The sequence below is a fragment of the Lysinibacillus sp. NPDC093688 genome, assembly GCF_050280145.1.
Taxonomy (GTDB): Bacteria; Bacillota; Bacilli; order Bacillales_A; family Planococcaceae; genus Lysinibacillus; species Lysinibacillus xylanilyticus_B.
In genome coordinates this window covers 1-51,184 of the sequence record NZ_JBNNUX010000031.1, presented here as the reverse complement: position 1 = coordinate 51,184, position 51,184 = coordinate 1, and the positions used below count along the sequence as shown (strand labels likewise).

The window sequence follows — 51,184 nt, the reverse complement described above, 5'->3', positions numbered from 1 at the left end:
TGACATCCGCCGGAGGCTTTGGGCCAACACGACGTTGGTCACTCAGTCGTTGCCACAGGACGTGGCGTTCTTAGACTGAGTTCCACTATTTCAGCAGGTATTTGGACACCCACTGAAAAAATAACTTCCCACCATTCATCTCACCGCCTATAGAGGTGGGAAACTTCTGCTGAAAAAAGTTAAAATTGAACATGTCTACGATACCATCATGCATATACTGTCTGCGAGGAGGAGTGAAAATCGCTGTAATAAAGACGAATGATGCACAAACAGCCATGCTAGCGAGGCTTATGCGCGCCGAGGCAGAAGGTGAAGGGAACGCTGATGGTCGGCAATGTTGGCGTCAATCGTGTACGAGCAGATTGTTTAGATTTTACGGATGTTCGTACAATTGAACAAATGGTTTATCAGCGTTCTGGGGGCTTTGAAGCGACAGTAAAAGGCTACTTTTATCAACGAGCACGTGATCAAGATCTTCGATTAGCAAGGAGGGTTATTCAAGGCGAAAGATTCCATCCAGCAACTCGTTCACTATGGTTATTCAGACCTGAGGGAGATTGTCCAGCACAATGGTATGGTCAGTGGAACACGGGAAGATTCAACGCGCATTGCTTCTTCTCGCCAACCGAAGAAGATTGTCCTCAAATCTAAAAGAAAGAAGGTTGATAACTTATGATGCCTTATTATTGGACACCGACAACGCAACAACAACAAATGCCTCAAGTGCCTCCACAGGTAATTCCCGGAGCACGACAACCTGGACGGGAGCAATCGTTTATTGAAAATATTTTTCGTTTGAATCGCGGAAAGCCTGGTACTTTCCATTTTTCTTTCGAACATGCGATTGAGCCAGGAAAAAACACGAAAATTGTGCGAGGCGTTGTAGAAGCTGCTGGTCGAGATCATGTTATTTTACGTGAACTCAAATCAAATCATCGTTTCCTATTCCCAATGATTTACTTTGATTTTGCTGAATATGATGAGGAAATGGCTTACTTTAACCAAAATCCATAATTGAAATGAACAATTCATAAGTTCGTGTTTTCTAAATTCCACTCCTCAATAGCAAGGAGGACCGAGCAAAGTGGTGCTCCTTCGCACCTTAGAGGTAATTATCCTATTGTTTTGTCAATTAGAGTAAAAAATTGTTCTATTTGAATAAACTCGTATCTCCATGTTATAATTCTTACTGAAGATGTATATAAAAAATATAAGACCATTCAGTGTGACAGCACCAAATGGTCTTAGTAACAAGACGAATCGCTTCAAAGGCGATTTGCAATGAGAAAAGAAGTAAACCTACTCACATGCTTGCGAGGCAGAGGCGGTTTACTTTTTTTGTGTAAAAGTAAATGACAAGGCAATTACTGACACTATAAGAATTGCAAAATTAATAGTCAGCGTCATTGCTTCAAAAATAGTCATTGGCATCAACTCCTTTCCCTTCAATCACTTGAAGAAAATAGGTGGAAATTTGATCGCCAACCGCCTTGAAACCTCTATCTAGTTACCTCTTAATTATATCATATTATAGGGAGAAATCGCTTTTCTAAACATATCTAACTATAACCATATAATCTACCTTACTAGTGTATTTCCTTATTTACACATAGTAAAATGAATGAAATATATAGAAGTAGCACTCAAAGTAATATCAGGAGACGTCTTGCTCATACTTCGTGGCAATGCAAGTTTCGTTGTGACTCCCGATTGGGTCTCATGTTTTTGAGTGCCCGTAAATGTTTCTCGTATGAAATGAGGAATTTACGCGGGCATTTATCATTAGATTGAAAAATTGGCATGGTAGGATTCCTCCTAGCATGCCAATTTTTATTGAAAGCCCTAAAAGAGCTTCCTATTGATTTTCTTGTAAAAATTGCAATGTTGCTTTTCCTAAAGTTTTGGCAGCAATCAACATTGCACGCTCATCAAAATCAAAGCGTGCATGATGATGAGGATATGCCACTTCCCACTCTGGCTTTTTAGCACCTGTGAAGAAAAATGTACCTGGTACATTCTCTAAATAATACGCAAAATCCTCACCAATCATAAATGGTGGGCACGTTATAATATTTTCTACTCCTGGTATATCAACTGCCAGTTGTGCAACAAATTCTGTTTCTTTCGCATGGTTGTAAACAGGTGGATAGCCCCTCGTATAACGGTAATTATAGCTTGCACCAAAGGCCAAACAAGAGGCATTTAATACGGCCTCAAGCTCTTGCTCCATTTGTTTGCGTACGGGCTCGTCAAAAGTTCGGACTGTTCCAGCTAACACTACTCGCTCTGCAATCACATTAAAAGGATTGATGGCCTCAAGATGACCAATTGTTAAAACGGCTGATTTTAATGGATCAATACGGCGAGATATGAGCTGCTGCGCATTGACTACAAACTGTGACGCTAGAGTAACAGCATCAATAGAATGATGAGGCTCCGCACCGTGACCACCTTTACCTTGAATCGTAATTTCCACCTTATCCGCGGCAGCCATAATTGCCCCATCTCTCACCAATATATCGCCCAATGGCGTTGGTGCCCATAAATGTGTACCGAAAATAACATCTACCCCGTCTAGACAGCCATCTTCAATCATAGGTTTTGCTCCACCTGGCGCCATTTCTTCTGCATGCTGATGAATAAAAACTATATTACCTGCAATGTCATCCTTCATTGCATGAAGCGCTTTAGCAAGCACTAGTAATGTCGCAGTATGACCATCATGTCCACATGCATGCATTTTCCCATCCACTTTTGACTTATAAGGAATGTCATTTTCCTCCTGAATGGCTAGAGCATCAAAATCAGCGCGTAATGCCACTGTTTTACCTGGCTTTCCTCCATTTAAAGTTGCAACAACACCCCGTCCACCTACATGCTCACGAACCTCATGTCCTAACGCTCGATGAAAAGCAGCTACATATGCTGGTGTTTCCACTTCCTCAAAGGATAATTCCGGATATTCATGTAGATGACGGCGAATCGCTACCATTTCATCATAGTTATTATCTAGTAAAGTAAAAAGCTTCTCCATATCACAAAACCTCACTTCTCATTTGTCGAACTTATTTGATAATTATAGTGTACTATAAATCCTTACAAAAACAATAGGAATTAAAACTACCATTCTATAGAAATTATATTGATCATCACCAAAACGTGTGGTTGATTTCCGTTCCGACTGGGCGCTTTCCTGGGGGCGTCCGATGAGCCGCTTCACTCGCTCTGCTCGCTGCAGGGTCTCATCTGTGACGCTGATCCCCGAGGAGTCGCCCAGCCTCCACTCCAATCAACTTATTTACATAGTAGACGTGTTAATAAAAAGTCATCCACAACTTGGTGATGAACCAATTATATTGATGATTTAGAAAAAATCTCTTCAATCCATTACTAAAAGAGATCTGTAAAAAACAAAAACTCCCTCACACATAGTGCAAAGGAGTAACTTTGTAGGACTATCTATATTATCGAGCATGTTTAAGCGCAGTTATTATAATTAGAACCCAGCCAACTAAAAATAGAACACCACCAATTGGTGTGATCGCGCCTAGAACTTTAACGCCGCTGATTGCCAGTACATATAAGCTTCCTGAAAAGAAGACAATACCTAGGTTGAAAAAGATTCCAGCTAAATTTAACTGCTTGACCGCACCTAGTAGTTTGGAGCTCATCAATATACCAATGATAAGGATAGCTGTAGCTTGAAACATCTGATACTGCACAGCTGTTTCCCAAATCCCGCGACTATAATCGTCTAGAACTTCTTTTAAAGCATGTGCACCGAATGCACCCAGTGCCACTGCTAAAAAGCCATGAAGTGCACCTGTCACGATAAATTTTTTCATATTGTTTACCCTACCTTTAATGGTTAAAAGTCAAAAATTGAATCACCATTCGCTCCGTCTTCTTCTTCAATTTTTGCTGTATATAAACTTGTTTGCTTCGGCTCTGACACTAGCATTTGCGGCAGATGTTTTGACTGCGCTTTAGAAATGCCGTCAGATGCGTCTAATACCACGTCGCATAATGCTCGGATTGCTGTTAAGGCTTCACGAATTTGTTGTTCGTCTCCAGCATTTTTGACACCGGATAATTGTTTTTCAAGTTGTTGAATAACGGCTTGATAAGGAATCATTGCATTCTCCCACTTTCTGCTTTTGGCACAAATTTCAGACAGTCTGTGCCAGAGGATTGTTTAACGACAACGGATGGTATTTGCTTTGTTTTAAAGCCATATGCTACACAAGCCCGTGGAGTTTGTGGGTCCCATGTTACTTTAAAATATTGACATTTGAAACAATTTACCTTCATCGTTGTCCCCCACTTTCTTCTATTATTAACTGTAACACGAAACGATAAGTGCATCAATTTCGCCTTGGCGTTATTATAGCTGTCGCTACAAAAACATTTACTGAATGAAGATAAAGATTACTAAGCTAGGCACCAATCAATTGCTTGCGCTCCCCATTCCTCTAACTGTGCATTGATTTTCGAGTATGGTTTACTGCCAAAAAACCCTCGATAAGCACTTAGTGGACTTGGATGAGGCGCTTCTAAAATAAAATGTGGCGTTGAGTATTGACGAATTAATTGTTTCTTTCGTTGTGCCGGTCTACCCCAAAGTACAAAAATAACGGGTTTATCTCTTGATGCTAATTTATCGATGACAGCATCCGTAAATTGCTCCCATCCTTGTTCTTTATGGGAATTCGCCTGACCTGCTCGAACAGTTAATACAGTGTTTAATAACATTACACCTTGCTGTGCCCATTTTGTTAATGTTCCGTCTGAAGGGATTGGACAGCCAAGATCATCCTGTAACTCTTTTAGCATATTTCGTAAGCTTGGTGGATGTGGGATTCCTGGCATGACCGAAAAACTTAAGCCATGTGCTTGGTTTAGTCTATGATAAGGATCCTGACCTAAAATTACGACCTTCACATCTTGATAAGCTGTCGTATAAAATGCATTCATTATATCATTCATCGGTGGGTAAATTGTTTGGGTTGAATATTCATGTTCTACAAATTGACATAGCTTTGTATAGTATGTTTTTTCTATTTCTTCTGCAAGTATTGCTTGCCAATCATTCGGGAATGCTTGTTTCATCTTAATATAAGCCCCTTTCTCTTCTTACAACGGTACAAAAAAATAATGTCGAATTCAAGCTTCAATTCAATTATGCCAAGGCATAATTGCGTCCAGAATCTACTTTTTGTTTAGCCCTTCATGAGGACTTTATTGCTACTGCAGGTCAGTTATGGATGCGATGATGTTAGGCTAACACCCTATATGAACTCCTTTCCTATATAGAGATGAGAGACTTCTACTAATAGAAGATAAACTGACCTTATAAAAATATACAATTCTGACTATTTTTATACACCCAGAATAAGACTATACTAGATGATAATTTAAAAAATTCCATTTATAAAGGAGATCTTCCCCATGGTTCTTAAAAAAACTTTAACGATTGCTGGTTCAGATACATCAGGTGGCGCAGGCATGCAAGCCGATCTTAAAACATTTCAAGAGCACGGCACATATGGCATGGTGGCATTAACAGTTGTCGTAACAATGGATCCAAACGGTTGGACTCATAACGTAACACCATTACCGACAGAGCTTTTGCAAAAACAAATCGATACGGCTCTTTCAACAGGTATTGACGCAATAAAAACTGGTATGCTGTCAACGGAAGAAATTATTCGTATCGCAGGTGATGCTATCGCAAAATCTGGTACGACAAATGTTGTTATTGACCCTGTAATGGTATGTAAGGGAGACGATGAAGTATTGAACCCTGGTAACACAGATGCAATGATTCAACATCTTTTACCATTAGCTGCAGTTACAACACCTAACCTGTTTGAGGCTGGACAATTAGCCGGAACAGGAACACCAAAAACAATCGAGGAAATGAAAACAACAGCTCATAAAATCCACGAGCTTGGTGCTAAAGCTGTTGTCATTAAAGGTGGAAAAGCGTTAGCTACTGAAAAAGCGACTGACTTATTCTTCGACGGTGAAAAATTCTACTTATTAGAATCTGAAAAAGTCGCTTCTACTTATAACCATGGGGCTGGCTGTACATTTGCTGCTTCAGTAACAGCAAACTTGGCAAACGGTCTTTCAGTAAAAGAGGCTGTAATTGAAGCAAAAGAATTCGTTTCAGCTGCAATCGCTCACGGTTGGGCATTAAATGACTATGTAGGACCAGTTATGCACGGTGCTAAATCTCGTTTTGGCGCACCACAAGTAACGGTAACTGAAATTTAAAAACGAAAAAATTTAACAACGAAAAAGGCATCTGTCTAGTGATCAGATGCCTTTTTTAGTTCTCCATCAATTCGAGCCGTTAATCCCATGGATTGTTTATTGAAATGAATTGGGCCAATGCCTTACTTTCCTTTTTACGCGCTGCACGTGCATTTGCTCGTACAGCTGCGGTTTCATGTAGCTTTGTCTCCTCTACTGTTTCCGGAATGACAGATGGCACTGGAGTTGGTTTATTATTTTCATCTAATGCAACAAAGGTTAATAATGCTGTTGCCGCTACCTTACGTTCACCCGTTTTCAATTCCTCAGAAATAACCTTTACGAAAACCTCCATTGAAGATATACCTGTCCACGATACATAAGATTCGAAATATACAGAATCAGTCGGGCGTATTGGATGCAAGAAGTCTACAGAATCCGTTGAGGCTGTCACGCAATCCCTACGACTATGCTTCGCAGCAGAAATTGAAGCTACTTGATCGATGTCACTCATTAATCGACCGCCAAACAGTGTATTATGATTGTTAATATCATTCGGAAAAACGCGACTTGTACGCATAACTCTTGATTCTTTACAATATTTAAAGTCTTTATTCACATTTATTCCCCCTAAAAACAACTGTTTGTTTTTACTATATTGCTCTATTTATCCATAAAAATCAATTTAATTATTAGAAAATTAGGAATTTTACCTTTAGAAGCGCAGGGATTATTGCTTCAAATGTAAAAAGCTTAGGACAAGATACGTTACTACTTCATATGCCATATATTAGCTGTATATGGGAGGGAGAAAAATGGCAAGACGTAAACAACAAAACACAAATGTTGATCCACCTAATCTAGGTGCCCAAGAAGCAGGTCTCCTAGGTGAAAATGCAGGTATCCAAAGTGGAGATATAACCTCTACTAAAGTAGAATTAATATCTTCAATGGTTTTGACAATAGGGTATTCCTTAGCAACCCTCTCCAACATTTTAGCATTACAGGAGGAAGAGGCAATGGAACAAACAAGAACATCCGACGCGCAAAATCAACATGTACTATATAGACAAATGCATAAGCATCTATCACATCTCAACAATCGTCTAGATTCCATTGAACGAAAACTCAACCGATATTAACAAATACATACTCCAAAAATCGTTAATAATAAAAAAGCCGCGATTCTCCGTCATAAAGAGAATCGCGGCTTTTTTTACTATACTATGATAATGAGCTTTCCGTCTTCTTCCCTTGTCATAGCCATACATAAAATGTTAAAGGAACGTCATCTATTGTACCAAGATAGAATTCGTTATTACCTAGTTTAAAATCCCCTTCAACACTATGTACTGCTTATCCGTCAATTAGGAAGAAATTATGGTCGCAGTATCTTTTCGTTTGTGAAATCGGATACAATACAAAACGACACATTTTGTACAAAATTGCTTCACACTTATTATATTGATATATTTCTAAATTTTTTTCAAGAATATTGCTCGATACATTTTCATAGATTAAAAGATGCATTCAATTATACCTTGGTATAATTGCGTTTAGAGGCTTTAGGCGGCCAACAATTTTTTTTTGCGCGAAAGCGTAGATAAATTGCCACAGGACGTGGCGTTTTCAGACTGAGTTCCTTTATTCAGTGTGTGTTTGAACATCCTCTAAAAGCAGTTCAATTTGTGAATGAACAAGCCTTCTAGATACCTTTGAAGGAAAGTTATTGATGATGTTATGCTGCAGAGGCATTCAATTTCCCTTTGTGAATTATTTTTACTATACTTAAAGGAGAAATAATCGAGAGGAGTGTTAAGATGCAAGAGGTAGAAGTAAAGACGTTACAGGAATTATTGAATTCTTTCGCCAACAAAGACGTTTATATCCATCTTGAGACGACGAACGGTTCTTATGCAGCACACTTTGATGAGAAATTTTTTAATGCAGGTGCTTTTATTCGTAATGCTAAAATCAACTATGAACTTGCTAAAGTGGTAGATGATTCACCCCATCGTGTTGGCTTGAAAATGGCACATGGCTGGGTTTATGCACAAGGCATCACACATTTTGAATTAGATGATTTAGGCCGTTTATTAATGGCTGGACTAGATTACTCAGGTAAATTGGCGATTGCACTTGAAATTAGCGAAACGCCATTTACTTATTAAGGGGGACGACTTTTTGAATTTACAACCACAACGTCATATTTTAATTGTTTACCCTCACCCAGATGATGAGGCTTTTTCAATTGCTGGAACAATTGCCTACTATACGAAGAAAATGAATACACCTGTTACATATGCCTGTTTAACTTTAGGCGAGATGGGGCGTAATTTAGGAAATCCACCTTTTGCAACACGTGAATCCTTGCCAGAAATTCGACGTAAGGAGCTTATTGCAGCAGCAGATGCTATGGGAATACAAGATTTACGTATGCTTGGTTTCCGTGATAAAACGATTGAATTTGAAGACGATGAAAAAATGGTAAAGCTTGTTGAAGGTTTAATAGAGGAGTTAATGCCTTCTCTTATCTTTACATTCTTACCTGGTTTTGCAGTGCATCCTGACCATGAGGCAACAGCACGTGCCGTAGTAGAAGCTGTTCGTCGTATGCCAAAAGCCGCCCGTCCACAAGTGTTGGGCTGTGCCTTTGCAAATGATACGATTGAAAAAAATGGGGAGCCACATGTTGTCGTCAATATAAGTGAAATGAAGACGGATAAAATTAAATCCTTACAAGCACATGCATCCCAAACGGCTTGGATGATGCAAGAAACAGAAAAACGCGTCGATGACGGTGAGCCGATGAGCGAAAGCTGGCTTAATATTGAAAAGTTCTACATTGTGAATCCTGATCATTATGTAAAATAAAAAAGCTTTAGTTTCGATACTAACAATAAAGCGGTTTTGTTCTCTTTCTAAATGGAGAACAGAACCGCTTTTATGTTAAGCGACCTTCATTTTTTTCAAGAAATGTATCATGAAGGTTATAGCAAATATAATAATTAACACAACAAAAAACATATAATGTGGAACGTGAATACCGATGACGCTAGCTAGCATTTTCAGTGCAATAATGCCAATAATAATAAATGCTGTTGCCTCTAATTCTGGTATTTTTTCAATAATGATTAAAAATAAGCCTGCAATCGTTCTCATCATTAAAATACCTAGCATTCCCCCGATTAGTAATATCCAAATTTGATTGGATATCGCAAAAGCCGCAAAAATCGCATCAATTGAAAAGGCAATGTCCATCAGTTCTACAGAAATAACCGTTGCCCAAAACGTGCCAAAAAGACGAACCAACAACCCTGTTTTTTTCATCTCCTTGGCACTATCGGCTTCCCCAATCTGTAAGAAATGAGCGACACATAGCCAACCTAAATACAGAGCTCCTAGCAATTTAATAAACCAAAATTCTACCAAATAAACGCCTATCCCAATAAATAAAAATCGGAAAAAATAGGCCCCAAACATTCCGTACATTAATGCACGTTTGCGTTGCTTGTTTGGCAAATGCTTTACTAGCACTGCTAATACAAGCGCGTTATCAGCCGAAAGTAAACCTTCTATTATAATGAGTGTTGATATTAACCCCCAAGATACAGGGTCAGTCAAAATTTCTTTCCACATTTCCCAATCGAAAAATTGAATGTATGTAGATAGAATTCCTTGAATGATTTCCAATTACATACCCTCCTACTTGTCCTAAGGTATTCTAGTATATGCTGTACCATTTTCGTTATGAGGAAATGTGTGCATCCTTTATTTCTCCAAAAAATTCTCGAAGAAATCAATTTTGCATTAAATAGACACCGAAAATTTAGAATTTACTAAAAATTAGTGACAAAAAGCTTATAAAGTGTGCTATCATAGATAAATGTTTTAACGCATACGGAGGATGAATATTATGGAAGCTGCTGACACTAGAACCGTGCAAGTAGAAAATATCTTGATTGCACATCATTTTTTAAAAGACGTAGTGGTGCACACGCCGCTACAAAAGAATGACTATTTATCCGAGAAATACGGAGCTCATATTTATTTTAAACGCGAAGATTTACAGCATGTACGCTCATTTAAACTGCGCGGTGCCTATTATAAGATTAAAAAAATTGAAGAAGAGGCTCGTAAAGCTGGCGTTGTTTGTGCAAGTGCGGGCAATCATGCTCAAGGTGTTGCCTACGCCTGTGCACAATTGAAAATTCAAGCAAGTATTTTTATGCCTCAAACAACACCTAAGCAAAAAATTGATCAAGTGCGTATGTTTGGTCGTGATTATGTAGAAATTATTTTATCAGGCGATACCTTTGATGACTCTGCAGAAAGTGCTTTCGCTTACTGTGAAGAACACGATAAAATCTTTATTCATCCATTTGATGATTTTGATGTCATTGCTGGTCAAGGAACGGTCGCTGTTGAAATTATGAATGACATGGAGGAGCCAATTGACTACGTATTTGGTAGTATTGGTGGCGGTGGCTTAATGTCCGGTGTTTCTGCCTATGTGAAAAACCTTTCTCCTCATAGCAAAATTATCGGTGTAGAACCTGCTGGGGCAGGCAGTATGAAGGCTGCATTTGCAGAAGGTGGTGCAGTGGCACTTGATTGGATTGACAAGTTTGTAGATGGGGCTGCGGTAAAATGCGTCGGTAATCACACATATGATGTTTGTCGTCGCTACTTAGACGACATCGTCCTAGTACCAGAAGGAAAAGTATGTACAACAATCTTAGATCTTTACAATAAACACGCCATTATCGCAGAGCCTGCTGGTGCATTATCAGTAGCAGCTCTCGACACTTATAAAGAGGAAATTAAAGGAAAATCAGTCGTTATCATCATTAGTGGTGGTAATAATGACATCGGTCGTATGCAGGAAATTAAAGAAAAATCTTTAATTCACGAAGGCTTACTATACTACTTCATTGTAAGCTTCCCACAGCGTGCAGGCGCCCTTCGCCAATTCCTAACTAGCGTTCTAGGACCAAATGACGACATTACAACTTTCGAATATACAAAGAAAAACAACAGAGAAAGTGGTCCTGCCTTAGTCGGTATCGAGCTCGGTAATCGCGAAGACTACGACGGCTTACTAGTACGCATGAATGAATTCGGCTTCAAATACAAAGAAGTAAACAACGACATCCAACTATTTGGCTTACTAGTCTAGAATAAAGAGTCACACTTGCTATGCGAGTGTGGCTTTTTTTGCGGGAATGAGAGATTTATCGAGGAACTTTTGAGATTTATCGAGAACTTTTGATTGTTTATCGAGACTTTTTTGAGGTTTATCGAAACTTTTCTCTTGTTTATCGACATCTACCTTACAAGCGACACTATCTGACCGCACCGATAGTTTACGTCGCTTACATTTAATCTAACAATTTGGCAGGAATTATATATTTTCTATTTTTATTTTCACCTATCGCTTCAAATTTTAACTTTTTCAATAAATAATAAACAGCCTTTTCTGAGTCAATATCAAAAAAATCACGAAACTGAGCATTTGTAATATTGTTGCTCATCATTAATCGAAAATCATGTAATGCGACTAGCATCGATTGATTATCAATCGATTGGCAATTGCTACAACGCCATTTCCCATGGGTGTAACGTAGGACATGGTCAAAATGACAATGCGAGCATAGCGCACCTTTCTTCAATTCATCCACATTAATATCTAGGGTCCATTGAATTGGTTTGTGCCTCGTTAAAATATGCGCTGATAATTCTCTCAAATCTTTTTCACTTAGACAGACTTGTTGATGCTGCTTGAACAGTTGATCTATCCTTTCTGCCAAACCACTTACATGAATAATTGGCTGGGACAAGAAAGTGGACGTCATTATCATATTCGTATTTGCAGAAACGACTATATATTCAATAGGTATATGATGCCCGCTCATTTGAAATAGCCTACGCAAAAACCTAGCATGTCGCTTCACTTGATCAAAGGGATTTCTAAAGCCATCTACTCTGCCATCAGAAGTAATTCGAATAAATTGATGGTTATCTTCCATATATTCTACATAACCAACAATATTTTTGATTTCTACGATTAGCACAAAATGTTGGGACATAAATAATGTATCCATTTGATGTCTCGATCCACCAGCACTCTCAGCCTTAAGCTCTACATCATGCAATAAATAATACGCATGCTCCAAATAGATTTCCCGCCATTCTCGATCTACTCGTTGCTCACCAGCAATGCCAGCCTTTGTTCTTCCTAGCATTTCTTGAAAATAATTATACTTAGCGTGAGATTTCGGTAACCACCTCTCAATCATTTCTAACACGCGTTGCTTTGATGAAACTCCCCGCTTTTTCAGTAGCATATGTTCACCTCCTTTAGCTAGATTATAATGCACTTTATCGAAAGAGTTTGCTTATTTATCGAGAACTTTTGATTGTTTATCGACCAACTTTATCGATTTATCGACCTACTTTTTTAATTTATCACCCAACTTCTTAAAAATATCGACATCCATCAAAAAACGCTCATACCTATGTATGAGCGTTTCGTTATTATTATCCTAGTAACGCACGGTCTGAGTTCATTTTCTCACCGCGGATACGTTCGAACTCTGCCATTAAATCCGGGATGGTTAATTCATGCTTGCGATCCTCGCCAACCTCTAAAATGATTTGACCTTTATCCATCATAATCAGTCGATTTCCTAAGTCTAATGCTTGTTGCATATTGTGCGTGACCATTAATGTCGTTAAGTTGTCTTTCTCAACTAAATATTTCGTAATACGTGTGATTAACTCTGCACGAGATGGGTCAAGTGCTGCCGTATGCTCATCTAGCAATAAAATCGAAGGCTTCGTAAAGGTTGCCATTAAAAGAGACAGCGCTTGACGCTCCCCTCCGGAAAGTAAGCCGACTTTTGCAGATAGACGGTTTTCCAAATTTAAACCTAACATCTGTAAAGATTCCTTAAAAAATTCACGACGCTTTTTATCAACACCGAAGCGCATGCCTCTACTCTTATTACGTGAATAAGCTAATGCTAAATTTTCCTCAATTGTCATTGTTGGTGCTGTACCAGCCATTGGATCCTGGAAGACACGACCGATGTAATGGGAGCGCTTATATTCTGGTAAAGTTGTTACTTCATTTCCATCAATTGAAACCGTGCCGAAGTCTGGTGTTAGTGCGCCAGAAATCATATTCATCACGGTCGATTTACCAGCACCATTACTACCGATAATTGTGACAAAATCCCCTGGCTTTAAGTGTAAATCTATTTCTGCAAGTGCTATTTTTTCATCAGGCGTACCTTCATTGAAAACCTTATTAATATCTTTTAATTTAAGCAAGGCCCTTCCCTCCTTGCTCAACCGTCTTTACTCGTGTCTTCTCTGCTGCGCGCTTCACTTTGCGTTTGCGCTCCTTACTCTTATTGATAAATTGAGGTAAAATCAACGCGATAATAACAATGATAGCTGTGATTAATTTCATATCTCCTGAATCAAGGAAATCTACTCGTAATGCTAGCGCTAAAATAATGCGGTAAATGATAGCTCCAGCAATGACAGCGAAAGTTGTGCGCATAATCGTTTTTGTACCGAAGATTGCTTCGCCGATAATTACAGATGCCAGACCGATAACAATCATCCCAATTCCCATACTTACATCTGAGAACTTCGAATATTGCGCGATTAAAGCTCCAGAAAATGCGACAAGTGCATTAGAAAGTCCTAACCCAAGAATAATAAGAGTATCTGTATTTGCCGAGAAGCTACGAATCATACGCTTATTATCACCAGTTGCTCGAATAGCGAGGCCGATCTCTGTTTTCAAGAACCAGTCTGCAATGAACTTAATTAAAATCGTGATGATTAATACTACGATAATCGTGCTCCATGTTGAAGGTAGTTGCGGAACACCGAAGCCTTTTAGTAAGTTATTTAATGCTGTATCGATTCCCAAATTACTCCAAAACGCTTGAAACTTTGAAAATAAAGTCTCTGAATTTAATAGTGGAATATTCGGGCGACCTATCGTATTTTCTGCAGTCGATCCCATAATACGTAGATTAATAGAATATAAAGCAATCATCATTAAAATCCCCGATAACAAAGGATTAATTTTCCCCTTTGTGTGAAGAATTCCTGTCATACATCCAGCAATAAATCCAGCAACCATGGCTACTAAAGTCGCTAAGATCGGGTGGTAGCCAAGCAGAATCATCGTCGCTGCTGTAGCCGCTCCTGTTACAAAGCTTCCATCAACCGTTAAATCCGGAAAATCTAACACGCGGAATGTTAAATACACACCAAGTGCCATAATTGCATAGATGATCCCTTGCTCCATCGCGCCAAATATTGCTAAAAACATAATTGAATCATCTCCTAATTTTTCTTAATATATAATTTGGCTCATCTCCATAACTTGAAGTTGATTTCCGTTCCGGCTGGGCGCTTTCCTGGGGGCGTCCGATGAGCCGCTTCACTCGCGATGCTCGCTCCAGGGTCTCGGACCAACATGATGTTGGTCACGAAGGCGTTATCACAGGATGTGATACTCTTAGCCTTCGTTCCTCTATTGCTAATCCCCAAGGAGTCGCCCAACCTCCACTCCAATCAACTTATCCACATGGCATACTTTTAACAAGACTTGAACCATAACCTTCTCAATAAGGTGAAACTAGAAAAGATTATCCCATCATACTTGTGAATCAATACATAATTCTAAATAGCACGGTGATTCTTGCCTCATAATTGATTTCAATTTTTACGCTTAAAGAAGATAAAGCGGAGGCAGTTTTAGTTCTCCCCCGCTTCGCTCCATAGATGATCATATCAGGTCATTACTTTTCTAAAAGCTCTGCACCCCAAGAATCTTTAATGTCGATTCCTAAATCATCCGCTACTTTTTTATTGATTAATAGTTTTAGCTTTTGTGGATATTGAGCTGGAATATCAGCAGGAGTTGCTTCACCTTTTAGAATCTTCACAGCCATTTGCCCTGCTTCATAACCAATGTCATAATATTCAAAACCATATGCAGCTAAGCCACCACGTGCCACAGAGTCAAGCTCTCCTACAACTAGTGGTAGTTTATTAGCATTCGCTACATCAATGACAGACTCTAGTGCCGAAACTACTGTATTATCAGTAATGATATAGAATGCATCGGCTTTACCGATTAACGATTCAGCAGCTTGTTTTACTTCTGCAGACGTTGCCGCAGATGCCTCAACCACTGTTAAACCTTGCTCACCCATCACTTTTTTCACTTCTTTTACTTGTGCCACTGAGTTTTGCTCACCAGCGTTGTAAACCATACCTACTTTTTTCGCACCCAAATCCTTTAAGAACGCCACTGTTTTCGAAATAGTATCAGGATGTAAATCGATCGTTCCTGTTACATTTTTTCCTGGCTTCTCCATAGAGGTAATGAGCTGTGCGCCAACAGCATCTGTTACAGAAGTAAAGACAATTGGAATATTACTAGTTGCTGTCGCTGCCGCTTGTGCGGAAGGCGTAGAGTTCGCAAAGATTAAATCTACGTTGGCACTTACTAGATTGTTAGCAATCGTCGTGTTAAGACTGTTATCCCCTTGCGCTAGTTGTGAATCGTATTCTACTTTTAAGCCAGATTCTTCAATTGCTTTTTTGAAACCTTCAGTTGCTGCATTTAAAGATGGATGCTCTACAATTTGAGTAATCCCAATCTTATATGTTTTAGCATCTGTAGTGTCGCTCCCACTTGCATTATTCGTTTCGTTCCCTTTCGAATCCGACGTACTAGAACCACTGCTACCACAAGCAGCTAGCAGTAAAACTAACCCAAATAACAGGAACGAAAGCTTTTTTAAATTACTTTTCACAAATAATCCCCCCGATTTTAATCTCTGATTTTTCTCACACTTTATCCAAGCGAAGTGTGAACGTATCGCTATATTATCTTTAATAGCGATGTTCGTCAACAACATTATGAATGTTCTGACTATTAGATTCAGTAAAATATTTTTCCTTTTCGCTTAATTTGTCGCTTTAAACCGCTAAACTACGCTATTTTAACAAAATGATTTCTTTTTCTGACATAATAAAATTTTTTTTGACAATTTAGCGAAGTTATTTTTCTGACATCTAATTTTAATATATGCAAAAAAAGAACCTGACATTCTCAAATTGGAAATGTCAGGCCATCATAACATGTAAAATTCACTCTTACTTTTTCAAGATATCTACTAACCAACTACTTTGCGGTAACGGAATATCAGGGAAGCATACGTACGTTTGAGCAACACCTTGAATTGCAGAATAGAAACAACCCGCAAGTGCTTTAGAATCACCCTCTCGTACTACTCCCTTAACTTGCCCCTCTTTTACTAAACTTTCAATTCCCTCAGATGCAGCAAGATCCTTAGCAACTTGTTGAATTGTATCTGGTAAGTTACTTGCGATTTGCGTTTGAGCAACTAACATTAATAGTTTTGCCGATAGTGGATGCGATTTAAAGGAGTCCAGTATCGAAGTAACAATCACATTTATATACTCTAACGGTTGTGCAAATTCTCCTTCAGAAATCCCAATTACAGACATACTAGCTTTAGCTCGATTTAAAAGTTCAAGGTATACCTCTTCCTTAGAGCCGAAATAATGAAACAGTAATCCTTGGCTAATTCCAACTGCGTCACCAATCTCTTTAGTTGTAGTCCCCTGATAACCGTTTCTAATAAACAAATCTAAGCCCGCGTTTAGAATTTGCTCCCGCATTATGTATAGTAAAAAGCCACACCTGATTAGATGTGACTTAACTTTTCTACAAAAATGTTCACTTTAGTCCCCCTTTTTACATTTAACGCATATGATGCAAATGAGGTTAGTGCTGTTCCCAAAAAGGAGGAATATCATGAATAATGATGATATCGATTTAAATCAGCCGTCTTATTCACAAGATAAACAAAATGCAACTACAGGAAATATTGATACAATCATTTCTAATCTATGTGACAGTCTATTTGCTTTTGCTCTGGATTTCGCCTTAAATGCCTTAGAGTATACAAAAGAATTGGATGAGGAATTAGAATATACAGATGAATTCAAGCAACAAGTAGACGATTTAATTTTGGAAATAGAAGAAATTAGAAATATTTTAGAGGAGTAATTTCAAATCGGAAACCCGTTATCTCAGGATGGTGATATGTTTACGTACTACTTTCGCGCCAAGACATCCTCATTATAAATATAAAAAAGGAGAGGTGTCTAAAATGCAAAGCTTTCAAGATATGTGTACAAAATTTGCACAGATTGCCAACGGAAAAGCTTCTGTGGAACATGGCGTATGCTCAGTAAAACTTCATCGAAGCCTTCATGTGAAGATTCAAGGTCGCCCAAGTCGCAGTGCACTTCATGCTGGAATAACATTCGAATCGCTTGATATATATGGAAATGCACTTAACTTAGGTGAAATAGTAGTACTTCAAAAGGAATTACAGCCATTTGTTAAGGTACTCGCAGAAAATAACTTGATTATAAGTGCTGTTCATAATCATTGGATATATTCGGACCCAGCTATTTTGTACGTCCATTTTCAATCAATAGAGCCTCCATTAACCTTTGCTCAAAAATTTGCTCAAGCATTTAGTGTTTTAAAAAACTATTGAAATGGTCACTGGATCAATTATGCCTCGGCATAATTGCGTCCGGATTCCGTGACATCCTCCGGTGGCTTAACTTCTTTCAGCAGGTATTTGGACACCCGCTGAAAAGTAGCTTAAATCTGCATTCATCTCGCTTCGCTTTCGCTACCAAAACACTTGCTGAAAGAAGTTAAAAGAACTGCTTAAAACAGTTCTTTTAACAAGTACCAGATAGACATGACTTCTAACTTTCGAGGTTACTCGCCACTTGATATTTCTGTATAATTTTCCAGTTAGTGCACAAGCCCCTTTTCATAGGTGCATTGTCATTAAGGAGCTTTGAGCAAGATCTAACTATTATCGTATATTTTTTACCCTTGGCTATTTACAAATAAGCATGAACACTGATATGATTGCATTTGCTTCACGTGGTTCGTAACCATCCCACGCAAAAAAACTAAGGAGAAATAAATATGAAAATAAAATTTTTAGCAACGAGTGGCATTATTGCAGCACTCTATATTGCTATAACATTGCTAGTCACACCATTTGGCTTTACCGAGGTGCAGTTCCGTATATCGGAAATGTTTAACCATCTAGTTGCATTTAATCCGCGCTTTGCGGTTGGGATCATTATTGGTGTGTTTATCTCCAATCTATTTTCACCACTCGGCATATACGATTTAGTTTTCGGTGTAGGCCATTCGATGATTACCCTTGGATTGCTCATTCTTATTTGTAAATTTGTCAAAAATATTTGGGCACGTTTAATCATCAATACATTGTTATTTACTTGCACAATGTTCATTATTGCTTTTGAATTAAACTTAGCATTAGAATTACCATTCTTCTGGACTTGGTTAACTGTTGCTGCAGGTGAATTTGTTGTTTTAGCGGTTGGTGCACCGATTATGTACCTATTGAATAAACGCTTAAACTTCAAAAACTTAATTTAACAGACGGATCTTTTTAGATTCGTCTTTTTTTATTTCTTGAAAGATGCCTTGACAATAATCTGAAATTACCTTACAATTCTTTTCAATAAATGCGAAGAAAAAGAATAGTAGCAAGCCTAGTACTTAAAGAGAGCTGATGGTTGGTGCAAATCAGTAGTACCTACTTGTGAATGGACTTTGGAGCAGCCTCATCAAATGTGAGGACGAAGTTACTCCCCGTTATCGGAGTACGAAAGCGCGCATTTTTTGCGAATGAAGGTGGCACCACGGTTACTCGTCCTTTTTACAGAAGGATTGTAGTGGCTTTTTTTTATGGAAAAATTAGATAGAGGAGTCGAGAAAAGATGAGTACAGTAGCAGAGAAAAAAGGATATTTCGGTGAATTTGGCGGTAGCTTTGTTCCCGATGAGCTTCAAAATGTTTTAAGTATTTTAGATGAAAACTTTCAAAAATATAAAGACGATGAAGACTTTAATAAAGAGCTAGATTATTATTTCCGTGAATATGTTGGGCGCAAATCTCCACTTTATTTTGCTGAAAATTTAACAAAACAATTAGGTGGCGCAAAAATTTATTTAAAACGTGAAGATCTTAACCATACAGGTTCACATAAAATTAATAACGTTCTTGGACAGATTTTATTGGCCAAGCGCATGGGTGCTCATCGTGTTATCGCTGAAACAGGTGCAGGTCAGCATGGTGTAGCAACAGCAACTGCATGTGCAATGTTCGGGATGGATTGCACAATTTATATGGGCTTAGAAGATACTAAGCGCCAAGCATTAAACGTCTTCCGTATGGAGCTTCTTGGTGCAAAGGTAGTAGCTGTTGATAAAGGTCAAGGACGACTAAAAGATGCAGTGGATGAAGCATTTGCTGATTTAGTAGAAAACTATGAAACGACTTTCTATTTACTAGGTTCTGCTGTTGGGCCTCACCCGTTCCCTTCAATGGTGAAGCATTTCCAATCCGTCATTAGCCGTGAAAGTCGCAAACAAATTTTAGAAAAAGAAGGCAAGCTACCTGCAGCAGTACTTGCTTGTGTCGGCGGCGGTAGTAATGCAATCGGTGCGTTTGCGGAATATATTGCAGATGAACAGGTTCGCCTCATCGGCATTGAACCAGATAAGGCTGCCACATTAAATGAAGGAACACCTGGAGAATTACACGGCTTCAAATGCTTAGTACTGCAAGATGCAGAGGGCAATCCATTACCAACCTATTCGATTGCCGCTGGACTAGATTATCCTGGAGCTGGTCCAGAGCATAGCCATTTAAAAACTATTGGTCGTGGAGAATATGTAACGGTGACGAATGAAGAGGTGCTCGAAGCATTCCAAGTACTATCAAAGGTTGAAGGCATTATTCCTGCACTTGAAAGCTCACACGCTGTGGCTCATGCACTAAAGCTTGCGCCAACATTATCTTCAGAAGAGAGCATTATTATCAATATCTCTGGCCGTGGAGACAAAGACGTAGAACAAGTATTTCAAATGTTAAATAAATAAAAATGAAGAGCGATTTCCAAAAAGGGAAATCGCTCTTTTAACTATACGAATGAACCTAATTTCGGATAAATTTCTGCTACATTATCTCTAAGCTTGGCTTTCAGAAACTTTCCAACTGATGTTTTTGGAATTTCATCTAAAAATACCACATCATCTGGTACCCACCATTTTGCAAACTGACTTTCTAAAAACGCAAGAAGCTCCTCTTCACTTGCTGACATTCCTTCCTTCAATACTACGCAAGCTAGCGGGCGTTCTTGCCATTTGACATGCGGAATTGCAATAACTGCCGCTTCTAACACAGCGTCATGAGTCATTAATGTATTTTCTAAATCAACTGAGGATATCCACTCCCCACCTGATTTAATTAAATCCTTTGTACGATCTGTTATTTTGATAAAGCCATCCTCTGTTCGTACCGCAATATCCCCTGTATATAACCAACCGTCTCGATAGGCATCATTTGTACGTTCATCGCGATAATACTCGTGTGAAATCCATGGGCCTCGTAAACGTAACTCACCCATCGTCTCTCCATCCCATGGTACTTCCCCATGGTCGTTTATAATACTCGATTCAATACCAGCCATCGTCATCCCTTGCGTTGCTCGCGCTTCAATACGCTTTTCAATAGGCCATTCATCCATCCAAGACATATAATTTGATAACGCTACAATCGGTGTTGTTTCAGTCATGCCATACACGACAATATACGGAATGCCATACTGCTCTTCAAACGTACGAATAAGTCGAGTAGGTGAAGCAGAGCCGCCACAACAAATAGCACGTAGCGAACTTATATCTCGCTCACGCTTCTCCTGTTCCTGCAACGCACCAATCCAAATTGTCGGCACTCCAGCCGTTAATGTAACTTTCTCCTGCTCCACTAAATCCAAAATTATTTCCGATGTGAATTGTGGACCAGGCAATACCTGTGTAGCACCTACATTGACACTTGCAAATGGTAAGCCCCATGCATTTGCATGAAACATCGGTACAATTGGCATCACGACATCACGCTCAGAAATGCCCATTGAATCAGACATACTCAGCATCATACTATGTAGCACTAAACCTCGATGTGAATAAACAACCCCTTTTGGATTTCCCGTTGTAGCACTTGTATAGCACATGCCAGCAGGCTCCTCTTCCCCTATATCCTCTGGGAACTGATAGTTTTCATCTGCTGCTGCTAATAAATCCTCATAGGATAATGCATTCGGTAATGTCGTTTCTGGCAAAGTATCCTCATCCGTCATAATAATATAATGTTTCACTGTCTTAAGCTCAGGCGCAATGTTTTCAATAACTGGCAGCATATCTACATCAATCATTAAAATCTCATCTTCTGCATGATTAATAATATAAGTTAAATGCTCTTCTGATAAACGAATATTCACCATGTGCAAAACGGCGCCTGAACATGGTACCGCAAAATAAGCCTCTAAGTGGCGATGCTGATTCCAGGCAAAGGAGCCAACCTTCATCCCTCTTGTCATTCCCAGCTTTGTGAGCGCATCCGCTAAGCGACGCGTCCTTTTCGCCCATTCTCCATATGTTAAACGGTGAATCTTCTGTGGACTCGTCCGTGAAACAATTGTCTTTCTAGCAAAATAAGTTTCTGCACGTTTAAAAAAGTTTGTTAATACTAACGGCGTCTGCATCATAAAAACCATCCATCCCTTCGTATTGTGATTTCCCTCTCTTACCCCTTGTGAAATATCAATAGAATTATAATTGAATACTATTAATATTCTGAATATGATTATATTGGAAAATCATAAATTAAGCTATATATTCCAATAATTTTCTTTTTATTGTAAACTTTTCCTAAAAAACTAGTAAGTTAGGATAACATTTGTTAAAACGTCTACCATGTATATAAGTTGATTGGAGTGGAGGCTGGGCGACTCCTCGGGGATTAGCGATAGAGGAACGAAGGCTAAAAGCATCATATCCTGTGATAACGCCTTCGTGACCAACGTCGTGTTAGCCCGAGACCCTGGAGCGAGCATAGCGAGTGAAGCGGCTCATCGGACGCCCCCAGGAAGCTTTGCTCTGTGCGAAAGCGAAGCGTCAGCAACAAAGCGCCCAGCCGGAACGGAAATCAACCCACGTTATAATAATGGACCTATAGTTGCCCGTCAAAATAAAAAAAGACGAAGAAAACTCAATTGTTTTCTTCATCCGTTTTAATTTTATTTATGAACAAGCTTTTGTTTGTAGTTTAATTTTTAATTTTTCTAGCATATCAACTGTCATTTTTGCTAAGTCATACTGTGCTTTAAAGCCCCATTCTTTTTGTGCCGCTTCTACATTTATAGAATTTGGCCAGCTATCTGCTATCGCTTGACGTACTGGATCAACATTATAATCCATACGGAAATGTGGCAAATGCTTCTTAATTTCCGCCGCAATTTCAGATGGCTCGAAGCTCATTGCAGTGATATTAAAGGCATTGCGATGGATTAGTTTGCTACTATCGGCTTCCATTACATCTACAATAGCTTGCAATGCATCTGGCATGTACATCATGTCCATGTACGTACCTTCTTGAATATAAGATGTGTACTTCCCTTGCTTAATCGCCTCGTAGAATATCTCTACTGCATAGTCTGTCGTACCACCTCCTGGAGGAGTTACGTATGAAATTAACCCTGGGAAGCGTACACCTCGAGTATCTACGCCAAAACGATCGAAATAATAATCGCATAATAGCTCACCAGCAACTTTATTTACCCCATACATTGTTGTTGGACGCTGTAATGTATCCTGTGGCGTATTATCCTTCGGTGTCGATGGACCAAACGCACCTATTGAGCTCGGTGTGAAAAATTGCAAGTTTAACTCACGTGAAACTTCTAACGCATTCATTAAACCACCCATATTTAAATTCCACGCTAGCAACGGATTTTTTTCCGCTGTTGCTGATAATAACGCCGCTAAATGCATCATTGTATCTGCACCAAAATCCTTCGCTAAATCATGCATTCTTTGTCCATCCGTCACGTCCAATACTTCAAACGGACCCTTAGAATGCTCAAGCTTCCGAATATCTGTCGCCAATATGTTGTCCTCTCCATAAATACTACGAAGTTTTTCTACAAGCTCAGAACCTATTTGACCTAGCGCTCCTGTAACCATTATCTTTTCCATTTCTCCAAACCTCCACCTGTGAACAATTGTACTTTTCGAGAGTACAGTAATATATAAATAAACATTGATTTAACAACATTTCTGATGATTATCATTATAATTTGTTCACATTAAAAATACAACCATAATATTTAGAATTTTGAAAGATAGACCATAAAATCCTTTACTATCAGTATATGAGCCCTACGAAATATTGTGCTATCTAAACAAACAAAATACATATGTACACCCACAGAGTACATTTGTTCATTTTAGGCAGTATTTATTTTGTTCAATAAAATGATCCTGCATCTATTAGTCAAAAAAGAACCTCCCTTGTATTCAAAGAAAGGTCCGTTTGTTCTTATTAAATGGAGAAACGCTTTACGGCTATTTGCAAAACTTTTGATACCTTATGTAGCTCTTTAATATAATCATGGAATTGCTGCTGCGCGGTTAACTGATCAGCTGTTAAAGTAGCCACATGTTTAGTTGATGCTGCATTCGTATCCGAAATTGATGTTAACATCACTGCATCTTCACTAACCTTTTTCGTATGGCTGGCAATTTCTTGAACGGCTGCAGATACTTCCACTATATACGGCTTCATTGTATGTACTTTTTCTAAAATTTGATCAAAGCTTGTTGCCGTATCTCCAGTAACTTGTACACCCTTTTCAGTTGCGACTAATACTCCCTCCATCATTTGCACAGCATAGCTAGAATCCAAATGAATGTTTTGTACGATGGACGTAATCGTTTGTGTTGAATGGACTGTCTGCTCCGCAAGCTTGCGTACTTCATTGGCTACAACCGCAAATCCCTTACCGTGCTCCCCTGCTCTAGCGGCCTCAATAGATGCATTTAAGGCTAGGAGGTTTGTTTGCGCCGTAATTTTTTCAATCACCTCAACCATTTGATCGATTGTAGCTGCTCGCTCTACAAGATTAAAAATGGCGGTATTCGATTTTTCAACTGCATGTTTAATAGCCTGTATTTGTGTTAAATTTGCCTGTACAATTTCCGTCCCACTTTCTGCATCCCGTGCAGTTTTATGAGCAAAGTTTTCTACAATCTGTACTTTTTCTAAAATCACTTTCACACCATCCAACACTTCCTCTAGAGATGCTGTATTGGAAGCTAATTTCTCAGTAGAAGCAGCAGTTGCATTTGAAATGGACTGCACATCCTTTGCAATTTTACGCGTCGTGTTAGACGATTGCTCGGAGGATTCCTGCAGTTTCCCAGTCATTTCTTCAACCTCATGTGCACTATTTGAGACTGTGTGAAGCAGTCTTTTCACCTCTGTTACCATTTGATTGTAAGACAATACTACTTCGCCAAGCTCATCCTGTGCCACATAACTGGCATTCGCGGTGAAATCCCCCTGCTCCGCACGCTTTAATAATGACTTCAATTGACGTGTTGGTATATTCACAGCTTTTGTTGCTATAAATCCTATACAGATGACTAACAAAACAACAAATAAACATACTCCTCCTAATAGCCAATAACCAAATTGCACATCTTTCTGATATGTCTGTTGCTGTTCCGTAGCCCTCTGAACCAAATAGCTTTGAATTTCTTCTAGTAATGAATGACTTTGCTGGCTTACAGGTAAATACGACTGAGCATAAAATGGTTGTTGTTCATTGTGACCCAATTGCTTATAGCGATCAATCAAGTCTACTTGCTGTGCTAGCAAGTTCTTCAACTTCTTCATCTGATGGTTCATCTTTTTATCGATTTCTAGACGTTCTAAATCATTTAAAGGCTGCTCAGCATTTTTTAAAAGGGCAGACATTTCTTGATAAGCCCCAGCTGAACTCACTAAATAATCTAATTGTCGTTGTGATTCCTCTAGTTCATTTAACCATCCGATCGGCACAAGACCTTCTGTATAGCTTTCACTTGCATGCCATGACATTTTCCGTAAATAATCAACACTAAAAATACCTAGCAATACATTCGATAGTACACAAACAATCATTAGCACAAGTAGCTTGTCCTTCACCATTATGTATCGAAAAAAACGCATCATCTTCGGCTCCTTCTCCAACTCTTACCAATAATGATAGTATGAAGATATAAAGCTAGTGTTTTGTTTTTGTAAAGATTGCACGAAAAGTTGTGAAATTACAGCGATTTATCTCCGCAAAAAATTATCATATTAAACAGCACATTCCGTTTCAGGCGTTCGTGAACAGCCGGTTTTGCTTACAACACACTCGTAGCAACAAGATATCCCATTTAATGAGGTCAAAAAAAACGAAATGTTATTCTGTTAATCCTTAAAAATACTCATATAGAATCAAATGTAAAATTAAATAATTAGTAAAATTAGTTTATGACTTGTAATTTTTGTAATAATCATTTAACTTGCAACCTTCTGCATTTCCTATCGTTGTCTATTAATAGTTCGGTTTATGAAAAAGGAGGTGTTTGAATGTTACAACTTAAAAAATTAGATAAAACTTTAGTCATTAGCTTGTCATTGCTCGGTATTATTAGTTGTCTCTTTGTCCATTCCAGTAGCACGGTGTTTGAGCAGTATACAAGCTCGTTTATTATAAAGCAGTTATTTTATTACCTAATCGGATTTTTAGTTATGTATGGAGTAGCAACGCTTGATATTGAGCAACTTAAAAAAATAGGATGGCCATTTTATTGGGCGATGGTCTTGCTAACATTTGCTTTATTCATTGCACCCGAAAGTATAGCCCGGACTGTCAATGAGGCGAAGCGTTGGTACCAAATTCCAGTGTTAGGATCATTTCAACCGTCAGAGTTTTTAAAGTTCGCGCTTTTAATCGTTGTCAGTAAGGTTATAGTTGCACATCGAGAAAAATATGTGCGCCCTACCTTTTTAACGGATATGCGACTACTCTTAATCATCGCTATTCTCACTCTCCCCCCTATGCTTGCTGTTTACAAGCAACCTGATACAGGCATGGTCATGCTTTATATGTCGATGATTGTACCTATGATTTTCTTTTCAGGTATCCAAAGAAAATTGCTAATCATCTTTACAGCCATCCCAGTATCAATTCTCAGCGTTGTGGCTATTCTATATGTAAAATTTAATGAATTTTTTACAGACAAAATTTTAAATAAAATGTCAGGGCATCAGATTTCTCGAATTAATGGATGGTTGCAGCCTAATGAATATCCGGACTCATCTTTTCAAACGAGGCAAGGATTTTCAGCAATTGGTACAGGGCAGTTTACCGGAAAAGGTTACATGAAAAATAATGTTTATGTCGTGGAAAAGCATACAGATTTCATTTTCGCAAACATTGCTGAAGAGCTCGGATTCATTGGCGGGGCATTTGTCATTGCTCTTTTGTTCTTCGTTATTTACCGTATTGTTCTTATTACAGTAGAAGCAAAGGACCCATTTATGACGTTGATGGGGGCAGGTATTTCTAGTTTATTAGCTTTCCAAATTACACAAAATATCGGTATGACAATTGGACTTTTACCGGTAACAGGTATGACATTACCATTTTTAAGCTATGGCGGGAGTTCACTCATCTCCAATTTCATGTTAATGGGCATTGTGTTGATTATCTACAATTCTTATAGTGGCTACATGTTTAAAACAACAAAAGAGTAGGTGAACGTGTGTATGAACGATACTTTGAAAAAGAGAATTTTATCTTCATTCAGTAGAAGACTCATATCTTTGAAGGTGGTTAGATGAACATTGATATGGTTCTTTTTCACCGAGCGTCTAACACCTACTGAATGAAGATAAAGCCTCTGGCGGATGTCACGGATTTTGAAAGGAACGAATTGTGCAGGCACAATTCAAAATCCGGACGCAATTACGCCAAGGCGAAATTGATTATTATTACTCTTTCTAACAGGTGGAGTTTTGTTCATACTCATACTGCGCCTCACCTTTCTTATGCTATAAAACACTTAAAAAGCTGTCTCAAAAGTTTTACTACGACTTTTGAGACAGCTTTACTTTTAGATTTTATATTATGCCTTCACTTTATGAATACTATCAATGACAACTTTTATGATTGTATCAAGATCCTCTTGTACAATATTAAGTGGTGGAGATAATGTTAATACATTATTAAAACCTGCAACAGTTGCGCCATTTTTACCTATAATAACACCCTGCTCCTTACATGCAGCAATAACAGCATTTACTTGATTTACTGGTAAAGGCTCCTTCGACGTTTTATCTGCAACTAACTCGATGCCCATTAATAAGCCTTTACCTCGAACATCCCCAACATTCGGGTGATTACCCAATGCTTGCTGAAGTTTTTGAAGGGTAGTAGCTCCAACCTTACTAGATCTTTCAAATAATGCTTCTTGCTGAAGAATCTCAATATTTTTTAATGCAACCGCACACGCGACTGGTGATCCGCCAAATGTATTGACATGGCGGAAATAGCCGTATGCATCAGAGCCAGTGAATGCCTCATAAATTTCCCGTTTTACCGCTGTAGCTGATAATGGTAAGTAGGCACTTGTAATCCCTTTAGCCATTGTAATAATATCTGGTTTTACACCGTAGTTCATGAATCCAAATGGCTTACCTGTTCGACCGAAGCCACAAATTACTTCGTCTACAATCATTAATGCTCCATGTTTTTTACATACTTCCTCAATGCCCTTTAAGTAGTTCTCCGGAGGCATAATGACGCCCCCACCAGTAATAATTGGCTCTAAAATCATCGCAGCTATTGTTTCACTTAGCTCCCACGTCATCGTCTTATCAACAGCCTTGACGCTTGCTAAATCTGTTGGAGCAAGTGTATCACTTTCATGTTCTCGATATTGATCAGGTGGTGCTACATGGATAAAGCCAGGAGATAATGGTTCATATTTATATTTTCGTTCCGCTTGCCCTGTCGCAGCCAATGCGCCATAAGAACTTCCGTGATAGGCACGGTAGCGAGAAACGATTTTATAGCGAGAGCTTTCTCCTTTTTGTTGATGATACTGACGTGCAATTTTAAACGCAGTTTCGTTAGCCTCTGACCCACTATTAGAGAAGAAAATAACATAATCTCCACCAAGCATTTCATTGATTTTTTCAGCCAGTTCAACTGCTGGTAAATGTCCCTGCGATAAAGGAGCATAAGCGTTTTTCATCATTTGCTCATGGGCAACATCTGCTAATTCCTTGCGTCCATAGCCTACATTTACACACCATAATCCTGCCATTGCATCGATGTATTCAACGCCATCTGTATCAACAATCCTTGCACCATTTGATTTTTCTACTACATAGGTTGCTTGTGGATTGTAGGGTTTCATTGAATGCCATACATATTGTTCATCTTTCTTTAAAATATCACTTTTAAGATTTACTTGAACCATATCTATACACCCCTTTATATTATTTTCACTTTTTCACATCGTTATTGCTTGGAAACGCAAATGAACTTGTCGTATCCTCTGTTTCATCAGGCCAGCGTTCAGAAATGGTTTTCGCTTTCGTAAAGAATCGTGCTTGGTCCGGTCCAAACATATGCCCTTCACCAAACTTAGAGCGCTTCCACCCTCCAAAGTTGTGATAGCCAACTGGAATCGGAATCGGAACATTAATGCCTACCATTCCTACTTCAACTTCTTCCTGGAACTTACGCGCCGCCGAACCGCTGCTCGTAAACATCGTGACACCATTCCCAAGTTCGTGGTCATTAATTAAATCAATCGCTTCTTGTAAAGTTTCAACACCTACAACAATACGCGCAGGACCAAAAACTTCCTCTTTAAAAATAGTCATTTCGGGAGTTACGTTATTTAACAATGTCGGACCAAGGTAAAAGCCTTTAGACGTTTCGCATATTTTCGGATTTCGGCCGTCCGTTACAAGGTTAGCCCCTTCTTCAACAGCACCATCGATATATCGAAGAATCGTATCTTTTGATTGCTGTGTAATAACTGGGCCAAAATCTACCTCGCCGTCTGTATATGGACCAACTTTTAATTTCAAAATTTTCTTCTTTAGTATCTCTGTAAAGCGTTGCTCCGTATCTTTCCCAACGACGATTGCTCCTGAAATAGCCATACAACGCTGGGACGCCGCTCCATATGCTGCACCTAAAAAGCCATTAGCTGTTTGCTCTAGGTTCGCATCCGGCATGACAATCATAAAGTTCTTTCCGCCACCAAATGCAGCGACACGCTTATTGTGCTTCGTCCCCGTTTGATAAATATATTCTGCAACAGGTGTGGATCCAACAAATGAAATTGCTTGTATCTCTTTATTTTCAAGCAGTTCATTCACCGCTTCTTTATCCCCATTAACGACTGTCCAAATTCCATCTGGCAGTCCTGCCTCTTTCCATAGCTTACTTAAATATAATGCCGAGATTGGCACACGCTCAGAAGGCTTTAAAATCACTGCATTTCCTACTGCAACCGCCATACTTGTAATCGCCAATGGCACCATAACAGGGAAATTAAATGGAGCAATTGTTGCCACAACTCCAAGTGGGGCTTTTGCAGAGAAGGCATTAATATCGCCGCCTACATTCACCGAGTATTCTCCCTTTAGCATTTGCGGTGCACTTATGGCCATATCTATGGATTCAATGCCACGAACAATTTCGCCCTTAGCATCTTCCTTCGTTTTCCCACTTTCCTCACAAATAATTTCAATGAGCTCATCCTGTCTTTCTACTAATAACTGACGGAAACGATGTAAAACCTCGACCCGTTTGCCAATCGATGTCTTTTTCCATGAAGGGAATGCTGCCTTCGCTAGTTTGATAGCCTCCTTCACCTCATCTCTAGTCGCTAACGGAACTTGCGCAATGACCTCACCTGTAGTTGGATTATAAACTTCCGAGTAACGACCACTAGTACCGGCTGTTTCAACACCATTGATAAAATGTGATAACTTTTTCGCTTTTTGCTGAACTGTCATAATTTCCCCACTCCTCGTTTATCGTTATTCAAAATCCAATTCTTCCTTTTGAAAAATAGAACTTGCTTCATCCACTGGGTTAGGTGACTTTTTCTTTTGTGTAACTAAATAGAAAATCATCACAACTGCCACTACTACACATGTAAATAAAATTTGTGAACGCATCGATTCAATAAAGAACATGGCGATCAGTAATGCTGTTATAACCAAGATTGTGAAATACGTTAAATACGGGAATAACCACATTTTCACTTTTAATAGCTCGGGATTTTCTTTCTCTATTTTCCGGCGCATTTTTAATTGTGAAAATGCAATGATTAAGTAAAGAATCAATGTGATTGCACTACATGAACTAAGTAAAAACATAAATACTTTATCTGGTGAAACATAGTTCATAATAACGGCAATATAAGAGAAGAATGTCGCTGTTAATATGGCATTAACAGGTGAACCCTTTTTATTTAATTTTAAAAATGCTTTTGGGGCCTCCCCCTTCTCCGCTAAAGAAAATACCATTCGAGATGTTGCGTAAAGCGCGGAGTTTAAACACGATAAGACCGCCGTTAAGACAACAAAATTCATGATTTGTGCAGCTGCGGGAATTCCGATGTAATCCAACACTGCTACATAGGGACTTGTTAAAATGTCCGAGGAATGCCAAGGTAATAATGTGACAACTACCGTTATCGATCCCACGTAGAAAATCAAAATACGCCAAGTAATTGAATTCGTAGCTTTTGTCACTGCTGCTAACGGTTCGTCAGATTCCCCTGCCGCAATGGCCACAATCTCTGTACCCATAAAGGAGAAAATAACAATCACTACCCCCATCAAGACAGCACCAAAACCATTTGGTAAAAAGCCACCCTCACCGATTAAATTAGTAGTACCTACCGCATCAAAATTAGGTGCAATACCAAAGATAATAAATGCGCCTAGTCCAAGAAAAACTATAATACTTGTAACCTTAATAAGAGAGAACCAATATTCAAATTCGCCAAAAGCTTTTACGGAAAGAACATTTGTTAAAGTAAGTGCTACCGTTAGTAAAAGACTTAGTAGCCATAAAGGAATCCCATCATACCAATATTGAATAATCGCAGCTGCTGCCGTTGCCTCTAAAGCAATTGCGACAACCCAGAAAAACCAATATAACCAGCCAATCATAAAACCTGCCCATGGACCAATTGCTTCATGAGCATAATGCGCAAAAGACCCACTTGTTGGATTGACCGCTGCCATTTCTCCAAGCATTCGCATGACAAGAATAACGATAATACCCGCAAAAATATAAGATAAAATTGCGCCAGGGCCGGCTAAGTTAATCACTGAGCCACTCCCCATAAATAGCCCAGCTCCGATAACCCCTGCAATAGCGATCATCGTCATATGCCTTTTCTTTAACCCTCTCTGTAAATGCGTCTGTTGCTCCATATCAGCCCACCTCTTTTATTAGATTGGATTACCGCTTACAAAAATTTTACATGTTACATAGAAATGAAGGTATAGACAAACTGTAAAATTCTATACATTTGTTTTAAACATAATGTAAAATAGACTAAACATTCTAAAAATAAGATATTTAAGTTTATTTAAGCAAAAACAACACATCAATAAGAAAACAAAGAAATGATTTATGTTGAAAAGAGGGGAAGATAAACATGAGTCAATTTAAGCTTCAAGTGAAGGATGTATTAGAAAACACACACTTCCAAAGTGCGGAGGTCATAGCTGGTGAGGATGGCTTATTACGAATTGTAAAGTGGGCCCATGTCATTGAAATTATACAAGTAGATAATTTCCTAGCTGGTGATGAATTAGTTTTAACAACAGGGATCAGCCTTCAGCACAGCATAGAAAACTTTATCTTTTTCGTAGAATCTTTAATCCAAAAAAATTGCGCGGCATTGTGCATTGAATACGGGACTTCCATACAGACCATCCCGGAAGTGATTGTAGCGCTTGCTAACCGTCACAGCTTCCCTATTATCGTTTTTCATGACACGGTTCCTTTCGTCCGTATTACACAAGATTTACATAGTCAAATTATGAATCAACAATATTTAATGATTTCTACTTTAGAATCCTACTCTCAAACATTAAATAAAAATGCGCTATTAGGGCAAACCGCCGAAGAAATATTACAAAATATGTATCATGAGTTGAAGACACAAATTATCTTTTCTATTAAAGGTCGAGAGCCTATCTTTTTTCCAAATATGCCGCATCATAAGCGCCAACAACTAGTTACGATGAAAAAATCAGCTCCCGTATTTAAAAATGAACCCATCTTTATTTTTGACCAGCATTATGCGGATGTAACACTCTATAGAGAGGACGGTCTATTCTCAGAGTTCGAATTACTTATTTTAGATCGTACAGCTACTGCCTTGGCACAGCTATTAATGAGAGAATTTTATATTGAAGAGAAAAGGGACATTGAGGATGCCTCTATTTTAGGGGATTGGATCGATCAAAAACTATCAAAAGAGGAAATTTATAAATTTATCGTCACCTATCATTCTAACTATAAGCTTTCTAGCGGAGCTGTTTTTATGTTAGCAACGCCTAATGCAGTTTCTAAAGTACAAGAGGATATTGTCTACAGTAAGCTCTACTATCGAAACCTTTTTGAGCAAAATGGATTTATACCATTTTTATATGAAAGAAAAAGCTATGTCATTTTTATTTTACTCCATAAGAAAGATAGTAAATCGAGTCGCGAATTATTAAATACATTAGTTTCTTCCCTTCAGAAAACCGATTTTTATAAAAAACAACTGGTTCAAGGGTATCAAGTAGCCATTGGTAAAGTCGTTGCAGACGTAGAGGAAATACCGAAGAGCTATCAAACTGCACTCGAAACATTGTATATTTGCAGTAAAGTACAGACTACATCTTATTTTTATGATGATTTACATTTGTATCACCTCATCTATAAATTACAAATGCAAGTCAATTTACAGGAAGTGATTCAAGATTATTTACAGCCCGTTATTGAATACGACAAAAAATATAACAGTAAGCTATTAGAAACGCTGCAAGTATACTTACAAACGAACGGCTCCAAACAACAAACGGCCAACCAATTGTTCATCGTACGCCAAACGCTTTACCATCGTTTAAAAAAGCTTGAAAGTCTCTTAGGGGAAAATTTTATGAAGGGGCATAATCGGATTACGCTTGAATTTATGTTGCTTGCTAATTCTTTAATTGAGGATAAAAACTAACTGCTGGGTTATGATTGATCCGCGATGTTGCATGACTAGCACGCTCAAAGTCGCTTTGTTCCTTGAGCGTGCTATCAGATTTTAATTTTTAGTAACTACTCCACTATATAATGCTGGTCTACGGTCGTCATAAACTGGAATTCTGCCTCGTACTTCATCGACAATCGAAAAGTCCACGTCAATGACAGCGACTTCTTCGTCCTCTGCACCAACCCAAAGCACTTCGCCCCATGGTTGAATAATCATTGATTGACCATTAAAGTTTTCTACTTTTCTCGATATACGATTCACAGCGATCACGAAGCATTGGTTTTCGATGGCACGTGCTTGCAGCAATGTGTTCCAATGATCGATACGTGGCGTCGGCCATTGTGCTGGCACGAACAATACTTTTGCACCCTCTAAAGCATGAGCACGTAGCCATTCTGGGAAGCGAATATCATAGCAAATCACGCCTGCAGCCTCGATATCACCAAGGGCAAAGCGATTCATTTCATCCCCAGCCTCTAAATATAAATGCTCGTCCATTAAACGGAAAAGATGTGCCTTGTTATATTCACCTACTAACTCACCATTGTTATCAAACGTATACATCGTGTTGTAAAATTTATCGCCCTTCTTCGTTGAAACAGAGCCACCAACAATATGTACGCCAAGCTCTTTCGCTAGGTTTGATAAAAATGCTTTCGAACGTTCTCCATCCACATCTGCCAGCTCTGCTAATTTTTCAAGCGCATAACCTGTATTCCACATTTCTGGTAGCACAATAATTTCTGCACCTTGTTGTGCCGCTTCACGAATCTTGTCCTCCGCACGAGCAAAATTTTCTTCTACTTTGCCAAAACCAACATTTAGTTGGATACACCCAATTTTCATATCGATTCCTCCCTATTCCCAAAATTATTTATTTTACTGCATTTGTGCTTTTCTATATCCCATTATACTACAACTGACTACTCCCACAGCTAAAGCAGTGGGGTTCTTATATACTTAAGAGAAGCGTTACAAAGCTCTCCACAGATGGTGTTGCCATGTCCTGTGTACAACATCTTTGATTTATCTTCTGTTCCATAAGACTTTCTTATTTACACAACCGATGTTGTGTTGGCAATAAGTTTTAACGAAGGCAGGTAGCTCTACCTACGGAGGAATACCCCTCACTTGATTTGTTTGATACCCATGTTAAGAGGGAATGTTTTCTTTACTTGTTTCAAGTCTTCTATATGTTGATTGTGTAACTCTAAAAAGGTAATAAACGTTTTATTGCATAAGTCTTGATCAGTTTGTTGTAAATTTGTATCACTATTCATCAGTAAAAACGCACTATATAAATCTCGTTGTACGAGATGACTTCCAATTTGACTCCAACGTTGATGGAGTTTTTTCTTTTCATAACTATCCGTCACATGGTTATACTGACTGGCTCTAAAGGTTATCGTATTTACTTTCTGTATAGTTTGCTTTGTGTAACCTAATTTTTGATTGATGATTTCCACTAACATGGCCGGGGCATGATTCCCAATGCTTTTTCCAAAACGCTTTTTTGATTGGACTTTGCCCTGTTTATTTGTTTTGGTTTCTTTTGTACGTTTTGCCAATCCTTTAAAATGCATGGTTTCGATGTACACCTCATCGCCAAGAGACAAGATTTTATTTGCTAACGCACCATGTTTTTCTTTGATGTAGGAAGCTTTCTTTCTATATAATTCTTTTACTTGTTTTTTTGTTTTTTGATAGTTTTTACTATATGTCCGGCGGAGTTTGACGCCATGTTTTATAGTACCATCCTTTTTGAAATTGTTAGGATTGATACTTCTACGACTTCTATCCAACTTGCGTAATAAACGTCTTTTTTGTTTCTCCAATAAAGGTACTTCTGGAGCAAGTTGTTGGATGAAAACTGTTACTTCCGAAACAATCGCAATGGTAGAAGGACCAATGTCAATACCTACTCGTTTTTGTTTTTGATAGGAATGCCGAAAGGCTCCTGTAGATGGAATTCTCTTTGCAGGAGGAATCCCATCCATCACAAGTTGCGCGTAAAAAGTATGTATTCCACGAATCACTTTTTTGACTAGACGACAATATTTAATGGTATGAAGAGCAAGGGATTCTTTTACAAACAAATCTTGTTTGCGAATACGAACAGGAATGGTTAATCCATTCCAATAGACAATATTCTCTTTAAATCGAATCCCTGCTTTATTAGATTTCCCTTCTACAGAATGAAACATTCCGTAACGTTTAAAGCGTGCTTTGCTCCCTTTAAATAGGACATCTTGAACCGCTTTCCAGACAGTAGAGGCGATTTTCTGAGAAGTATTGCTATCTATATGTTTTTTATAGTTATGTTGATGCTTTTTAATATACGCATGCAGTTGATATTCACTTAATCCAAAAGATTGACGAATGTTATCTAATTCTTTTGCGGTCTGCTTCAATTCTTTTGAATCATTAGATTTTTTCGCTTTTTGGTAGCAACGTAATTGTTTTCGATAGTGTTTTGATTCTTGCATTAAAGTATATTGTTTTACTGCATAAGACAAAGTTGTATTATAGAGTGTACGGGCAATTTCAAAACGTTTTAATAGAATATCTTTTTGCCATGTATCTATAAGTAACCTGAGTTCTATAATAAAACAATCTTTCTTCCATTTCGTCATTACCCGTCACTCCTTTATTTTTTGATTATTCACAATATACAATATAAACATATGTTCTATAAAGAAAAAAGCACTTCATACCTCCTACCTCTGAAGAAGTGGGCTTCCTGAAGCTCAATTCTGTGAAAATGATATCGCTGTTGTCTGAGCTAAGAGCGCTTTCAGAACAGCTCGAAGAAACAAATACAAAAAGACCAGGATCTCAGCAATGAAGTGAGTCCTGGTCTTTTCGCGAAAGTGAATCTTACTAATCATTTTTGCTCTTAGTTTTAGATTCTATTAATAAGTACGATTAAGTCTAATAAAAGTTACAGTAATTTTAAAAAAAATTAAATATTTTTTTAAGGGCTTAAAAGTAATGCCTAAACCTATGTTTTATAGGCATTGTTAAGATGCCTCAGATGTTGTTACAATGCCTAGGCATAATTACGTCCGAAATCGGCTTTGTGCTTAGGCCCACATGCTCTCTACTTGCGTTTTGTGCGTCCACCTTTGTAAATAAAGACTCTAGACAATTAGTAAAAAAAGTAATAGTATTTGCATCAATTATTATTTTCTAAAAAGGAGAACATGCATGGAACTTTCAAAAAAACTACAGCAACTCCCGACTCAATTTTTTGCAGCCTTGGTGCAAAAAGTGAATACTGCTTTAGCAGAAGGGCGCGATGTTATTAATCTCGGTCAAGGCAATCCAGATCAGCCCACTCCCCTACACATTATAAAAGCGTTACAGGAGGCAGCTGAAAACCCTCAACATCATAAATATTCTCCATTCCGTGGCATAGTAGAATTACGTCAAGCAGCCGCAGACTTCTACAAACGTGAATACAATGTTGATATTGATCCTGAGAAAGAGGTCGCTATTCTTGGTGGTTCGAAAATTGGACTTGTCGAGCTACCGTTAGCCGTTTTAAATCCTGGCGATACAATGCTTTTGCCTGACCCTGGCTATCCTGATTACTTATCAGGTGTTGTATTAGGTGATGTCAATTTTGATGTCATGCCACTTTTTGCAGAAAATAATTTCTTACCTGATTATAATGCTCTTTCCGATGACGTAAAAGAAAAGGCTAAGCTTCTTTACTTAAATTACCCGAACAACCCAACTGGTGGTACTGCAACACTTGAATTTTTCGAGGAAACGGTGCGCTTTGCTAAAGAGCACAACATGATCGTCTCACATGATTTCGCTTACGGAGCAATTGGATTTGACGGCAAGAAACCTATTAGCTTCCTGCAAGCGGAAGGTGCCAAAGAGGTCGGCATCGAAATGTATACATTATCTAAAACATTTAATATGGCAGGCTGGCGTATTGGATTTGCAGTTGGTAACGCTGATATTATTGCGGCTATTAATATAATTCAGGATCATCTATTTTGTAGTCAATTCCCCGCTGTGCAACAAGCAGCAGCGGTTGCCCTTACAGCATCTCAGGATTGCGCAGATGAGCTAAGAGCCACTTATGAGCGTCGACGAAATGTTCTTATCGAAGAAGCACAGCGAATTGGTTGGCAAGTAACCGCACCGAAGGGCTCTTTCTTTGCATGGCTCCCTGTTCCATTAGGTTATACAAGCGAGCAGTTTGCTGATGTATTGCTCGACAAAGCTGATATCGCAGTAGCTGCAGGCAATGGCTTCGGTCAATACGGTGAAGGTTATGTGCGGGTAGGTTTACTTGTTAGCGAAGACCGCTTACGTGAAGCGATCAGTAGAGTTGAAAAATTAAACTTATTTAGCTCATGAACATATCCCCTACCTGAGTAGGCTCTATCGAAAAACTGTTCCATTAGCTCAAACTTGCTATAGGAACAGTTTTTCATTTCCTATCTTTTTTAGTTGCCCCTCCCCTTCTTCTAGCGGATTTTTTCACAACTAAATAGTATAACAAAATAAAATATTTCAAAAATTCAATTGACTTACTATATCCTATAATCTATATTAGGTATATCGGAATTACAAAAAAATATTATAAATCTCTTATCAAGAGTAGCTGAGGGACTGGCCCTATGAAGCTCGGCAACCTCCTTTTTTTAAGGAAGGTGCTAAATCCAGCAAACGATCATCGTTTGAAAGATAAGAGAGGACGTTTTTTCATGAGCCTCTCTTAGTTTATAAGAGAGTTTTTTTTATCTTCATTTACATGAAGATAAAAGCCTCCGGCGGATGTCACGGATTTTGAAAGGAATGAATATAAGGATGTTAGCCTAAAACCTTCGCATCCAGCGAAAACGGCTAACTGACCTGCATCCTGCAGGCCTAAGCACAATTCAAAATCCGGACGCAATTACGCCAAGGCGAAATTGATTTTTAAAACCGATAAAACAACTTTGGAGGTATGTTTCATGAAAAAGAAAAATAAAATTTTACTAGGTTTAGCAAGTCTCACATTAGTAGCAGCATTAGTAGGCTGCGGTACTAAAGAAGATAAAGGTAGTCAAGGTAAGGCTATTAATGAAAATAAAATTGTAGTAGGTGTAACTTCTGGTCCCCACGAACAAATTGCAGAGGTTGCAGCAAAAGTTGCCAAAGAAAATGGCTTAGAGGTAGAACTAAAAACGTTCTCTGATTATGTTTTACCAAATACATCGTTAGCCGAGGGTGATCTTGATGTAAACAGCTATCAACATAAGCCATTCCTCGATGCATTTAACAAAGATCACAAAACAGATTTAGTGCCAGTAGGAAAAACAATTTTAACGCCTATGGGCATATACTCTGAGAAATATAAATCATTGGATGAAGTTCCTGATGGTGCTACATTCGGATTACCAAATGATCCAACGAACGGGGCTCGTGCTCTATTTGTCCTTCAAGAGGCAGGCTTCATTAAATTAAAAGAAGGTGCAGACTTAACAGCATCTATTCGCGATGTGGAAGAAAACAAAAAGAATTTTAAATTCATTGAATTAGAGGCTGCACAAATTCCGAAGCAGCTTAGTGAAGTAGATGTGGCAGCTATTAATACGAATTTCGCTCTTGATGCTGGTATTGATCCTAAAAAAGACTCCATTCTTTTAGAATCTACTAACTCTCCATATGTAAACTACATAGCGGTACGTGCTGAAAACGAGGATGACCCAGCGATTAAAAAATTTGTTAAAGCTTATCAATCTGATGAAGTACGCAAATTTATTGAAGAGGAATTCAAAGGTTCTATCATTCCAAGCTGGTAGTAACGCTGAAGGGTCTTTCATAAAATTGAGAATCTGCGAGACTCCTATAGGAATGCTAGCAGATTCTTGCTTTATAGAAAGACTTAGAAAGGAGATATCACAGTATGATTCAACTAGAAAATATAACAAAAGAATTTAAAACTAAAAAAGGTAGCGTTAAAGCAGTAGATGGCATTAACTTGCATGTCAAAAAAGGTGAAATTCATGGGGTTATTGGCTACAGTGGTGCAGGAAAAAGTACCCTTATTCGTTGTGTTAATTTATTAGAGCGTCCAACAACAGGAAAAGTATTGATCGACAATGTAGATATTACTTCCCTTTCTTTAAACGACCTTCGCGAAACACGTCAAAAAATCGGCATGATCTTCCAGCATTTTAATCTCTTAAAAACAGCGACCGTTTACAACAATATCTCGGTACCATTAAAGCTTCTAGGCTATAACGACTCTGAAGTGAAAAAACGCGTTGCAAAATATGCAGAAATCGTTGGCCTAACAGAGAAATTAGATAGCTACCCTAGCCAGCTTTCAGGTGGTCAAAAGCAACGTGTCGCTATTGCACGTGCCCTCGCCCAAGAGCCTGAGATTTTACTCAGTGATGAAGCGACAAGTGCACTCGATCCTGAAACAACTGACGCTATTCTTGAGCTTCTCTTGAAAATTAATCGTGAGCTGGGCATCACTATTTTACTCATTACACATGAAATGAATGTTATTCAAAAAATTTGCGATGATGTATCCGTTCTTGAATCAGGGACGGTTGTAGAATATGGCTCTGCTATAGAACTATTTTCGAAGCCACAGCATTTAACGACACGTAAGTTTTTAAATACCATTTCTCAACGCAATTTATCGCCTTCCCTTATCGAGCAATTAAATCTTTCAGGAAGTGTGATTCGTTTAACATTCCTTGGTGAAAGTACCGGGAAGCCATTACTTGCAGAAGTGAGCAAAGTTTATGATGTACAACCAAATATTTTAACAGCCAATATCATTGAATTAAAAAACGGCATTGTCGGTAATATTGTCGTCCATCTACACGGTAAGGCGCATGTCGTAGAAAAGGCACTTACGTATTTTATAGAAAACGGGGTAGGCGTTGAGGAATTAGGAGGCGAGTTAAATGAATAGCATTCAAAGCTTCTTTGCAGACTGGTCAGATGTTATTGGGCAATCCATTATCGAAACCTTTCAAATGGTCGGGATTTCATTATTCTTCTCTATTTTAATCGGGATCCCTTTAGGGCTTTTAATCGTATTAACTCGCCCGGGGCAATCGTTTGAAAATAAATTTCTCTACCAATTTTTCAATTTATTTATTAATATTATTCGCTCTGTACCGTTCATCATTTTACTATTCTTCATTTTACCGTTCACAAAGCTAATCGTTGGCACAACTATTGGTGTCAAAGGTGTTATTGTGCCGCTTGTTGTTTATACAGCGCCTTATATTGCGCGACTTATGGAAACGGCACTTTTGGAAGTTGATCCAGGTGTTGTGGAAGCTTATACAGCAATGGGTATTAAACGTCGTCACATCATTTGGAATGTCTTACTACGTGAGGCTCGCCCATCCATTATTTTAGGCTTAACAATTGCCACAATCGGTCTGATAGGAGCAACAGCAATGGCAGGAATGGTTGGTGCTGGCGGTTTAGGTGATCTCGCATATCGTTACGGTCATTTACGCTATGAGGTCGATGTGATGTATGCAACAGTGTTTATCTTAATCATCCTTGTTCAAATTATTCAATCAATGGGTAACCGCTTTGCCGCGAAACTAAAGAAAGATTAATAGGAGGATGACGATGACAAAGACAACTCATGGCGATCTACTGTTAAAAAATATAAATGCACAAGCCCCCTTCCCTATTTGCTTTGCAAATTTAGAAAAGGCTGTTGCAGACAAAATGGAAGCTGGTCCATTTGGTTACATCCGTTCAGGTGCTGGGGGTGAGTAAACATTACGAAATAACCGCGCAGCCTTTGAAAAGTACTCTATTATTCCACGCTTTTTACAGGATGTTTCAAGTATTGATACATCGATTGAGCTGTTCGGAAAAGTCCATCCAACTCCGCTCTTATTTGCTCCTGTTGGCATGAACAAAATGGCACATGACGAGGGAGAGCTTGCTGTGGCACGTGCAGCTGATCAATTAAAAATTCCTTATATTCAAAGTACAGTTTCAAGCTATGCACTTGAGGATGTGGCACAAGCAGCCCCCACTGCTACTAAATGGTTTCAATTATATTGGTCAACAAATGAGGAAATTGCATATAGCATGGCCGCCCGAGCCGAGGCTGCTGGTTTTGAGGCTATTAACTGTAGATACCGTCATGCTTGGCTGGCGCGAAGAAGATGTTCGCAATCAATTTTCACCTTTAAAACTTGGGTATGCACGAGGAAACTATATGAATGATCCTGTTTTCACCGCTTCCTTACCAGATGATTCATTCGAGTCATATGTACAGGGCGTTTTGCAAAATGTGTTCCATCCAATGATCAATTATGCCTCAGCATAATTGAGTCCGGAATCGGCTTTGTGCTTGCACAAAGAACTCCTTTCCGATTTCGTGACATCCGCCGGAGGCTTTAACTTCTTTCTGCTGAAAGAAGTTAAATTGGGAGAATGTACGTGAATTAAAGCGCCGTTCTAATCTCCCTATTTTACTGAAGGAAATCTTACATCCTGAAGACGCAAAACTAGCTATAGAAAACGGCATTGACGGTATTATCGTATCAAACCATGGTGGGCGCCAATTGGATGGCGTAATTAGTTCACTTGATGCCCTTCCTGATATTGTGAAAGCTGTAAAAGGACGAATTCCTGTTATTTTAGATAGCGGTGTGTATCGTGGTATGGATGCTCTTAAAGCACTCGCTTTAGGAGCAGATGCTGTTGCCATTGGTCGTCCCTTCGTCTACGGACTTGCATTAGAAGGACAGCAAGGAGTCGAAAAAGTAATGACGAATTTATACGATGAATTAAAAGTTTCTATCGCATTAGCAGGGGCAACATCTATAAAAGGACTACGTGATATCACATTAGTGAAAAAAGATGAAGTCGATAGTTAATTAATTAATACTGATGGACACTAAAAGCAGCGTAAGTCATTCACTCAAAATAAAGCAGTCCTGCATTTCGGGGTGGCGATCCGTCACTTCGACTGTTTTATCCGGCATTTTGGGGCGCGGGGCTACCCGTCGCCTTGGCTCATCTTTCCGTCACTTTGTCGGGGCTATCCATGATTTTGACTGTTCTATCCACGATTTTGACGATTCTATCCACGATTTCGGCTGCTCTATCCACGACTTTGACGATTCTATCCACGATTTCGGCTGTTCTATCCACGACTTTGACGATTCTATCCACGATTTCGGCTGCTCTATCCACGACTTTGACGATTCTATCCACGATTTCGGCTGCTCTATCCACGACTTTGACGATTCTATCCGTCGCTCAGTCTCGTATCCGTCGCTTTGACTTTTCTATCCATCTGAATCTTAAAAAAGGGCTACCTCACTATTGAGGCAGCCCAATTTTTTATTGAATAACGCCTAGCTCACGGCCGACTTTTTCATAGATTGCTAGAGCATCGTCCAGCATTTCTTTTGTATGTGCCGCTGTAGGCATGTTACGAACACGTCCTGTGCCTTTTGGAACCGTTGGGAAAACGATTGATTTAGCGTAGACGCCTTCTTCAAATAGGCGACGAGAAAATTCCTGTGTAAGCTTTTCATCACCAATAATACATGGTGTAATTGGCGTTTCAGATTCGCCGATATTAAAGCCTAATTTTGCAAGACCCGCTTTTAGATAATCGCCATTTTCCCAAAGCTTATCGTGCAGCTCTGTTGAGTCGATCAACATTTGCACTGCCGCTGTAATCGCAGCAACATCACCTGGTGGTAATGCTGTTGAGAATAAAAATGGACGAGAACGCACTTTTAGCCAGTCAATTAAATTTTTCTTACCTGCTACATATCCACCAACAACACCAATTGCTTTAGAAAGTGTCCCAATTTGGAAGTCGATTTCTTTTTCTAAACCGAAATGCTTCACAGTACCCTTTCCTTTACCTGTTACCCCTGATCCGTGCGCATCATCTACATATGTTATTAAATCAAACTCTTTCGCAATCTCAACGATTTCTGGTAATTTTGCAATATCACCATCCATTGAGAATACGCCATCCGTAATGACCATGATTTTATTGTATAAGCCTGATGCTGTTGCTTCCTTTGCCTTTGCACGTAAATCATCCATATCGGAGTGATTATAGGCAATGATTTTCGCACGTGATAAACGACAACCATCGATAATCGATGCATGGTTTAATTGATCTGAAAGAATCGCATCATTTTTATCCATCACAGCTGAAATAGCTGCCATATTACAGTTAAAACCAGATTGATAAGAGATCGCTGCCTCTGTTCCTTTAAATTCAGCAAGCTTTTCCTCTAATTTTATGTGTAAATCCAGTGTGCCGTTAATCGTACGGACTGCCCCAGCTCCCACACCGTAAGTCTCAATTGTTTCTTTGGCAATACGCTTTAATTCTTCATTCGTTGCTAAGCCAAGATAGTTGTTTGAGGATAGATTAATTAGATGTTTGCCACGTACCTGAATAATCGGTCCATTTGCTCCCTCTACTGGATCAATTTCATTGTATAAGCCTTGTTCATGTAAGTCTTGTAGGTTTTCATCTAAAAATGCATTCAATACTTTTGACAAGCGTATCATCCTTTCCTAGGAAAACTGTTTCTAGCTCCTAGTGTAGCACAAGCCTGTTAGTAGAAAAATCACTTTGTTAATCTTTCGAATAGTGGGGCAGTTTTTTCTCGCCAAATAGATGACGACAGACAATTATCTATTAATCGACGAACGGTATACTCCGCTTCCGCATAACGTTTCGAATACCCCATTGCATCCTGCATTGCTTCTTTATACTTTGCTCGAATATCTTCAATTTGCACTTCAGCTTCCTGTGAAATTGCGCAATGTTTCCCTATATCGAAAATTTCATCCCCTAGTCTACCTTCCTGTGGGTCAAAGATATGAGGGTCCGTACTATCAAAGATGCAGAAATTTAATTCTGGGATAATAACCATATCAACAGAATTTGCATCTAAGCCACACCAAATAATTTGCGCATCGAGCCCTCTCGCATTTGCTTCATCTGCTAAACCTTTCATTAACGAAGATTTACCTGTACCCGGCTTTCCTTTGATCATCAATCTCCGAGATACATTTTTCGTTATACTCTCTACTGTATTTTCGGCCCCCCTCGGTGTTAATGTTCCGAGTAAGCGATGCGTGCGCATACCTGTTTTGTTTAAGACCATCGATTGGAAAACCTCTGTCTTTAAATGTTCAACCTGGTCATTTAATGCCTCCCAGTTCATACAGCTCTGTGTGACTACTTCCCAATCATCATGAATCTTTATAGCTTTAGTAAGCGACGAAATACACTTCTCCCGCCATGACTCTCGTTCGGCCATCGTACTAGCGAGCTGTTCACCAACCTTTTCAAGCTGGATTTCCTCTAAGCAATCATAAAAGGACATCACCCGATGCTTGGTGCCAAGAAAAGTCGGTTCAATCCCCCACTCCGATGACCATACAAATAACCGATTACAGCCTTGAACATATACTGCCTCTACAACATCCTCCAGCAAAGCATGCTTAAACCACTCCACCGCAAAACCTTGCTTCACATAAAAATACCCAAGCTCTTTAAGAAGCTCAGATCCTTTAAACGTCGGTGCACCCTGCAAAATATAAACTAATTCTGCCTCATCCATCAGTTCTTTATATAAATGTTTAATTCCTTGCCCAGTCAGTGCGTGTCCATAATAATAGGTCACATTTCCGTTCAATTTCAATCCCCCTTTATCTTATGCCTTGCATTATATGAAGGAACCTTTTAAAAAATGAAAAGCTACTTTTATTTTTTTACGAATAAAAGTAGCTTCCTATTTAATAGAATGGGTTCATTCCCTCCATTAGAGTACTGGCAATAAAAACCCCTTTGAAATAAATCCATTAAACTAACGAGGTAGGTAAAAAAAGGGATACCCAAAATGAAGTCGAATTTTTAAGTTTGGAGGGAGATGTATGATCAAAAAAATCGGGACTGTTTTGTTTGTAATTGGTATAGCAATTATGTTAATAGGTATGCCTTATTTATTGGGATATTCAACAAATGAATGTTTAAAGTATCCTTTATATTTAGGGTTGTTAGTAACGGTTATATTTGCTCCTACCCCAACAAAAAGAAAGTAATGCTCTTAATTAATGGATAGTAACTTATTCGAGCAGCCTTCACTCTACCTAACTTAGAAGAGTACATTACGCTTCACAAAAACCATCGTGATATATCATAAATAGAGGGTGGAAAAATTATAACCTTCTCTTTTAGCAACAACATTCACTAAAAGAGAAGGCTACGAATTGCTCTTAACTCATTAAACCTTTAATCAGTCGAGCTGAGACATAACAAACTTCACCATTATCTAAAAAAATAATTCTTTCCTTAGAATCTATATTTTTAATTTTGCTTTTATTTACAATAAAAGATTTGTGACAACGATAAAAATCATCATATAAACCTTCATAATCCTTTAATCGACCGTAAAATTCAATATGTTCATTTTCTAAATGTAAAATAATTTTATGTGAGCCTGGGGAAGCTTCGAAAAAATAAACATTTTGAAAATCAATATTATGGGTACGCCCTGTTGTTTTAATTTGAAATTTATGAATGTTATCTTGTTCCCCTATTTTTAAATACCGTCGATGCGCTTCTTTTAAAGTAGATAATAATTTATCTTTTAACGTATCTGGGTGATCTTTAATGATAAAATCTAACGCAGCCAGTTTATAAATAAATGTAAGATAACTCATTTCAGCATGTGTTGTAATATAAACTAAGCTAGCAATAGGGTCTTTTTCTCGAATCTTACTACCTAATGCGATACCTGTAATTTCGTGATTTAAATCTATATCCAAAAAATAGCAATCAGCTTTATCATTTTCTAAAAATGATAGAACCTCATCAGGATTTGTAGTGGCCAGCACAATTTTCATCCCATTATCTTCTATCATAGTGTAGTTTTCGATTGTTTTTTTTACACTTTCTAATTGAGCTATATCATCTTCACAAATAATAATATCCATCTTATCTACTCCTTTGAAATTCGACTTCTTGAATAAAATAAGGTGGACTAATTTTCGTGTTCAAATTGACGTTATGTAAATCATTTGTTATTTGACGTAAATTAGCTAAGCCTAAACCTCGATTTTCTCCCTTTGTTGAAAAGCCGTCTTGGTAAATTTCGTGTACCTTTATAGCTATTTTCTTATCAAACGTGTTACTCACAACTAATAAGACAATCTCGCCCATGCGGATAAACGTCATGCGAACTTCGCCATTTTCAACCCCTTGTGCAGCTTCAATCGCATTATCTAGTAAAATACCGAACATGCGATTTAAAAGAACTGGGTCTACATCAATACCCTCATCTAAAGCGTCGCAACATTCGCAAAGATTTCCTGATCATTTTATTTTTCAACACTATAAATACGTTTAGCAATCATGAACGTATTCTTTATTGTTTATAAGATATCCCAACAGCGTATTTACAATATAAAGGAAAAGCATTCAGATGAATCAAGACTTAGCGATTCACGTGCTCTTCCATTTTGCCAAACTGATTGCCATATTCTATCGTGCCTACTAAAAAAAAAATAAAAAAACTACCCAGCATATCATTTTTGGGTAGTGGTGATTGATGCAATTTTTGCTTTTGTCACAGCGACTAAATCATCTAGCTGTAAGTGGATTTGCATGCCGATTTTTCCGGCACTTACTATAATACTTCCTTGCTCTTGAGCTGACGCATCGATGACAGTTGGATAAAGCTTCTTCATGCCAACTGGTGAGCATCCGCCTCGCACATAGCCTGTATAGCCAATTAACTCTTTGACCGGGAGCATATCGATTTTTTTCTCTCCGATCACCTTTGCAGCTGCTTTTAAATCAAGCTCATCTGCTACAGGAATAACAAATACAAAAAGCTTTTGTGCACTTGCCTTTGCTACTAATGTTTTGAAAACGCGAGAAACTGGGTGACCAATTTTTTCAGCAACTGAAATTCCGTCAACTTGGCCGTCACCAGTCTCATATTCAATTACGTCGAATTGTATTTTTTGTTGCTCCAATAATCTGATAGCATTTGTTTTCGCATGCTTTGCCTTCGCCATTAAAAAACCCCCATCTGCAGCATTAGGCTATCATGGTGAACATAGGATTTGTTCCTGGAAGATAGCCGTTTTTCGCCATTTGAATATGAGTGGCATATTTATCAGAAGCGTATTTAAATGTTCGCACCTTGTATGCCTCCGCATAACTCTTACCGAAAATTGTATCTACAAATGGATCCAATTTCAATTCCTTTGAAAACCGTTCTGGTACTTTGACTTCAATACCTTCACGTACAAAAGCAGGCTCACTGTCATCTACCTCTTGACCATTTAATTGCGCTTGCATGTGCTGTATTTGCGCGTTTGTACTTGCCGCTACACGTAAATCCTGTGGTGATGGCTGCGCGGGTGCTAGCACTGTATTCCGCACCTGCTCTAAAATTTGTAACGTTTCCTTGGTATTGGCATCATCTACTATATACGTTTCCTCATCTACACGCTCTAACTGTGAATATTGCTTTTGCTCATGTGCGAGCACATTTTTCGTTTGTTGCAAATCCTGAATGATTGCTTGCTGCAGAGGTGTGACCTCTTTAGATTCCTCTTTTTGTTGCTCATAGAGTTCTTGATCTGTGTGCCCTAAAAGTAAATTTTCAAGCTCAAGCAATATTGGATTTTTCTTTGGCTGGAAATACAGCGCGTTTTTTCGATAGGCATCACCTGCTTGTTTTCGCTGTATAATCTTTTTACGATTATAGTGTGATGTCATTCTTTCTTGTTCTATTAAACTTGATAGTTTCATATGATTCACCTCGGCTTTCTAATTTAATATGCAAGTTTAATAAAAGATATGATCATATCTTTTATTAACTTTACTCCTACCGTCTGAATAGTTTCTGTATACCAATTATCGGAATTTTCACTATAAAATTCAATAGGTATAAAGATGTTCCGAAGCCCCCAATATTCTATTCAGTTATTATTTCAATATTTAATTTCAATATTTAATTTCAATAAAAATTATTTTATAAATGGTGTTAATTCACACTAAAAAAACAGCCCCCTCAGCAAGGACTGTTTCTATCTATTTTTTAGGTTTAATAAGTATACTTTTATAGGCTAAGTAACCAAGCCATGCACCAAGTGTATTTAAAATCAAATCATCAATATCTGCTGACCCAACCTTAAAAATAAACTGGGTAGTTTCTACCGCTAGGCTAGAGAAAAAGCCTACACAAATAACAATCCAAGCTTTGCGACACGTTTTTGATAATAGCGGTAGTAAAAAGCCCATTGGGGTAAATATTAATAAATTGCCGAGTAAATTAATAATAATGATATCAACATTAAAATACTGAGAGTAATTTATATAGCGAAGAATTGTATCAAAGGGAACAAAATTTGTCGTTAATCGCCAGTTACTATAATCAAACAGCCCTAATTCACCAAGAGTATATTCGCCATTGAACAACATAACGACTACATTAACAAGACGATCAATAACCAGTTTATAAAAAGCTATGACAGAATAGATACAAAAAAAGATCCACCCTGTTATCTTTATTGGTAAATAATATGTATCTATCAATGCACGATATGGTAATGGTAGCTTGGCATTACCCTGTATATTATTTTTTGCCACGCCTATACCACCTACTTCCCTATATCCTCACATCATTTTAATATGCACCACTTCCCTAAGCAAGTGGTAATAATAAGATAGGTAAAGCGTTTTAATCGTAAATTGTGTAACCTTCTTCTCTTTACTATACGTTTGTCCGGGTTCGGTTGAGACGTACAAAATGGTAAATAACAATAAAAATAACAACCATATTCGCAAATAAAATAGCAATAAGAATAGTAAAAAAGGAGCGGAAATCGTAACGGGTTCTGTTTTCGAGTACAAAACTTAAAAAACACTATAAAAAGGGTATCAAATCGCATTAATAAAGCTACTTTATAGAAAGTTCTATAACGATGCGACTACATAATCTTTTTTTCACTCGAATTAGTTAACGTGTTAATCTTAATGGCAAGGAATTATATTCAACTAACGAAGCAGAATAGTTCAAAAAAGGTTTGGATATTTATGGTAAAATCTTGTTAGATTATGGGAGGGATATTTATGGACGTATTTTTCTTTATCAATATGTTTAAAAATATTATTTCTACTTTTTTTCAAAATGGGATTCGGGTAATCGGTTTTTTTTACTTGTTAATTAAGACTTTTGAAAGCGATAAACTTAAACATTTCTCCAAATATGTTACAGGAAATGTTTTGGTACTATTATTTGTTTATTCAATAATAGTAAGTATATAAACTTTATCTCCTTATTCAAGTAACGGGAGCTTTACGTCAATAAGGGGTAGAGCCTTTTTCTACTTAAACTAAAGGAGCATTTAATGCAATGAAAAATGTTGATGGAGGTAGATTTTATGGAATCCAATTATAAATGTTTTATTGATATTCGTTTCAGTGGTGGAGATATTCAATTTGACGTTTCGAGTGACACACAGTTATTTAGTTTTAAATCAGGTATAGGTTTTGTAGCAATTCCACATTTTTTCTCAACTCTTTCCTCTCTATATAAGGAAGAAATCAGCGAGGCAAAATTGGAATGTCATGGAAACTTTGATTACTATATATTTTCCAGTGATGGCACAAACCTTTATATTGAACATATAAGCCATTATCCAGATGATATATTTAAATATCAATTTAAGCTGAAAGAGTATATCGAAGCTATTTGTACAGAATTTCTAAAATATCTGCAACAACTTGAAAAGGAAGGAATATTACCTTTAAAAAATATTGAATTTGCTCATCCATTAGGGGATGATGTATTAAATTCTTTTTATGATTTTTCATCACTTTTAAGCTGTTAATTTTATAAAACTATTTACGTTGTTCAACTAACGGTGCAGTTTAGTTCAACAAAAGCTAAAGAAAAAAGCTATAATATATCTGATTTAAGGTGGTGTTCCTTTGAAAGAAACAAACAATAGACACATATGGATAGAAGCTGAAGAATGGGCTGAAGGTGAATGGAATGTTGAAGATTGCAACCTTGATGTCATCGTAACTTTCTCTGACCGTTCTAAATGGATTGCGAGTTTTTTCACCTACAAAAACATACGGACATTGAGAGAGAAGAATGCAAAGACAGGCGAATGTATGAAAGGTGCATATCTTTGGTCAAGCGATATGGTTCTAATAGATATTGCAAGTAGAGAACGAATTTATGAAGTTATTGACTACCTTATCGAAAGTGATGAGTTTGAGTCTGTTTTTACTCGGTACCCAGATGTAGATGTTGAAGATGACTATTTGTATCCAGAGGGTTTCTTTAAAATGAATAATGAATAAACATCTTTATTGAACTCCCATGAAAGAACGTAAAAATCTTTCATTTTCTGTGGTGTAGTGTTTATTTTGCGCTACATGGATGGCTAACGGAGCAGGTTAGTTTAATAAGGTGTTTGTTTTATCATTAAACAATAAAGATAGATGATCAAAGAAAAGAAGTAATACAATTTAATATTA

General features: G+C 38.2%; 50 protein-coding genes, 2 pseudogenes, 2 riboswitches and 1 other annotated feature. Of the genes and pseudogenes, 23 read left to right on the top strand and 29 right to left on the bottom strand.

The annotated features are described in order from the left end of the window. Positions 1-275 precede the first annotated feature (275 nt). Positions 276-651: pseudogene (locus ACQKN2_RS19755) on the top strand (cell wall hydrolase). Positions 652-672: 21 nt separating this feature from the next. Continuing rightward, the gene (gene gerQ / locus ACQKN2_RS19750; protein ID WP_427416458.1) at positions 673-1,014 is read left to right on the top strand and encodes a spore coat protein GerQ; all 342 of its coding nucleotides are present in this window, start codon (positions 673-675) and stop codon (positions 1,012-1,014) included. A 315-nt stretch (positions 1,015-1,329) separates the two neighbouring features. On the opposite strand, the gene ACQKN2_RS19745 is transcribed toward gerQ, so the two are convergent. From ACQKN2_RS19745 to ACQKN2_RS19720, 6 genes are all read right to left on the bottom strand, one after another. Further along, positions 1,330-1,425, bottom strand: a complete 96-nt coding sequence (locus tag ACQKN2_RS19745) for a putative holin-like toxin (RefSeq protein ID WP_427416457.1) — start codon at positions 1,423-1,425, stop codon at positions 1,330-1,332. A gap of 430 nt (positions 1,426-1,855) precedes the next feature. Further along, entirely contained in the window at positions 1,856-3,034 is a 1,179-nt protein-coding gene (locus ACQKN2_RS19740) for a M20 family metallopeptidase (protein ID WP_427416456.1), read from the bottom strand. A 430-nt stretch (positions 3,035-3,464) separates the two neighbouring features. Then, complete coding sequence (locus ACQKN2_RS19735) at positions 3,465-3,845, bottom strand: DUF423 domain-containing protein (protein ID WP_427416455.1); 381 nt, start codon at positions 3,843-3,845, stop codon at positions 3,465-3,467. 23 nt (positions 3,846-3,868) lie between these two features. After that, positions 3,869-4,135, bottom strand: a complete 267-nt coding sequence (locus tag ACQKN2_RS19730) for a YwdI family protein (protein WP_323648807.1) — start codon at positions 4,133-4,135, stop codon at positions 3,869-3,871. Next, a complete protein-coding gene (locus ACQKN2_RS19725; protein WP_068985233.1) occupies positions 4,132-4,311 on the bottom strand; it encodes a uracil-DNA glycosylase in 180 nt (59 codons plus the stop codon). Before ACQKN2_RS19725 ends, ACQKN2_RS19730 begins: the two co-directional genes overlap by 4 nt. Positions 4,312-4,431: 120 nt before the next feature. Continuing rightward, complete coding sequence (locus tag ACQKN2_RS19720; RefSeq protein ID WP_427416454.1) at positions 4,432-5,109, bottom strand: uracil-DNA glycosylase; 678 nt, start codon at positions 5,107-5,109, stop codon at positions 4,432-4,434. A 339-nt stretch (positions 5,110-5,448) separates the two neighbouring features. Here ACQKN2_RS19720 and thiD point away from each other — a divergent pair, with 339 nt between their 5' ends. Next, entirely contained in the window at positions 5,449-6,279 is an 831-nt protein-coding gene (thiD, locus tag ACQKN2_RS19715) for a bifunctional hydroxymethylpyrimidine kinase/phosphomethylpyrimidine kinase (protein ID WP_427416453.1), read from the top strand. A 79-nt stretch (positions 6,280-6,358) separates the two neighbouring features. Here thiD and ACQKN2_RS19710 read toward each other — a convergent pair whose 3' ends face one another. Beyond that, positions 6,359-6,838, bottom strand: a complete 480-nt coding sequence (locus ACQKN2_RS19710) for an acyl-CoA thioesterase (RefSeq protein WP_427416461.1) — start codon at positions 6,836-6,838, stop codon at positions 6,359-6,361. A 235-nt stretch (positions 6,839-7,073) separates the two neighbouring features. On the opposite strand from ACQKN2_RS19710, the gene ACQKN2_RS19705 reads away from it, so the two are divergent. The 3 genes from ACQKN2_RS19705 to bshB2 all read left to right on the top strand — a co-directional run bounded on the left by ACQKN2_RS19705 (position 7,074) and on the right by bshB2 (position 9,132). Continuing rightward, entirely contained in the window at positions 7,074-7,400 is a 327-nt protein-coding gene (locus tag ACQKN2_RS19705) for a hypothetical protein (RefSeq protein ID WP_427416452.1), read from the top strand. A 678-nt stretch (positions 7,401-8,078) separates the two neighbouring features. Continuing rightward, on the top strand, positions 8,079-8,429 hold the full coding sequence (locus ACQKN2_RS19700; RefSeq protein ID WP_427416451.1) for a YojF family protein: 351 nt from the start codon (positions 8,079-8,081) through the stop codon (positions 8,427-8,429). Between the two features lie 13 nt (positions 8,430-8,442). Continuing rightward, positions 8,443-9,132, top strand: coding sequence for a bacillithiol biosynthesis deacetylase BshB2 (bshB2, locus tag ACQKN2_RS19695; protein ID WP_427416450.1), 690 nt, complete (start codon positions 8,443-8,445; stop codon positions 9,130-9,132). A 75-nt stretch (positions 9,133-9,207) separates the two neighbouring features. On the opposite strand, the gene ACQKN2_RS19690 is transcribed toward bshB2, so the two are convergent. Then, complete coding sequence (locus ACQKN2_RS19690; protein WP_427416449.1) at positions 9,208-9,951, bottom strand: TerC family protein; 744 nt, start codon at positions 9,949-9,951, stop codon at positions 9,208-9,210. A gap of 223 nt (positions 9,952-10,174) precedes the next feature. Here ACQKN2_RS19690 and ilvA point away from each other — a divergent pair, with 223 nt between their 5' ends. After that, positions 10,175-11,437, top strand: coding sequence for a threonine ammonia-lyase IlvA (ilvA, locus tag ACQKN2_RS19685; protein ID WP_427416448.1), 1,263 nt, complete (start codon positions 10,175-10,177; stop codon positions 11,435-11,437). A gap of 202 nt (positions 11,438-11,639) precedes the next feature. Here ilvA and ACQKN2_RS19680 read toward each other — a convergent pair whose 3' ends face one another. The 5 genes from ACQKN2_RS19680 to ACQKN2_RS19660 form a co-directional block, all read right to left on the bottom strand. Beyond that, positions 11,640-12,605, bottom strand: a complete 966-nt coding sequence (locus tag ACQKN2_RS19680; RefSeq protein WP_427416447.1) for a nuclease-related domain-containing protein — start codon at positions 12,603-12,605, stop codon at positions 11,640-11,642. Between the two features lie 193 nt (positions 12,606-12,798). Continuing rightward, positions 12,799-13,593 carry an ABC transporter ATP-binding protein gene (locus tag ACQKN2_RS19675; protein ID WP_427416446.1) on the bottom strand — a complete coding sequence of 265 codons (795 nt, stop codon included), beginning with the start codon at positions 13,591-13,593 and terminating at the stop codon, positions 12,799-12,801. Then, complete coding sequence (locus tag ACQKN2_RS19670; RefSeq protein WP_323648830.1) at positions 13,586-14,614, bottom strand: ABC transporter permease; 1,029 nt, start codon at positions 14,612-14,614, stop codon at positions 13,586-13,588. Before ACQKN2_RS19670 ends, ACQKN2_RS19675 begins: the two co-directional genes overlap by 8 nt. A gap of 472 nt (positions 14,615-15,086) precedes the next feature. Continuing rightward, a complete protein-coding gene (locus tag ACQKN2_RS19665) occupies positions 15,087-16,109 on the bottom strand; it encodes an ABC transporter substrate-binding protein (protein WP_427416445.1) in 1,023 nt (340 codons plus the stop codon). Positions 16,110-16,452: 343 nt separating this feature from the next. Next, complete coding sequence (locus ACQKN2_RS19660) at positions 16,453-17,001, bottom strand: TetR/AcrR family transcriptional regulator (protein ID WP_427416444.1); 549 nt, start codon at positions 16,999-17,001, stop codon at positions 16,453-16,455. A gap of 136 nt (positions 17,002-17,137) precedes the next feature. Between ACQKN2_RS19660 and ACQKN2_RS19655 the strand changes: the two genes are divergently transcribed. The 4 genes from ACQKN2_RS19655 (at position 17,138) to trpB (ending at position 20,331) form a co-directional block, all read left to right on the top strand. Beyond that, positions 17,138-17,392 (top strand): hypothetical protein, encoded by a 255-nt coding sequence (locus ACQKN2_RS19655; RefSeq protein ID WP_427416443.1) that lies wholly within the window; start codon positions 17,138-17,140, stop codon positions 17,390-17,392. A 103-nt stretch (positions 17,393-17,495) separates the two neighbouring features. Continuing rightward, positions 17,496-17,891, top strand: coding sequence for a DUF1259 domain-containing protein (locus ACQKN2_RS19650; protein WP_427416442.1), 396 nt, complete (start codon positions 17,496-17,498; stop codon positions 17,889-17,891). Positions 17,892-18,289: 398 nt separating this feature from the next. Beyond that, a riboswitch (PreQ1 riboswitch) is annotated at positions 18,290-18,334 on the top strand. A 6-nt stretch (positions 18,335-18,340) separates the two neighbouring features. Beyond that, positions 18,341-18,823 carry a QueT transporter family protein gene (locus ACQKN2_RS19645; protein WP_427416441.1) on the top strand — a complete coding sequence of 161 codons (483 nt, stop codon included), beginning with the start codon at positions 18,341-18,343 and terminating at the stop codon, positions 18,821-18,823. Positions 18,824-18,908: 85 nt separating this feature from the next. Continuing rightward, positions 18,909-19,108 (top strand) — a binding site (T-box leader). A 59-nt stretch (positions 19,109-19,167) separates the two neighbouring features. Further along, positions 19,168-20,331, top strand: a complete 1,164-nt coding sequence (trpB, locus tag ACQKN2_RS19640) for a tryptophan synthase subunit beta (RefSeq protein WP_427416440.1) — start codon at positions 19,168-19,170, stop codon at positions 20,329-20,331. Between the two features lie 41 nt (positions 20,332-20,372). Here the strand turns inward: trpB and ACQKN2_RS19635 are convergent, their stop codons facing one another. The 3 genes from ACQKN2_RS19635 to ACQKN2_RS19625 form a co-directional block, all read right to left on the bottom strand. Next, the gene (locus ACQKN2_RS19635) at positions 20,373-21,998 is read right to left on the bottom strand and encodes a long-chain fatty acid--CoA ligase (RefSeq protein WP_427416439.1); all 1,626 of its coding nucleotides are present in this window, start codon (positions 21,996-21,998) and stop codon (positions 20,373-20,375) included. Between the two features lie 535 nt (positions 21,999-22,533). Beyond that, positions 22,534-23,487, bottom strand: a complete 954-nt coding sequence (locus ACQKN2_RS19630) for an L-threonine 3-dehydrogenase (protein ID WP_427416438.1) — start codon at positions 23,485-23,487, stop codon at positions 22,534-22,536. A gap of 346 nt (positions 23,488-23,833) precedes the next feature. Continuing rightward, positions 23,834-25,507: a methyl-accepting chemotaxis protein gene (locus ACQKN2_RS19625; RefSeq protein ID WP_427416437.1), complete on the bottom strand. Its 1,674-nt coding sequence runs from the start codon at positions 25,505-25,507 to the stop codon at positions 23,834-23,836. A gap of 405 nt (positions 25,508-25,912) precedes the next feature. Between ACQKN2_RS19625 and ACQKN2_RS19620 the strand changes: the two genes are divergently transcribed. Next, positions 25,913-27,082 (top strand): FtsW/RodA/SpoVE family cell cycle protein, encoded by a 1,170-nt coding sequence (locus ACQKN2_RS19620; RefSeq protein ID WP_427416436.1) that lies wholly within the window; start codon positions 25,913-25,915, stop codon positions 27,080-27,082. A 371-nt stretch (positions 27,083-27,453) separates the two neighbouring features. Here ACQKN2_RS19620 and ACQKN2_RS19615 read toward each other — a convergent pair whose 3' ends face one another. Genes ACQKN2_RS19615 through ACQKN2_RS19605 form a run of 3 tightly spaced genes read right to left on the bottom strand, consistent with a single transcriptional unit; the run spans position 27,454 to position 31,801 of the window. After that, positions 27,454-28,812: an aspartate aminotransferase family protein gene (locus tag ACQKN2_RS19615; protein ID WP_427416435.1), complete on the bottom strand. Its 1,359-nt coding sequence runs from the start codon at positions 28,810-28,812 to the stop codon at positions 27,454-27,456. A 25-nt stretch (positions 28,813-28,837) separates the two neighbouring features. Next, positions 28,838-30,367 (bottom strand): CoA-acylating methylmalonate-semialdehyde dehydrogenase, encoded by a 1,530-nt coding sequence (locus ACQKN2_RS19610; protein WP_427416434.1) that lies wholly within the window; start codon positions 30,365-30,367, stop codon positions 28,838-28,840. 24 nt (positions 30,368-30,391) lie between these two features. Continuing rightward, positions 30,392-31,801, bottom strand: coding sequence for an amino acid permease (locus ACQKN2_RS19605; RefSeq protein WP_323648853.1), 1,410 nt, complete (start codon positions 31,799-31,801; stop codon positions 30,392-30,394). 227 nt (positions 31,802-32,028) lie between these two features. On the opposite strand from ACQKN2_RS19605, the gene ACQKN2_RS19600 reads away from it, so the two are divergent. After that, positions 32,029-33,597 (top strand): PucR family transcriptional regulator, encoded by a 1,569-nt coding sequence (locus ACQKN2_RS19600; RefSeq protein WP_427416433.1) that lies wholly within the window; start codon positions 32,029-32,031, stop codon positions 33,595-33,597. Positions 33,598-33,678: 81 nt separating this feature from the next. Here the strand turns inward: ACQKN2_RS19600 and ACQKN2_RS19595 are convergent, their stop codons facing one another. Continuing rightward, positions 33,679-34,473 carry a carbon-nitrogen family hydrolase gene (locus ACQKN2_RS19595; protein WP_323648856.1) on the bottom strand — a complete coding sequence of 265 codons (795 nt, stop codon included), beginning with the start codon at positions 34,471-34,473 and terminating at the stop codon, positions 33,679-33,681. A 281-nt stretch (positions 34,474-34,754) separates the two neighbouring features. Beyond that, the gene (locus ACQKN2_RS19590) at positions 34,755-36,260 is read right to left on the bottom strand and encodes a hypothetical protein (protein ID WP_427416432.1); all 1,506 of its coding nucleotides are present in this window, start codon (positions 36,258-36,260) and stop codon (positions 34,755-34,757) included. A 574-nt stretch (positions 36,261-36,834) separates the two neighbouring features. Between ACQKN2_RS19590 and ACQKN2_RS19585 the strand changes: the two genes are divergently transcribed. The 7 genes and pseudogenes from ACQKN2_RS19585 to ACQKN2_RS19555 all read left to right on the top strand — a co-directional run. Then, positions 36,835-38,004 (top strand): pyridoxal phosphate-dependent aminotransferase, encoded by a 1,170-nt coding sequence (locus ACQKN2_RS19585; protein ID WP_427416431.1) that lies wholly within the window; start codon positions 36,835-36,837, stop codon positions 38,002-38,004. A gap of 231 nt (positions 38,005-38,235) precedes the next feature. Continuing rightward, a riboswitch (SAM riboswitch) is annotated at positions 38,236-38,341 on the top strand. A 262-nt stretch (positions 38,342-38,603) separates the two neighbouring features. Continuing rightward, complete coding sequence (locus ACQKN2_RS19580; protein ID WP_427416430.1) at positions 38,604-39,434, top strand: MetQ/NlpA family ABC transporter substrate-binding protein; 831 nt, start codon at positions 38,604-38,606, stop codon at positions 39,432-39,434. A gap of 104 nt (positions 39,435-39,538) precedes the next feature. Further along, positions 39,539-40,564 carry a methionine ABC transporter ATP-binding protein gene (locus tag ACQKN2_RS19575; RefSeq protein WP_427416429.1) on the top strand — a complete coding sequence of 342 codons (1,026 nt, stop codon included), beginning with the start codon at positions 39,539-39,541 and terminating at the stop codon, positions 40,562-40,564. Continuing rightward, positions 40,557-41,228 (top strand): methionine ABC transporter permease, encoded by a 672-nt coding sequence (locus ACQKN2_RS19570; protein WP_427416428.1) that lies wholly within the window; start codon positions 40,557-40,559, stop codon positions 41,226-41,228. Before ACQKN2_RS19575 ends, ACQKN2_RS19570 begins: the two co-directional genes overlap by 8 nt. Positions 41,229-41,241: 13 nt before the next feature. Then, entirely contained in the window at positions 41,242-41,394 is a 153-nt protein-coding gene (locus tag ACQKN2_RS19565) for a hypothetical protein (RefSeq protein ID WP_427416427.1), read from the top strand. Positions 41,395-41,433: 39 nt separating this feature from the next. Next, positions 41,434-41,853 (top strand): alpha-hydroxy acid oxidase, encoded by a 420-nt coding sequence (locus ACQKN2_RS19560; RefSeq protein ID WP_427416460.1) that lies wholly within the window; start codon positions 41,434-41,436, stop codon positions 41,851-41,853. A 206-nt stretch (positions 41,854-42,059) separates the two neighbouring features. Then, positions 42,060-42,509 (top strand): annotated as a pseudogene (locus ACQKN2_RS19555) (alpha-hydroxy acid oxidase); the annotation flags it as partial. A 139-nt stretch (positions 42,510-42,648) separates the two neighbouring features. On the opposite strand, the gene ACQKN2_RS19550 reads toward ACQKN2_RS19555, so the two are convergent. The 3 genes from ACQKN2_RS19550 to ACQKN2_RS19540 all read right to left on the bottom strand — a co-directional run bounded on the left by ACQKN2_RS19550 (position 42,649) and on the right by ACQKN2_RS19540 (position 45,314). Then, positions 42,649-42,870 carry a hypothetical protein gene (locus tag ACQKN2_RS19550; RefSeq protein ID WP_427416426.1) on the bottom strand — a complete coding sequence of 74 codons (222 nt, stop codon included), beginning with the start codon at positions 42,868-42,870 and terminating at the stop codon, positions 42,649-42,651. Between the two features lie 108 nt (positions 42,871-42,978). Beyond that, positions 42,979-44,178: a glycine C-acetyltransferase gene (locus ACQKN2_RS19545; protein WP_427416425.1), complete on the bottom strand. Its 1,200-nt coding sequence runs from the start codon at positions 44,176-44,178 to the stop codon at positions 42,979-42,981. 59 nt (positions 44,179-44,237) lie between these two features. Further along, the gene (locus ACQKN2_RS19540) at positions 44,238-45,314 is read right to left on the bottom strand and encodes a nucleotide kinase (protein WP_427416424.1); all 1,077 of its coding nucleotides are present in this window, start codon (positions 45,312-45,314) and stop codon (positions 44,238-44,240) included. Positions 45,315-45,552: 238 nt separating this feature from the next. On the opposite strand from ACQKN2_RS19540, the gene ACQKN2_RS19535 reads away from it, so the two are divergent. After that, positions 45,553-45,720, top strand: coding sequence for a hypothetical protein (locus ACQKN2_RS19535; RefSeq protein WP_427416423.1), 168 nt, complete (start codon positions 45,553-45,555; stop codon positions 45,718-45,720). A gap of 174 nt (positions 45,721-45,894) precedes the next feature. Here ACQKN2_RS19535 and ACQKN2_RS19530 read toward each other — a convergent pair whose 3' ends face one another. The 5 genes from ACQKN2_RS19530 to ACQKN2_RS19510 all read right to left on the bottom strand — a co-directional run bounded on the left by ACQKN2_RS19530 (position 45,895) and on the right by ACQKN2_RS19510 (position 49,282). Further along, positions 45,895-46,614: a LytR/AlgR family response regulator transcription factor gene (locus tag ACQKN2_RS19530; protein ID WP_427416422.1), complete on the bottom strand. Its 720-nt coding sequence runs from the start codon at positions 46,612-46,614 to the stop codon at positions 45,895-45,897. Between the two features lies 1 nt (position 46,615). Beyond that, positions 46,616-46,951, bottom strand: coding sequence for a GHKL domain-containing protein (locus ACQKN2_RS19525; RefSeq protein WP_427416459.1), 336 nt, complete (start codon positions 46,949-46,951; stop codon positions 46,616-46,618). 254 nt (positions 46,952-47,205) lie between these two features. After that, entirely contained in the window at positions 47,206-47,700 is a 495-nt protein-coding gene (ybaK, locus tag ACQKN2_RS19520) for a Cys-tRNA(Pro) deacylase (RefSeq protein WP_427416421.1), read from the bottom strand. Between the two features lie 22 nt (positions 47,701-47,722). Next, positions 47,723-48,442 carry a hypothetical protein gene (locus tag ACQKN2_RS19515; RefSeq protein ID WP_427416420.1) on the bottom strand — a complete coding sequence of 240 codons (720 nt, stop codon included), beginning with the start codon at positions 48,440-48,442 and terminating at the stop codon, positions 47,723-47,725. 282 nt (positions 48,443-48,724) lie between these two features. After that, on the bottom strand, positions 48,725-49,282 hold the full coding sequence (locus ACQKN2_RS19510) for a VanZ family protein (RefSeq protein ID WP_427416419.1): 558 nt from the start codon (positions 49,280-49,282) through the stop codon (positions 48,725-48,727). Positions 49,283-50,076: 794 nt separating this feature from the next. Between ACQKN2_RS19510 and ACQKN2_RS19505 the strand changes: the two genes are divergently transcribed. After that, on the top strand, positions 50,077-50,526 hold the full coding sequence (locus tag ACQKN2_RS19505) for a hypothetical protein (RefSeq protein WP_427416418.1): 450 nt from the start codon (positions 50,077-50,079) through the stop codon (positions 50,524-50,526). 100 nt (positions 50,527-50,626) lie between these two features. Then, positions 50,627-51,007: a hypothetical protein gene (locus ACQKN2_RS19500; RefSeq protein ID WP_427416417.1), complete on the top strand. Its 381-nt coding sequence runs from the start codon at positions 50,627-50,629 to the stop codon at positions 51,005-51,007. The last annotated feature ends 177 nt before the right edge of the window (positions 51,008-51,184 follow it).

Bases quoted from the DNA above. Each gene is read 5' to 3' on its own strand.
- ACQKN2_RS19655 (WP_427416443.1), top strand. From the start codon at position 17,138: ATGAATAATGATGATATCGATTTAAATCAGCCGTCTTATTCACAAGAT.
- ilvA (WP_427416448.1), top strand. From the start codon at position 10,175: ATGGAAGCTGCTGACACTAGAACCGTGCAAGTAGAAAATATCTTGATT.
- ACQKN2_RS19575 (WP_427416429.1), top strand. From the start codon at position 39,539: ATGATTCAACTAGAAAATATAACAAAAGAATTTAAAACTAAAAAAGGT.
- ACQKN2_RS19705 (WP_427416452.1), top strand. From the start codon at position 7,074: ATGGCAAGACGTAAACAACAAAACACAAATGTTGATCCACCTAATCTA.
- ACQKN2_RS19595 (WP_323648856.1), bottom strand. From the start codon at position 34,473: ATGAAAATTGGGTGTATCCAACTAAATGTTGGTTTTGGCAAAGTAGAA.
- ACQKN2_RS19660 (WP_427416444.1), bottom strand. From the start codon at position 17,001: ATGCGGGAGCAAATTCTAAACGCGGGCTTAGATTTGTTTATTAGAAAC.
- ACQKN2_RS19730 (WP_323648807.1), bottom strand. From the start codon at position 4,135: ATGATTCCTTATCAAGCCGTTATTCAACAACTTGAAAAACAATTATCC.
- ACQKN2_RS19735 (WP_427416455.1), bottom strand. From the start codon at position 3,845: ATGAAAAAATTTATCGTGACAGGTGCACTTCATGGCTTTTTAGCAGTG.
- ACQKN2_RS19580 (WP_427416430.1), top strand. From the start codon at position 38,604: ATGAAAAAGAAAAATAAAATTTTACTAGGTTTAGCAAGTCTCACATTA.
- ACQKN2_RS19585 (WP_427416431.1), top strand. From the start codon at position 36,835: ATGGAACTTTCAAAAAAACTACAGCAACTCCCGACTCAATTTTTTGCA.
- ACQKN2_RS19745 (WP_427416457.1), bottom strand. From the start codon at position 1,425: ATGACTATTTTTGAAGCAATGACGCTGACTATTAATTTTGCAATTCTT.
- gerQ (WP_427416458.1), top strand. From the start codon at position 673: ATGATGCCTTATTATTGGACACCGACAACGCAACAACAACAAATGCCT.
- ACQKN2_RS19570 (WP_427416428.1), top strand. From the start codon at position 40,557: ATGAATAGCATTCAAAGCTTCTTTGCAGACTGGTCAGATGTTATTGGG.
- ACQKN2_RS19625 (WP_427416437.1), bottom strand. From the start codon at position 25,507: ATGATGCGTTTTTTTCGATACATAATGGTGAAGGACAAGCTACTTGTG.
- ACQKN2_RS19600 (WP_427416433.1), top strand. From the start codon at position 32,029: ATGAGTCAATTTAAGCTTCAAGTGAAGGATGTATTAGAAAACACACAC.
- ACQKN2_RS19635 (WP_427416439.1), bottom strand. From the start codon at position 21,998: ATGATGCAGACGCCGTTAGTATTAACAAACTTTTTTAAACGTGCAGAA.
- ACQKN2_RS19680 (WP_427416447.1), bottom strand. From the start codon at position 12,605: ATGCTACTGAAAAAGCGGGGAGTTTCATCAAAGCAACGCGTGTTAGAA.
- ybaK (WP_427416421.1), bottom strand. From the start codon at position 47,700: ATGGCGAAGGCAAAGCATGCGAAAACAAATGCTATCAGATTATTGGAG.
- ACQKN2_RS19565 (WP_427416427.1), top strand. From the start codon at position 41,242: ATGACAAAGACAACTCATGGCGATCTACTGTTAAAAAATATAAATGCA.
- ACQKN2_RS19720 (WP_427416454.1), bottom strand. From the start codon at position 5,109: ATGAAACAAGCATTCCCGAATGATTGGCAAGCAATACTTGCAGAAGAA.
- ACQKN2_RS19740 (WP_427416456.1), bottom strand. From the start codon at position 3,034: ATGGAGAAGCTTTTTACTTTACTAGATAATAACTATGATGAAATGGTA.
- ACQKN2_RS19650 (WP_427416442.1), top strand. From the start codon at position 17,496: ATGCAAAGCTTTCAAGATATGTGTACAAAATTTGCACAGATTGCCAAC.
- ACQKN2_RS19535 (WP_427416423.1), top strand. From the start codon at position 45,553: ATGATCAAAAAAATCGGGACTGTTTTGTTTGTAATTGGTATAGCAATT.
- ACQKN2_RS19630 (WP_427416438.1), bottom strand. From the start codon at position 23,487: ATGGAAAAGATAATGGTTACAGGAGCGCTAGGTCAAATAGGTTCTGAG.
- ACQKN2_RS19605 (WP_323648853.1), bottom strand. From the start codon at position 31,801: ATGGAGCAACAGACGCATTTACAGAGAGGGTTAAAGAAAAGGCATATG.
- ACQKN2_RS19515 (WP_427416420.1), bottom strand. From the start codon at position 48,442: ATGAAACTATCAAGTTTAATAGAACAAGAAAGAATGACATCACACTAT.
- ACQKN2_RS19710 (WP_427416461.1), bottom strand. From the start codon at position 6,838: ATGCGTACAAGTCGCGTTTTTCCGAATGATATTAACAATCATAATACA.
- ACQKN2_RS19645 (WP_427416441.1), top strand. From the start codon at position 18,341: ATGAAAATAAAATTTTTAGCAACGAGTGGCATTATTGCAGCACTCTAT.
- ACQKN2_RS19620 (WP_427416436.1), top strand. From the start codon at position 25,913: ATGTTACAACTTAAAAAATTAGATAAAACTTTAGTCATTAGCTTGTCA.
- ACQKN2_RS19725 (WP_068985233.1), bottom strand. From the start codon at position 4,311: ATGAAGGTAAATTGTTTCAAATGTCAATATTTTAAAGTAACATGGGAC.
- trpB (WP_427416440.1), top strand. From the start codon at position 19,168: ATGAGTACAGTAGCAGAGAAAAAAGGATATTTCGGTGAATTTGGCGGT.
- ACQKN2_RS19505 (WP_427416418.1), top strand. From the start codon at position 50,077: ATGGAATCCAATTATAAATGTTTTATTGATATTCGTTTCAGTGGTGGA.
- thiD (WP_427416453.1), top strand. From the start codon at position 5,449: ATGGTTCTTAAAAAAACTTTAACGATTGCTGGTTCAGATACATCAGGT.
- ACQKN2_RS19590 (WP_427416432.1), bottom strand. From the start codon at position 36,260: ATGACGAAATGGAAGAAAGATTGTTTTATTATAGAACTCAGGTTACTT.
- ACQKN2_RS19610 (WP_427416434.1), bottom strand. From the start codon at position 30,367: ATGACAGTTCAGCAAAAAGCGAAAAAGTTATCACATTTTATCAATGGT.
- ACQKN2_RS19700 (WP_427416451.1), top strand. From the start codon at position 8,079: ATGCAAGAGGTAGAAGTAAAGACGTTACAGGAATTATTGAATTCTTTC.
- ACQKN2_RS19545 (WP_427416425.1), bottom strand. From the start codon at position 44,178: ATGATACGCTTGTCAAAAGTATTGAATGCATTTTTAGATGAAAACCTA.
- ACQKN2_RS19615 (WP_427416435.1), bottom strand. From the start codon at position 28,812: ATGGTTCAAGTAAATCTTAAAAGTGATATTTTAAAGAAAGATGAACAA.
- ACQKN2_RS19530 (WP_427416422.1), bottom strand. From the start codon at position 46,614: ATGGATATTATTATTTGTGAAGATGATATAGCTCAATTAGAAAGTGTA.
- ACQKN2_RS19670 (WP_323648830.1), bottom strand. From the start codon at position 14,614: ATGTTTTTAGCAATATTTGGCGCGATGGAGCAAGGGATCATCTATGCA.